A 57,671-nucleotide genomic window follows, 5' to 3' on the forward strand; every position below is an offset into this window, starting at 1 on the left:
TTACATTCCGAACCCGGAAGCTAAGCCTTTCAGCGCCGATGGTACTGCAGGGGGGACCCTGTGGGAGAGTAGGACACCGCCGAACAAATATTGAGAAAGCCCCCGCCCCCCGATTACTCGGGGGGCGGGGGCTTTTTGCGTTGCCCCCGTCCCGCCCTCATCCTTCGCGCGCTGCGCGGATCAGTTCGATGTCGAGCGACTCACGCCGGATGCGCTGGTCGAGGTAGAGCAGCGTCGTGCAGCCGGCCGTGATCGGCAGGGTGAGCGCGGTGCCGATCGTGCCGCCCACCGCCACGATGACGAGGTAGGACCAGCTGGACGTGGTCGAGGTGTCGAACAGTCCGCTGCTGCTGCCCCCGGCGACCGCGTCACCGACCAGCATGAAAGGAAGGCCGATCAGGGCTGTCGCGAGGGTGACCACGAGAAGGGCCAACAGCTGGACACCCAGGATCCGCCACCAGAAACCGCTCACCAGCTTCCAGGAACGCTTCATCGACGCGAGGACACCCTGCCCCTCGAGCATCAACGCAGGCGAGGTCAGGCTCAGTTGGATGAAGATCCACATCATCACGACCGCGCCGCCGATGCCGCCGAGCAGTGCCAGCGCCGAGCCGGCGTCCTTGGCCCCGACCAGGGCGATCAGTACGCCCGGCAGTGCCCCTACACCCACCACAACGCAGGTGATGAGCGGCAGCAGCACGGCGAGTCCCAGGAGTTGGGGCAGGCGCCCCCGGATGTCGCGGCGCAGCTCTGATGCACTGATCTGACGGCCCAGCACCGCACGGCTGACCACCGTGGCCATCAACGCCGTAGCGATGACGGACGCGAACATCGTGACCAGCAGGGTGAGTCCGGAAGCAGCCAGCGAACCGCCGAGGGCGTGGATGATGTCGCTCGCGCTGGCGTCCGGGTTGTTCTCCAGGTCGTTCAGGCTGCTGGTGTCCGAGAACCGGTGCTGGAGCAGCGCGCTCGCCGCCTCCACCACGGCGCCCACCACCACCGTGTAGCCGATGACCTTGCGCCAGTGCAGGCGCAGCGTGTCGATCGAGCCGCTGAGGATCTCTCCCGCGCCGAGCGGCCGCAGCGGTACGACTCCCGGCTTCGGGTCCGCCGCGCGCATGCCCCACCGCGGGTACTGAGCCTGCCAACCGGTGCCGGCACCTGCTGCCGGCCCTCCCTGAGCCCGGCCGCCGGCGGTTCCGCCCGCACTGGGGCCCCAACGGGGGCCGCCCTGGTGTGGCGGAGGCGGCTGCTTGCCGGGCGGCGGAGTCCAGCGGGCCCAGCCCTCCGTGGCCGGCGGCGGCTGGTGCTGCGCCCAGCCAGGCGGGCTCCCGGCAGTGGCGCGGTGCGCGTCGTCAGGCTTCGGCTGAGCCTGCGCAGGCTGGTCCTGGGCCGGCTCGTCCCGCGCGGAGGCGTTCTGCTCCGACCCGTCCTGCTCCGCAGCCGCCTGCGGCTGCACAGGCTGCTCCTGAACGGGCGAAGCCGCCGCAGGCCGCTCGAGCGCCGGCGTGGCGTCCACGGGTGCACTGGGCTCCGGGATGCGTGGAGCGGTGGCGGCGGGGGACGCAGCGGACGGGGTGGACGGATGTGGCGTCGTGGGGCTGTCGCCGTCGTCCGGCTCGGAGGAGTCGGAGGATCCGGGCGTCGAGCCCGGAGTGGTGGTCATGGAGGCTGCCCCTTCGTGTTGCTCGTTCTGCTCGGTGCCGTATGGGCGCCCATCGTGCCACGGCCTGCCGTCGAACCGGCCTGGCAGGGCAGACTGAGGGAATGGCTGATCACCTCGCACAGTCCGATGCACGGCCGGAGAACGGTGTCATTCCCGCGCTGCGATGGGAGGAGCCTCCAGAGGGCCCCGTCCTGGTCCTCCTCGACCAGACCAGGCTTCCGCACGAGGAGGCCGAGTTGGTGTGCACCGACGTCCAGGCGCTGGTGGCCGCGATACGGTCGCTGGCCGTCCGCGGCGCGCCACTGCTGGGCCTCGCCGGGGCGTACGGCGTGGCCCTGGCCGCGGCCCGCGGATACGACGTCGAGGAGGCGGCGGAGCTGCTGGCGCGTGCCAGGCCCACGGCGGTGAACCTGGAGTACGGCGTGCGCAGGGCCGCCGCGGCCTACCGGGAGGCCGGCGTCGAACAGGGCCCGGCGGCGGCGCTGGCGGAGGCCAGGGCGCTGCACGCGGAGGACGCGGTGGCCAGCACGTCGATGGCCGGCCACGGGGCGCGTCTGCTGGCGGAGCTGGTGCCGGGCGGCGGGTACCGCATCCTCACGCACTGCAACACGGGCGCGCTGGTGTCCGGTGGCGAGGGCACCGCGCTCGCGGTGGTGCTGGCCGTGCACCGCACCGGGGAGCTGCGCCGGCTGTGGGTGGACGAGACGCGTCCGCTGCTGCAGGGCGCCCGGCTGACGGCGTACGAGGCGGCGCGGGCGGAGATGCCGTACACGCTGCTGGCGGACAACGCCGCGGGGTCGCTGTTCGCCGCGGGCGAGGTGGACGCGGTGCTGGTCGGAGCCGACCGGATCGCCGCCGACGGCTCCACGGCGAACAAGGTGGGCAGCTATCCGCTGGCCGTCCTGGCCCGCCACCACGGGATCCCCTTCGTCGTGGTGGCGCCGGTGACGACCGTCGACCTGGCGACGCCCGACGGCGCGTCGATCGAGGTGGAGCAGCGGGCCGCCAGCGAGGTGACGGACCTGGCCCCCTCGCCGCTGGGGGCGCAAGCGTACAACCCCGCCTTCGACGTGACTCCACCGGACCTGATCACTGCGATCGTGACGGAGAACGGGGTGGTCTCCCCGGTCACGGCGGAGGCTCTCGCGGCCGTCTGCGGCGCCTGAATCGGCAGCAGAACCCCAGGTGAGGCCAGGTGTGGCAGGCTGTGGGCGAAGAAGTGGCCCGCGGTTTTCCACAGGTTCCGCAACAGGCGGTACGCAACTGGGGACAACCATGGACAATGGTCGCGTAGCGTGACCTCGATCACCAAAGGTCACCAGCATCGATATGCAAATGGGATGATGGCGCAGCCCAGAACGACAACCGCCCCTCCACCAGCGACGATGCGCCGGGGGAGGGGCGATTGACATCTACGGCTGACATCAGTCGGGCCGTTCGACCGCCTCTTGAAGCCGCTCTAGCCGGGCCGGCTGCCGCAGCAGAAGGTCCAGCCGACTCACCGCCTCGATCACGTCGGGGTCGAGCGCTTCGGCGTAGATGTCCATGGTCGTCGAGATCCGGCTGTGCCGCAGGATCGCCTTGACCACCCGCGGGTGGACCTTGAGGTGCACCAGCAGCGTCCCGCAGGACTTCCGCAGGCCCTTGGGGTTCATCTTGCCCAGGCCCGCCATCTCCCGGACGCGCTGCAACGACTGGTACAGGTTGTCCGGCTGCCACGGCTGGCCGGTCCGGGTGACGAAGACGTGGCCGGCCGGGTCGTCGTACCAGAGCCGACCGGAGGCCAGCGCCCGTTCCCGCAGCCAGGCGGTGCGCATCCGTTGCCACCGCAGCGGGGCGATGCACTGCGCCGGCAGCGGCAGCGGTGCCTTCGAGGTCTCCGTCTTGGGGTCCACGTCCACCGTTCCGGCGCCGGTCCGCTGCAACTGCTGTTCCACCCAGAGCGTGCGCAGGTCCAGATCGATGTTCTCCCAGCGCAGGCCGCAGACCTCCGCCCGGCGCAGCCCGAGGAGGCAGACCAGCAGGAGCGCCGGGTAGTACACGGTCCGCCGTCGCGCTTCGGCCAGGAACCGCAGGACTTCCACCGCGCTCCAGCTCTCGCCCCGATCCGTGGACGCCCGGACGTGCACGAGCTTGGCGACGTTCCGGGTCAGGCCGAAGTCCTCCTCCATCGCGGCCGTCAGCGACGCCGAGAGCACCCGGAGCGCCTGCCGGGCGGTCTTGCTGGACACGGCCCCGGCCAGCGTCGTCATCGCGGCCCGTAGTTCCTTGACGCCCAGCTTGAACATCACCTTGGAGCCGACGTACGGCCGCAGGTACAGGCGCGTGGTCTGTTCGTAGGTGCGGTAGCTGCCGGCCGACAGGTACGGGCGGACGATGGCCTCCAGCCAGTAGTCGAACCACTGGTTCAAGGTCATGTCCCGGGTCGGGGTGGGGATGCCCTGATTGCTCTTGTCGATCAACTCGCGCCGCTTGCGGTCGCATTCGTCGTAGTCGCGGCCGTAGGCGTACTTGCGCTTCGTGGTGCCGTCCGGCTGCGGCACGTACACGGCAGCCTGGTAACGGCCGTCTGAGCGCTTCGTGATGGTCCCGGCACCATTCGGGTTGCGCTTGCGCTTGCCAGGCATCAGACGCCGCCCTCAAGGCCCTTGATGAAGGCGCGCACCGCGGACGCCGGGACGCGGCGGGCACGACCGATGGTCACCGAGGAGAGCTGCCGGGTACGCAGCAGCTCGTACACCGTCGAGCGACCGAGCCTCAGCCGGGCCATCACGTCGGGCACGGTCAACAGTTCGTCAGTCATCGTGATCCCCCCAGTCGTCCAGTTCGGAGCGGGCTTGGCGTGCGGTTTCGCGTGCTTGGGTGATGTCGCGGTGGATCTGGGCGGCGAGCCAGGATTCGCCGGGGGTGTGGCCGTGGCCGGCGTAGGTCCAGTGCGCGACCACGAGGGTGGTGGCGTCCGGTTCGGTGTCGGGGTCAGGCAGTCCGAGGTCCCTGCGTTCCTGGTGGGCGCGGTAGTCGGCTCGGGCCTGCCGGAGCGCCCCGAGGGTGGTCGAGTACTGACGGGCTTTGGTGGAGAAGTGGCCGCGGAAGCCGAGCATGTGAGCCCAGTCGCGGAGCTTGCGGTCCGGGTAGAGCGGGTGCAGGTCGAGGCAGGCGGAGATGAGCCGGGCGGGATGCTCGGGCACATCGAGCAGGACCAGGGCCTCTTTGTTGCCGATGCGGCGGTCCACGGTGCCGGTGGTCTCTGCCGCCTTGGTGGCGTACTTGGCGACGTAGGAGGCGACGGCCTGTTCGGTCAGGTCCTCGCCGCCCCCGAAGGCGCCGATGGGCTGCACGTCGAGCTGTGTGCCCCACCGCAGGGTTCGGGCCGGCTCATCCCCAGCGGCCGGCACGGCCACAGACGCGCGGGCAGCAGCAGCGCGTAACGCATCTTCCAGCAGGCCGGCAGTCGCCCAGGCCGGCGGGGCCGTGTCGGGTCCTTCCGGGCCGTCGAAGCGGATCACGGCATGGAAGTGGATCGCGCCCCGCTTCTGGTACTCCGCGACCTTCCCGTAGGAGACCCGCAGGCACTCCCGCAGCGCTTGTTGGGTGATCCCGGCCCGGGCCGCCAGCTCCCGGCGCAGGTAGATGGTCACGTAGCGCCACAGGTCGGAGGCGTGGTTGTTCCACAGCACCGCGCCCGCGTAGTCGTACGAGTCGGGATCGAGCGGGGTGCCCAACTCCGGGGCGTCCTCACTGTGGGCGGTGCCGCAGCGGCAGCGCCCGCGAGTGGGGCGGTTGTGGACCGGGCCGAACGAGGGGGCGGTGAGGGTGGCGAACACCCGAGGGTGGTCGGTCACCGTGTCGGGGACGCCCTTGCCGCCGGTGAGGCCGGACAGGATGAGCTGGTAGGTGTCGCCGGCGTAGGTCCAGGCGCAGGCCGGGCAGCGGGAAGCGCGGCGGTTGCCGCAGGCGACGCGCAGCCGGCCACCGGGCTCACCGGTGGTGTCGTAGGAGTACAGGACTTGGCCGGTGGCCGGGTCGAGGGTGGTGGTGGAGCCGACGAGGTGGATGGGGTCGGAGCAACCGCCGGTTCGGCGTACTTGCTCGTTCCAGCGGTCGAAGCCGGGAAGCCCGGCCACCCGCAGGAAGTCCTGCCAGGTGGTCGGGTCCAGGCCCGCCGGGGGCGCGGCGGTGATTGTCATCAGCGGTGCCTGTCCTTGGCGTGGCTGGCCTTGTGGTCCTCGTACTGCTTGACCATGTCGGCGACCTGTCGGCGGCCGGTGGCCTCGCCGGTCTGTCCGCAGCGGCAGGCGTAGGAGCCGGTCGGGGTGGTGTCGGTCTGCGTGGACCAGCGGGCGCCGTCGTTGTGGGAGCGGTAGATCGGCGGGGCCGACACGTGCAGGCCCGGGTCATCGGGGGTGGGCTTCTTCACCGCGATCACCTCCCAGCGGTGGCGAGGGCGCGGCGGGTGCGGATGGTGCCGGTGCCGTGGCAGACGGGGCAGTCCACGGGGATCGTGGGCCGGGTGCCGTCCGAGCGGCGGTTGCCGGTGGCGATGTGGACGGTCGGGAAGCCGTCGCAGTGACCGCAGACGCGGGCCGGGGCATGGCTGTGCTGGGGCATCATGGTGAGTCCCTTTCGGGTCCGTTGGATCAGGAAGGTGGTCAGGCGCCCGGGGCGGACGAAACTTGGCGGTAGAGGCCGCCCCGGGGGCCGTTCAGCGGTGCTTGCGGTCGTCCTTGAGCATCGAGCGCAGGACCACGGCGACGACGGCCACGGCCATCGCGGTGACCGCGACCGCGAGGAGCATCGAGACCAGGACGACGCCGACGACCAGGACCACGGCGGTGCCGCCGACCACGAGGGTCGCGACGCTGCCGGGGGTGAGCTGGACGACCGGCCGGCCGGACTGCGGGGTCTGAACCGGGACCGGGGCGGTGGGCTGGGCCGGGACCAGGGGCGCGGCCGGCGTGGTCGGGGTCACCGTGGGGGTGTCGGTGGGCGGGTACTTAGGCGCGAACATGGCGTGTCCTCCTCAGCGGGTGGTGCAGGTGTGGGTGCGGGCGGCGAGTTCCGCCGCGGAGCGGGTGGCGTAGTCGTTGGACCAGCCGCAGCGCGGGGCGGTGCAGGCAGCGATGGTGGCCTTGCGGCCGTGGCGGTCACGGTGGTCGCCGACCTCGACGGGGCCGATCCGGGCGACGTTGGTGAAGCGCTCGAAGCGGGCCATGGCTCAGTGCTCCGGGCGGCGCACGAAGTCGTCGGCGTGCTCGTCGAGCCAGCGGCGGACCTCGGGACGCTCGTCGTCAGTCGCGGCGTGGATGGCGGCTTCGCCAGCGGCCAGGCCGTCAACGAGACGGTTGTTCCGGGTCAGTTCGGCCGCCTGTTCCAGCGCGGCACGGATGGAGCGACGCATAGCGGGTTCTCCTCTCGGGTCAGGTGAGTTGTGCAGTGATGGCGTCGGCCAGCGCGAGCGGGACGCCGAGGCGAGCGCGCAGCGTGGCCGTGTCGATCGGGGTGCCGGTCGCCGTGCGATGCGCGTCGGCGATCTTGCGTGCGTGTTCAACCAGCGCGGCAGGAACCGCGACGGGCGGAGCAGCAGGCGCGGGGAGTTCCGGGCGCGGCTCGGGAGCCGGTTCGGGGGCGCGTTCGAGGGTGACCGGCTCGGGCGTAGCCGGTTCGGCAGGCTCGGGGTCCGGTGCGGGTGCGGGGGTGGGTTCGGTGTGGGCCAACAACGTGCCGCCGAAGAACGCGAGCGCGGGCCAGCCGGCGACCAGGATCCGGAGCACGGCCGGGACGTGCCGCACGTCGAGTAGGCCGGCCGTGGCGATGTTCGCGCCCAGGGACGCGGCGAGCGCGATCACGAACCACACCCAGGCGGCCCGGGTCGAGCGTTCAGCGGTGCGCAGGGACCGGATGCGGTGCCAGGCGGCGACCAGGAGCAGGTCGACGGAGACGGGGTAGGCCCAGGCTTTCCAGCCGTGTTGGCCGGAGGCTTCGGCGATGTCGTGCAGGTGCGCGAAGGACAGCGAACCGGCGATCACGGCTTGGATCAGGATCGGATCCAGACGCAGGGTGCGGGCCATGGCGGTTGCCTCCTCTCGGGTGAAGCCCGGGGCCGGGCCGGCAGGTCAGGCCCCGGGGCGGGTTGGTCGTGGGTCAGGTGGTGCCATTGCCGAAGCAGCTCAGGCAGATGCCGTCTTGCTGGCCGACTTTGCGGTGCCGGCGGCCCACGCGGACGGCCACGGCGACCGTTCCGGAGCCCTTGCACACCGAGCACGGCGCCGGTTCGACCGGAGCGGCCGGCTTGGCGGGGCGGGCAGTGGTCTTGCGTGCGGCCATGACGGGCCTCCCTTCCGGGTTCGGGCATGGGGCGGGTAGGGACCTGGCGCGAAGTGGTCGCGCCGACCGGGGGGTGCGCTGTTCAGGCGGTGGCGGGTACCGGCTCGACAGCCTTCGGGGCGTCGCCGGGCAGCGGGGGAAGGACGGGCCGGAAGTCAGCCAGTGCCTCGATCTCCGGGGTCAGGTCCGCGTGCTTGTTGCAGGTAGCGACCGCATCCGGGAGCGTCGTGTGCGGGGTGCGGATCCGGGACCAGCCACCGGAGGTGTCCGCTGCAACAGCAGTGCCCGGCTGGTCGTAGGCGATGGACAACACAGCGCTCAGCGCATCCGGGGAGATGTCGCCGAAGGCCATCTTCGCGGAGGCTTCATCGTTGACACGGTGGCAGACCCGGCCGGAAAGCTGAGCCCGAAGCATGGTGGCGCCGTCGCCCAACTCCGAGCCGAACCGCTGGCCGCAGATCTCCAGGTAGATGCCGGCCGCACGGGCCAGTTGGGCCAGCCGGATCAGGGCGGTGATGATCCGCTCACGGCGCTTCTTCTCCGCCGACGTGGCCACCAGCAGCAACTCTGCGACCTCGTCCACGACGAGGATGATCGGGATCGGGCGGATCTTCTCGGGCAGGCCCCAGATGTCGGAGGTGATCTCCGCGTCGGGGGTGTCTGCGCTGATCCGCTGAGCGGTACGGATGAGCTGGAACCGGTCGATCATCTCCGACACGAGCGCTTCGAGCAGGTCAGCGGCCGTGTCGGGGTTGTCGGCCATCGCGGTGAACCGGCGTGCGAGCGGGGCGAGTTCGACGCCCTGTTTGCAGTCGATCCCGACCAGTGCGACCGGCTGAGCGGCCAACTCCTTGATCAAGCCCCGTTGGTAGACGGATTTCCCGGACTCGGTGGCGCCCAGGTTCAGGCAGTGAGGCACGGCGCGGAAGTCGCGGTAGTGGACGCTGCCGTCCTGCCGCACAGCCACCGGAACCTTCGTTGCCGACCGCTTGGCCCGGGCCGGCATGTGCACCCGGCGGAGCACGTCGTAGCCGGTCATCCGCAGTGCCAGGACCCCGGAGCGAACCTCCTTGACGGTCACCTGATTGACCCGCCAGGAGTGCCGCAGCCGGTCAGCGGCCGACATCACGTCGAACGCGTCCTGACCGGGCTGGAGACGGACCCTGGCCACCAGACCCGAACGCGTCGGGTAGAGCCGCAGGAGCTTCGGGGGTCGGTTCGCCGGCATCTCCCGCTTCATCATCTTCGCCACCGCGATGCGGGCGCGGGACGGGGGGACCGTCAGGCCGCACGCGTCCATGACGGAGGCGTAGGTCCAGCCGATCCGGATCCGGGCGGCCGGCCCTCCGATGATCAGCCAGTACAGATCCGGGCGGACCCGGCGCAGGATCAGCACCGCGGCGATCCCTGCGCCGGATAACACCAGAACGGTGATCCCCACGGCAGGTCAGCCCTTGCCGTTCGAGCTGGCGGCCGGCATGAGCGAGGTGACGGCCACGGCGCGGAAGCTGATCCCGTGCCGCTTCTGCCCGTTGAACTCGTTCTCCCAGTCCCGCGCCCGCAGGCCCGTCACGGACACCGGGGTCCCCGGGGTCAGCGTCGGGTCAATGCCGGTGTTCGGGATGGTCACCTGGTACAGGTCGCCCTGACCCTCATCCGAGATCAGCAGGCCCACCGTGTTCAGCGGGGCACCGGTCTCGCGGTCCACCGCGATCTCCCCGGTCTGCTTGTTGACGAGCTTCGGGACCGGAGGCGTCGCAACGAACACCATCGCGGTCGAAAGGTCAATCTTGAACGATGCCATGATGGCAACTCCCTTGTACGAGGGAGGGAGCGGTGGACTGCTTGGAGGTAGGGCGCCGCTCCCAACTGGCTTGAGCCACTTAGTGGCTTAAGCCAGTTGAACACATGCCTGACGCTGCGTCAAGACACTGGCTTGAGCCACCTGTATGCTGCTGGTCATGAGCCCGTCCGCCCCCAGTTCCCAGCAGCCGCCGAGCCGGCGTATCGCCGAAGAACTCCGCAAGCGCATCGAACGCGGAGAGTTGGCGGCCGGCGACAAGCTCCCATCTGAGCGGGCGCTAGCCGAGGAGTACGGTGCGGCGCGCAACACCGCCCGGGAGGCCGTACGCATCCTCGCCGAACAAGGGCTTGTGACGGCGAAGCACGGCAAGGGCGTGTTCGTGCGCCAGCCGCAGCGGCTGTTCCGGTTCGGCAGCGATCGGTACTCGATCAAGAACCGGGAGACGGGGCTCACGCCTTTCCGCCTTGAGGCGAAGCGCCAGGGGAAGACGGCCCGCATCGACGTCCTCAGCATCAAGCGCGAGGTACCGCCGGCCGACATCGCCGAGAGGCTGCAAGTCTCCGCGGACGACGCGAGCGTGGTCCACCGAGAGAACCACTACTTCGCCGACGATGAGCCCGTACAGATCGTCTCCACCTACATCCGCTGGGCGGAGGCACAGGGCACTCTCCTGATGCAGCCGAAGTCCGGGCCGAACGGCATCTACGGACGCCTCGAAGAACTCGGACATGTCATGACGCGCGTGCGCGACGAGATCAGCGCCCGCATGCCCACGCCAGACGAAGCGGCACTTCTCGACCTGCTTCCCGGCGTCCCGGTGCTCGAAGTGCTCCACACCAGCCTGGACCAGAACAACGAGCCGTTCGAAGTCACCCGCTACGTCCACCGCGCCGACCAAACCGGCCTGCTCTACGAACTCCCCGTCGAACAGCCGACTCCCCCGGAGGCCCAGTGACCAGCATCGCCATACGGCCGATCATGGACACCGACGTGCGCGGCGCAGCCGCAGCACTGATGAAGGTGCACAAGACGGACGGCTACCCGGTCGAAGGCGTCGAGGACCCGGAGGCATGGATCCGACCGCCAGCCGTTCTCAGCGCTTGGGTGGCCGAGGACGAGGGGAAGATCGTCGGCCATGTGGCGGTGATGCGTACGCAGGGGGAGGGGGCGGTCAGTCTGTGGCGGGACAAGAGCGGCGAGAGTGAGGGGCGAATCGGCGTTCTGGCCCGGCTCTTCGTCGTCCGTGAGGCCCGCAAGCACGCGGCCGGCGAACGACTGATGCGCGCGGCCATGGACTACGCCAAGCAGAACTCTCTACGGCTCGTTCTCGACGTGATGACGAAGGACACCGCCGCCATCCGCCTCTACGAACGTCTCGGCTGGCAGCACATCGGCGAGGTCTCGCACCATTTCGGGGCCGGCCAGCAGATCCCTGCGGCCTGCTACGTCTGGCCCACTGCCTAAGTTCGGCGGGAGTTGCCTGTCTCTACGGAGTCGCAGACCGCTAGCCTTGAACGCGTTCAACTTTCAGGCGCGTCCCCGGGAGTGGCAGATCATGAAGAAGCGCAAGCTGGCTGTCATCACGGCGACTTGGGCCGGGTTGGTGGTCCTGTACGGGGCGCCCTCGGCATTGCCGGAAAGCTGGCAGTACTGGGTCTACTCGCCCGCCAGCGCGCTCTTGTGGCTTGTGGCCATGGTGCTTGGACCTGGCGTGGCGTGCGCGATCATGCGCGCGTGGATCGAGCGAGGCAGCGAGCGCGGTTGAGCCCGAGAGCGGACCTGTTACAAGTTTCTCTACCTCATCAAGCTCCCCGCCCCTTGGGCGGGGAGAGGGGGAGAAGCGGGGAGGGGTCCCTCGTAGCTCGTGGGGGAGGGGTCGCGGGGCGTAGAGCCCCGGGCCTGACGGATCTGCATGGTGATCAACTACCGGCACCGAGCCGCCAGACATGATCAGCAGCCATACCCGAGAAGCGGAAGACACCAGCCCGCACAGACCCATCGAGCCAAACCCGATGTTGTGGCGGCTCGGGTTGATCGGCTGCTCTTACCCTCCGGGTATCCGGCTGGCCTGACAATCGGCTTTCAGCCGTCGCTACGGGAAACACCCCATCGGCCGCACCGCGGCCGCTCGGGGGCTCGGGGGCTCGCGCGCCGCTCCTGCCTCCGGCCCGCTCCGCGCGGCCCCCGGCCCCGCGCCAGGCATGCCACGGGGTTCCCCGCTAGACGCTTTGCCCGACCCTGCTCGCCGGACCGAGCAAAGGACTGCCGACGACCCCACCGCCAACACCAGGCCGCCCGGGACCAGGCAGCAGACGCCACCGCACCCAGGAGGCACCATCACCAGCCGACAGGCACGGGTCATCAACCAGCACCCGGGAACCACGGCGACGGGAGGGAGGGAGGAGAAGGTGAAGGAGAGGGGTGGGCACTGCTGCGGCATCGGTGGGCGGTTTACATGGCGGGAGCGCTGCCGTCTGCGACTGACGCTGGGCCACGTGATCAAGGCTGGCTGCGAAGGAGTGGTCTCGGGGGACCGCGACACCGGCGACCGAGCCGGCATCGTGGGCCGGTCGCCGTACCCCCGCCGTCACGGATGCGGGTGCGTGAGGCGATCCCCTACCCGGACTCGGCCGGCGGGGGCGCGCCTGCTGCCGCGATGGGGTCGGGTCCGGTGTGGTCACTCCGTGTCGGTACCTGTATCGCCGTGGTGACAGTGCGTGTCGAGAGCGGGGGTGGGCGGTGGAGGCGGTCGTTCAGGTGCCGCAAGGACGGAGTTCGCGCCATACTGGCCACATGATCTAGGGGGACGCGGCCCGACAGCGTGACATCCACGGGTGACATCAACGGCCCCGGATTCCGCTGGACAACCACGGACAACCGTGGACATTGGCCCTGGCCCGTGACCTCGATCACGCAAGGTCACGGAAACCGATATGCAAATGGGATGATGGTCGGTATGAAGGGACGTGTCCTGGTCGTCGATGACGACACCGCGCTGTCAGAGATGCTTGGCATCGTGCTGCGCGGAGAGGGTTTCGAGCCGTCGTTCTGCGCGGACGGTGACAAGGCGCTGGCCGCATTCAGGGAGAGCAAGCCGGATCTGGTGCTCCTGGACCTGATGCTGCCCGGGCGTGACGGCATCGACGTGTGCCGGCAGATCCGGGCGGAGTCCGGCGTGCCGATCGTGATGCTCACGGCGAAGAGCGACACGGTGGACGTGGTGGTCGGCCTGGAATCGGGTGCTGACGACTACGTGATCAAGCCGTTCAAGCCGAAGGAGCTCGTGGCGCGGGTGCGCGCCCGGTTGCGCAGGGCCGAGGAGCCCACGCCCGAGCAGCTGGCGATCGGTGATCTGGTCATCGACGTGGCCGGCCACTCGGTCAAGCGCGACGGCCAGCCGATCGCGCTGACACCGCTGGAGTTCGACCTGCTGGTGGCGCTCGCCCGCAAGCCGTGGCAGGTGTTCACGCGTGAGGTGCTCCTCGAGCAGGTCTGGGGCTACCGGCACGCCGCGGACACCCGTCTGGTGAACGTGCACGTGCAGCGGTTGCGCTCGAAGGTGGAGCAGGATCCTGAGCGTCCGGAGATCGTGGTGACGGTTCGAGGCGTCGGCTACAAGGCCGGACCCGGCTGAGATGTGCGCGTCGTACGAGCGTGAGCGTCTGGAGAGCCGGCTGGCCGATCCCATGCAGGGGCTGCTGCCGGTGATCCGCTCGTGCGTGCGCTGGGCACGGCGTCCGCTGCAGCCCGGAGTGCGGCTGTGGCGGCGGAACCTTCAGCTGCGCGTGGTCGCCTTCACGCTGCTGATGTCGGTGGGCGTGGTCCTGCTGCTCGGCTTCGTCGTGATCGGGCAGGTCAAGAACGGCTTGCTGGACGCGAAGGAGAAGGCCGCGGAGAACCAGGCGGTCAGCGGTTTCTCCATCGCGCAGAGCATGGCGGACAAGGGCAGCCAGTCCCGCGGCTCCTCCGGGTCCGGCGGCCCGCAGAGCTCCACGGACTCCGGCACCTGGCTGACCAACCTGGTCGCGCAGTTCTCCAGCGGCGGGAAGGGCGTGTACGGGATCGTCACGCTCTCCCCGGGCGCCGGCGACTCCCAGCTGCTCGGCGAGGGCAGCGTGTACGGGCGCGGGCCGCGCAGTTCCAGCGGCATCCTGCCCGAGCCGAGCATCCCGAAGTCGCTCAGCGACGCCGTGGAGACGCACACCGGTGCGCTCAAGCAGTACACGAAGGTCTACAGCGACGACGGCACCCCGCCGAAGCCGGCGCTGGCCATCGGCAAGCGCCTGACGGACATCAACGGCACGACGTACCAGCTGTACTACCTGTTCCCCTTCGACCAGGAGCAGAAGACGCTCGGCCTGGTCAAGGGCACGCTGGCGACCGCCGGGATCTTCGTGGTGGTGCTGCTCGGCGCGATCGCCTGGCTGGTCACGCGGCAGGTGGTCACGCCGGTCCGGATGGCCGCCGGTATCGCCGAGCGGCTGGCGGCGGGGCGGCTCCAGGAACGGATGCACGTCACCGGCGAGGACGACATCGCGCGGCTCGGCGAGTCCTTCAACAAGATGGCGCAGAACCTCCAGGTCAAGATCCAGCAGCTGGAGGACCTGTCGCGGATGCAGCGCCGCTTCGTGTCCGACGTCTCGCACGAGCTGCGGACGCCGCTGACCACGGTGCGGATGGCCGCGGACGTCATCCACGACGCCCGCGCCGACTTCGACCCGGTGACGGGCCGGTCCGCCGAGCTGCTGCAGAACCAGCTGGACCGGTTCGAGTCGCTGCTCTCGGACCTGCTGGAGATCAGCAGGTTCGACGCGGGGGCCGCAGAACTGGCGGCGGAGCCGATAGACCTGCGCGAGGTGGTCCGGCGCGTGGTGGACGGCGCGGAGCCGCTGTCGGAGCGCAAGGGAAGCCGTGTGGTCATCCGCGGTGACGCGCAGCCGGTGATAGCCGAGGCCGATCCGCGCCGTGTGGAGCGGGTGCTGCGCAACCTGGTGGTCAACGCGATCGAGCACGGCGAGGGCCGGGACGTCGTGGTCCGTCTGGCGACGGCCGACGGCGCGGTGGCGGTGGCCGTCCGCGACTACGGCGTCGGGCTCAAGCCCGGCGAGGCGACGCGGGTGTTCAACCGGTTCTGGCGCGCCGACCCGGCGCGGGCCCGTACGACCGGAGGCACCGGCCTGGGCCTGTCCATCGCGGTCGAGGACGCCCGGCTGCACGGCGGCTGGCTGCAGGCGTGGGGCGAGCCCGGCGGCGGCTCGCAGTTCCGGATGACGCTCCCGCGGACCGCGGGTGACAGCCTGCGCGGTTCGCCGATCGCGCTGGAGCCCGAGGACTCGCGGCGCAATCGGGGCCTGACCTCGTCCGGCCTGCCGGGCAGGGGCGGTGCGGCGTCGGCGTCCGTGCCGGTGCCGCGCAGCGGGGCCGCGGACGGCCCGCAGCACGGCACCATGGCCCGGGACGCCCTGGCCAACGGCACTCCGATGCCGGCGATACCGCCGATGCCGGCCGGCATGCCGAGGACGCCCGCGGCGGATCCGGCGGCGCTGCCGGGCAGCGGCGCCCGCGTGGTGGGACACAAGGGAGCGGCTCGGGAGGACGACGTCTGATGAGTGCGTTGGGGGGCCGCCGGCGGCTGCTTCAGGGCCTGCTGCCGCTGGGCGTGACCCTGCTGGTCGCGGGCTGCGCATCGATGCCCAGCAGTGGCGAGGTGCGCAAGGTCGGGGACGGCCAGCGGGCCGACGCGGACGCGCAGGTGCGGGTGTTCGGTATCCCGCCCCACCCGGGCGAGTCGCCGTCCCAGATCGTCAGTGGCTTCCTGGAGGCGACGACCAGCGGTGAGGCGAACTTCTCGACGGCGCAGAAGTACCTGACCAAGCACGCCCAGGCGGGCTGGAATCCGCTCGACGGGATCACCATCGTCTCCGGCCTGGCGCAGCCGGTGGAGACGGTCGGCACCAGCCACCGGGACGGGTTCTCCACGGTCACGGTCACCAGCACGAAGGTCGCGGCGGTGGACACCAAGCATGGCTACCAGCCGGTGCAGGAACCGCTCGACTCGGGCGGTTTCCAGCCCTCGTTCAGCCTGCGGCGCCAGGCCGGTACCGGTGAGTGGCGGATCGACGGGCTGCAGGACGGCCTGACGCTGTCGGAGTCGGACTTCCAGCGGATCTACCACTCGGTCAACATGTACTACTTCGCCAACCTCGGCCCGGACGGCCCCAGCGGCGGGGGCAGCGCGCAGACGCTCGTGGCCGACCCGGTCTACCTGCGCAACCAGACCGACTCGCTGGTGTCCACGGTGTCCGCGCTGCTCGACGGGCCCACCGACTGGCTGGCGCCGGTGGTGACCACCGCGGCTCCGGCCGGGGTGCGGCTGTACGGCAAGGGCCCGGACCAGGGTGTGTCGCTGGACGACTCGCAGCATCTGACCGTGCGCCTGGACCGCAAGGCGGACCAGCTCCGCGGGCAGCGCTGCGTGCAGATGGCCGCGCAGCTGTTCGCGACGGTCCAGGCGCAGGCTTCCGCGAAGCTGGCGTCGGCGGAGATCCAGCGTGCCGACGGATCGACGGCGTGCCTGCTGTCCAGCGCGCAGGCCGAGGCATACGGGGCGGAGAACCTGGTGGGGTCGACGACCCGCCAGTACTACATCAAGTCCGACAGCTCCCACCGCTTGATGGACCTGGCCGGCGACGCGACGGCTTCGACGCAGCTCACGGGAGTTCCGGTGTCGGGGCCGTTCGGCGCTGACAAGGCGGATCTCGGCTCGGTCGCCGTGCGGCGCGACGAGCAGGTGGCCGCGGGAGTGCGTACCAACGGCCGCCAGCTGGTGGTCGGTTCGCTGGTCGGCGGCACCGAGATGCCTGCGCCGGTGCTGACCAGCACCGCCACCGATCCCAAGAACGGCCTGAGTGCCCCGAGTTGGGACGGGCTGGGGGATCTGTGGGTGGCGGACCGCAGTGCGGTGCCGTCACGGATGGAAGTTCTGGTGGACGGCCATGGCCCCGCCGTGCCGGTGAGCATCCCGGAGCTGTCGGGGCGCGTGGAGTCGCTGAAGGTGGCCTCCGACGGGGTGCGGATCGCGCTGATCGTGAAGGACGGCGGCGCGATGCGCCTGCAGGTCGGCCGGATCCAGCGCGGAGGCACACACGACCACCCGACCTTCTCCGTGTCCGGGCTGCGCACGCTGCCCTCCCAGGAGGACGTGACGTCGGTGGCATGGGCCGGTGCCAGCCGCCTGGTGGTGCTCGCGAACCAGTCCGGGGTGCAGCAGATCCAGTACATGAGCACGGACGGCTCGGCGGGCGCGGCCCTCCAAGGGGTCAGCGAGGCCGCCTCGGTGGCCGCGTCCGAGGACCAGAGCCGGCCGCTGCTGGCCGCGTACAACGGCAGCGTCTACCTGCTGCCCACGGACACCAACTGGAAGCAGATCACGCCCAAGGGCGTCAGCCCCGTCTACCCGGGCTGACCTGAGGCCGGGCGCCTGAGCCCACCTGCCCGGCCGCCCTGGCGCGCGCCCGCCGGCGGGCCCGCGGCAGGTTGTCCACAGCCTCGAACGGGTGACTGGCGGGCCGCCTCCCGCAGCGCGCACAGTGGAGTCATGCGGGGCTGGTGGCAGGAGATCACCGGACTGGTCCTTCCGGTGGACTGCGCGGGCTGCGGGCGTCCGCGTACCGAGTTGTGCGAGCGGTGCCAGGGGCTGCTGGGCGGGGCGGCCTCGGCGCGGCGGGTACGCCCGGCACCGGAGCCGCACGGGCTGCCACCGGTGTGGGCCGCCGGCAGGTACGGCGACGAGGTGCGGGCGGTGGTCCTGGCGCACAAGGAGCGGGGTGCGCTGGGTCTGGTCGGGCCGCTGGGTGCGGCACTGGCCGGCGCGGTCCGGCGGATGGGCGCGGACGGGCCGCTGCTGCTGGTGCCGGTCCCTTCGGCGCGGCGTGCCGTGGCGCAGCGCGGCCACGACGCCACCGCCCGCATGGCCCGGGCCGCGGCCCGGGAGCTGCGACGGCAGGGTGTGCCCGCGCGGGCGGCGGGTGCGCTGCGGCTGCTACGGCCGGTGGCCGACCAGACGGCGCTGGGCGGGGCCGGACGCCTCGTGAACCTGTCCGGTGCGATGGCAGTGGCGGGCGGGTCCGGAAGGCTGCTCAGGGCGGCGCCTGTCGTCCTGGTGGACGATCTGATGACCACGGGATCGTCACTGACCGTGGCTGCTCGGGCCGTCTGTGCGGCGGGTGGGAGGGTGGCCGGGGCGGCCGTGGTCGCGGGACCGCGGGATCCGGAAGTCCACCCGGATGCCCGTCCCCGCAGGTGGAGGGCGCGGTAGTTCACCCGAATGGAGGTATGACGTCGTTGGGGATGCCGACATCCACACTCCGGGACTATGTTCGGGGAAGAGGGAAGCGGACACCTGGGGTGTTGATCTTCCCAGTGGGGCAGAAGGAGGTGAAAGCCGCAGCTTCGCGGCACCCGGAAGCCCTGGGGCGGTGAAGCGGCAGCTAACGCAGCGCCGGACGGGCCTCGCGCCCGGCTCGGCCTTCAGGAAAGGGATCGCCCCGGCCACTGGGGTGATCCGGGAACGGAGTTCTGCGTGGACATCGTCGTCAAGGGCCGCAAGACCGAGGTGCCCGAGAGGTTCCGGAAGCACGTGGCCGAGAAACTGGACAAGATCCAGAAGCTCGACGGCAAGGTGATCAGCCTCGACGTCGAGGTGTCCAAGGAGCTCAACCCCCGGCAGGCGGACCGTTGCGACCGGGTGGAGATCACGCTGAACACCCGCGGACCGGTGGTCCGTGCCGAAGCCGCGGCAGCCGACCCGTACGCCGCTCTGGACGTCGCGGTCACCAAGCTGGAAGCCAGGCTCCGCAAGGCCGCGAGCAAGCGGCACACCCGCCGTGGCACCGGCCGGATCCCGGCGTCCGACGTTGCGACGGCCGTGCCGGACGCCGCGCGCATGAACGGCGACGGGACGCTCGTCGCCGACCACGCCGAGGAAGGTGTGCCCACCACCAAGATCGGCTCGCTGGAGGTGCACGGCGAAGGCCCGCTGGTGGTGCGGGAGAAGACCCACGTCGCGGCGCCGATGGCGCTCGACCAGGCCCTGTATGAGATGGAACTGGTCGGGCACGACTTCTACCTGTTCGTCGACAGCGACACCAAGCAGCCGAGCGTGGTCTACCGCAGGCACGGCTACGACTACGGCGTCATCCATCTCAACGCAGACGAGACGGGAGTGCAGGAGCCGGCCGGCGCCGGCGGTGCGCTGCACCGCTGAACCAACCGGCAGGAGGAGGGCAGTTGGTGCCCCCGGGCGTGGTCCTGGGGGCACCACCGCGCGTGGACGTGAAATGCTGGGCCAGTGGTCAACTCTGGTCTGAGGGGGAGGATCTGATGCCGGACTTCGCATACGGGGGACCCGGCGAGCAGGGCCCGGTTCCGTACGGCGGACCCGCAGGACCGACCCCCGCCGAACCCATCAGGGTGCTCGTCGTGGACGACCACGCGCTGTTCCGGCGCGGCCTGGAGATCGTGCTCGCCCAGGAGGAGGACATCCAGGTCATCGGCGAGGCCGGGGACGGCGCGGAAGCCGTCGAGAAGGCCGCCGACCTGCTGCCGGACATCGTGCTGATGGACGTGCGGATGCCGCGGCGCGGCGGGATCGAGGCCTGCACCTCCATCAAGGAGGTCGCCCCCAGCGCCAAGATCATCATGCTCACGATAAGCGACGAGGAAGCCGACCTCTACGAGGCGATCAAGGCCGGGGCGACCGGCTACCTGCTCAAGGAGATCTCCACCGACGAGGTGGCCACCGCGATCCGCGCGGTGGCGGACGGCCAGTCGCAGATCAGCCCGTCGATGGCGTCGAAGCTGCTGACCGAGTTCAAGTCGATGATCCAGCGCACCGACGAGCGGCGGCTGCTGCCCGCGCCCAAGCTCACCGACCGGGAGCTGGAGGTGCTCAAGCTCGTCGCCACGGGCATGAACAACCGGGACATCGCGAAAGAGCTGTTCATCAGCGAGAACACGGTCAAGAACCACGTCCGCAACATCCTGGAGAAGCTGCAGCTGCACTCCAGGATGGAAGCGGTCGTCTACGCGATGCGCGAGAAGATCCTGGAGATCCGCTAGCGGCGGTCGTGGGTCCGGTTCACCGCGGCGACCAGCGGGTCGCGCAGCGTCTCCGGCAGTACCCGCTCGACCCTGGCCTCCACGCAGCCCACCCAGCCGGCCGCCTCGGCCAGGGCGTCGGCGGCGGGCTGCACCGCCTTCGGGCCGTCCAGCGACACCTGCCGGGCCACCAGCGTGCTGCCCTCGCGCGCGGGATCGACCCGGCCGACCAGCCGTCCGCCCGCCAGCAACGGCATCGCGAAGTAGCCGTGGATCCGCTTCTCCTTGGGGGTGTACGCCTCGAGCCGGTGGGTGAAGCCGAAGATCCGCTCGGTGCGCGGCCGGTCCCAGATCAGCGAGTCGAACGGGGACAGCAGCGTCGTGCGGTGCCGCCCGCGCGGCTCGCTCGCGAGCGCCGCCGGGTCCGCCCACGCCTGCTTGCCCCAGCCCTCGACCTCCACCGGCACCAGACCGGTGTCCTCTATCACCGCCATCACCTGCTCGCCCTTGAGCCGGTGGTAGTCCGCGAGGTCCGCGCGGGTGGCCACACCCATCGCGGCGCCGGCCTGCGCGACCAGCCGCCGCATGCACTCGCGGTCGTCGATGTCGTCGTGCAGCAGGTCGGCGGGCACGGCGCGCTCGGCCAGGTCGTAGACCCGCTTCCAGCCCCGCCGCTCGGTGCAGACCACCTCGCCCGTGTCGAGCAGCCACTCCACCGCGATCTTGGTCTCCGACCAGTCCCACCAGGGGCCGCCGTTCTTCGCCCCGCCCAGCTGGGTGGACGTCAGCGGGCCCTCCGCCTTGAGCTGGTCCAGCACCGCCGCGCAGGAGCGCTCGGCGTCGGCCAGCACGTGCCAGCGGTGGCCGCGCGCCCGCCGGGCCCGCCGCCGGAACGCGAAGTGCGGCCACTCCTCGATCGGCAGGATGCACGCGGCGTGCGACCAGTACTCGAAGGCGTGGTTGTCCGTCCAGTACGCGCGCTCCACGGCCTGCCGGCCGACCGCGCCGAGCCGTGCGTACGGGATCAGCTCGTGCGACCTGGCCAGCACCGAGATGGTGTCCAGCTGCACCGCGCCCATCGACCGCAGCACCCCGCGGGTCCCCGCTCTGCGGTCCGGAGCGCCGATGAAGCCCTGGGCCCGCAGGACGATCCTGCGGGCCTCGTCAGCGGACAGGGAGACCTGGGGAGGCTGCAGGAGCGTCATGCCGGCAAGGGTAGATCCGGCCACTGACAATGCCTCCGACCTGCGCGGACGGCCCATTGAAGGCCCCCTTGGAGCGTCGCGGGGCGCTGCTCGGGGCGGCCCGCCGGGACGGTCGGGCGGGACGGTCAGGCGGGGTGGGGCAGGTACGGCGTCACGGACGCGCGGTCCCAGTCCGAGGGCAGCAGGGAGCCGTACCAGGAGTCGCGCCGGGTCCCCTGCTGGACGATCTTGGACCGCATCGTCCCCTCCATCACGAACCCGATCTTCAGGGCCACCGCGCGGGACCCCTCGTTGCCGGCCTCCGCGTACCACTCGAGGCGCTCCACGCCGAGGGCGTCGAAGGCCCAGGCGCACACCGCGCGGGCCGCCTCCACGGTGTAGCCCCGGCCGCGCTGTTCCTTGGCGGTCCAGTAGCCCAGCTCCGCCTGGTGCGTGGGGGCGGCGAGCTGGCCCAGCCGGACCAGGCCCATGGACCCGACGAGCGCGCCGCCGTCGAGGGTGAAGACGCCGAAGTTGTAGAGGGAGTCGTCGCGCCAGCCGTCCGCGCAGATCTGCTCGACGAAGCCCACCGCGTGCTCGCGCGTGTACGGAGAGGGAACGGACGTCCAGCGCGGGATCTCCGGGTCCTGGCACGCGGCGAGGACGGCGTCGACGTCCCCGGACGCCAGCGGACGCAGCAGCAGACGGTCGGTGGTGAGGGTGATGGGCTCCATCGGCCGAGTATCGCGGAGCCCGGGGGCGGCCGGAAAACCGTTTTGCCGCCGCCGGGCCTCCCGGCCCGATGGTGTCCTCGCTTACGATGGCCGTTGCAGCGGGTTTCGACGTCAGGAACCCCGCTGTGCCCAGCGCGGGAGCCGCGCCAGGCCCGACCGGCAAGGAGCCAGCCTACGTGTCCGTCATCAGCAAGATCATGCGTGCAGGTGAAGGCAAGATCCTGCGCAAGCTGCACCGCATCGCGGACCAGGTCAATTCCATCGAAGAGGACTTCGTCAACCTCACCGATGCCGAGCTGAGGGCCCTCACCGACGAGTACAAGGAGCGGTACGCCGAGGGTGAGTCCCTCGACGACCTGCTCCCCGAGGCGTTCGCCACCGTCCGCGAGGCCGCCAAGCGGGTCCTGGGCCAGCGCCACTACGACGTGCAGCTCATGGGTGGTGCGGCACTGCACTTGGGCTACGTCGCGGAGATGCGCACCGGCGAGGGCAAGACCCTGGTCGGCACCCTGCCCGCGTACCTCAACGCGATCTCCGGCAAGGGCGTGCACCTGATCACCGTCAACGACTACCTCGCCGAGCGCGACTCGGAGTGGATGGGCCGGGTGCACCGCTTCCTCGGCCTGGAGGTCGGCTGCATCCTGGCGAACATGTCGCCCGCCGAGCGCCGCGAGCAGTACGGCTGCGACATCACCTACGGCACCAACAACGAGTTCGGCTTCGACTACCTCCGGGACAACATGGCCTGGTCGCAGGACGAACTGGTCCAGCGCGGCCACAACTTCGCGATCGTCGACGAGGTCGACTCGATCCTGGTCGACGAGGCCCGTACCCCGCTGATCATCTCCGGCCCGGCCGACCAGGCCACCAAGTGGTACAGCGACTTCGCCCGCCTGGTGAAGCGGCTGAACCGCGGCGAGGCCGGCGGCCTCGGCAAGGAGGAGACCGGCGACTACGACGTCGACGAGAAGAAGCGCACCGTCGCCATCCACGAGTCGGGCGTCACCAAGGTCGAGGACTGGCTGGGCATCGACAACCTCTACGAGTCGGTCAACACCCCGCTCGTCGGTTACCTCAACAACGCGATCAAGGCCAAGGAGCTCTACAAGAACGACAAGGACTACGTCGTCATGGACGGCGAGGTCATGATCGTCGACGAGCACACCGGCCGTATCCTCGCCGGCCGCCGCTACAACGAGGGCATGCACCAGGCGATCGAGGCGAAGGAAGGGGTGGACATCAAGGACGAGAACCAGACACTCGCCACGATCACCCTGCAGAACTTCTTCCGCCTGTACGACAAGCTCTGCGGCATGACCGGTACGGCCATGACCGAGGCCGCGGAGTTCCACCAGATCTACAAGCTGGGCGTCGTCCCGATCCCGACCAACCGCCCGATGGCCCGCCTCGACCGCGCCGACCTGATCTACCGCACGGAGGAGGCGAAGTTCGCCGCCGTCGTGGAGGACATCGTCGAGAAGCACGAGAAGGGCCAGCCGGTCCTGGTCGGCACCGTCTCCGTCGAGAAGTCCGAGTACCTGTCGGCGCAGCTGTCCAAGCGCGGCATCCCGCACGAGGTGCTCAACGCCAAGCAGCACGACCGTGAGGCCACGATCGTCGCGCAGGCGGGCCGCAAGGGCGCCGTCACCGTCGCCACCAACATGGCCGGCCGCGGTACCGACATCAAGCTCGGCGGCAACCCCGACGACCTGGCCGAGGCGGAGCTGCGGCAGCGCGGACTGGACCCGGTCGAGCACGTCGAGGAGTGGGCGTCCGCGCTGCCGGAGGCGCTGGAGCGCGCCGAGGCGGCCGTCAAGACGGAGTTCGAGGAGGTCAAGGACCTCGGCGGCCTCTACGTGCTGGGCACCGAGCGCCACGAGTCCCGCCGGATCGACAACCAGCTGCGCGGCCGCTCCGGCCGCCAGGGCGACCCGGGCGAGTCCCGCTTCTACCTGTCGCTGGGCGACGACCTGATGCGGCTGTTCAAGGCGCAGATGGTCGAGCGCGTGATGTCCATGGCCAACGTGCCGGACGACGTGCCGATCGAGAACAAGATGGTCACCCGCGCCATCGCCTCCGCCCAGTCGCAGGTCGAGCAGCAGAACTTCGAGATCCGCAAGAACGTCCTGAAGTACGACGAGGTGCTCAACCGGCAGCGCGAGGTCATCTACGGCGAGCGCCGCCGGGTGCTGGAGGGCGAGGACCTGCGCGAGCAGGTGCAGCACTTCATGGACGACACCATCGAGGCGTACATCGACGCCGAGACCGGCGAGGGCTTCGCCGAGGACTGGGACCTCGACCGGCTGTGGGGCGCCTTCCGGCAGCTCTACCCGATCACGGTGACCATCGACGAGCTCGAGGACGCCGCGGGCGACCGGGCCGGGATCACCGCCGAGTTCATCAGCGAGTCCATCAGGGACGACATCAACGACCAGTACGCGGCGCGGGAGAAGCAGCTCACCGAGGAGATCATGCGCGAGCTGGAGCGGCGCGTGGTGCTGTCGGTGCTGGACCGCAAGTGGCGCGAGCACCTCTACGAGATGGACTACCTCCAGGAGGGCATCGGGCTGCGCGCGATGGCGCAGCGCGACCCGCTGGTGGAGTATCAGCGCGAGGGCTTCGACATGTTCACGGCCATGATGGACGGCATCAAGGAAGAGTCCGTCGGCTACCTGTTCAACCTGGAGGTCCAGGTCGAGCAGCAGGTCGAGGAGGTTCCGGTGGCCGCCGGCAGCGACATCCAGGACGCCCCGCCGTCGCTGGTCAAGGAGCGCCCGGAGATCCACGCCAAGGGCCTGGACCAGCCGAAGCGGGTCGACCGCCTGCAGTTCTCCGCGCCGTCGGTCGACGGTGAAGGCGGCGTGGTCCAGGGCGAGTTCGCCGGTGACGAGGTCGACGCCGTCGAGGAGACCTCGGACGGGCTGACCCGCGCCGAGCGCCGCCGCGCCGCCAAGGGCGGGCGTCGCCGCAAGAAGTGACCGGGGCTGCTGCGGCAGCCGCCCTCCGCACACCGGCCCGGGGCCGGGCCGCCTGCCGGCCCGGCCCCGGGCCGTTCGCGCGGGGAATCCGGCGGTCCTCACCGCGCCGCCACCTCCGTGCAGCGCCAGCGGGCCCGCCCGTAACCGGGGCCCGACTCGGCGTCGCCGGGTTCCAGGCGGAAGGCCAGAGCCCGGAAGACGTCCCGGTCCAGGGCGACCACCGCGGTCACCTCGAGCGCCCCGCCGTCAGTCCGGAAGAACCGGCAGCGATACACGTACGGGGTAAGGCCGCGGACCTGGCGGCGCCAGTCGGCGCGCGCCGCGTGCAGCTCCCACAGGCGCTGGTACGCCTCGTCCCTGACCCGGCCCGCCAGCCAGGTCAGCGGCTGCCGGCCGGTCAGCACGTCCAGCAGGCGGCCGGCGAACCAGACGTGCGGCGGCAGCGGCCGCGGCGCGGGACGTGCGGCGGCCCCTGGGCGGGCGCCGGGGCGCCGGGTGTCCCGGCGTCCGGGCGGTGCGGTGCGGGTCGGCCTGCGGGCCGCGGGGCCCGGCGGCACCGGCCCTGGCGTGCGGCCCGGCACCGGGCGGGGCTGCGGGCGCGGCTGCGGTGATGTCGTGGTCTCGTGCACGGGTGACCCCCAAAGATCATTTCCGGTCTGCCAGGCCGGTTGTAGGGGGCCGGGGAGCCGCGGGCAAGGACCGGCGGCGCTGCGGCGGGACGCCGCGAGATTCACCTATCAGGCTGGTTGCGCACGTATGCTTCACGCCATGCGCGTGTACATCCCCACCACCCTCGCGGGGCTCGCAGAGGCCCACAAGGCAGGCCACATCGGGCCTGCGCCGCTGGACGCCTTCGCGGTCACGCCGGGGCTGCGCGAGTGGTACGTCTCGGACGACATAGAGGAACTGGAGTACGCGGCGTTGACGCGCGCCGCGCAGTTCTCGCTCCGGCTGCTGGCCGCCCATCCGGACGTCCCGCGGCGGCGCGTGGTGATCGCCGTCGACGTGGCCGACACGGCGGTCGCCCACGACCCGGACCGCGGGCTGGACCCGGGCGTGCTCGGCGAGGTCCGGCTGTCCGGCGAGGTCCGGCTGTCCGAGGCGGCGGCGGTGCACGTCGACGCCGACGACGCGGAGCGGGACGTGCGGGCCGCGGCGGACGCGGTGGGCGCGGCGGACACCGGTGACGACGACGCCCGGTTCACGGTCGACGGTGCCGAGGACCACGAACTCCTCTGGTACGCGACCCAGGAGATCCCGAACCTCATCGGCTGACCTGCGGCTTCAGCCGACCTGCGGCTCCCTCGCTGCCTGACCTGCGGTTTCCTCCACCGCCATGGGCCTTTCCGGCACGGGTCGGCGGAGTTGTCCACAGGCTGGGAACGGGCGGCCGGCGAGTCCGGGTACCTTTCGAGATGTGAACGCGCATCTGGTGTGGGACTGGAACGGCACCCTCTTCCACGACATCGACGCGGTGGTCGAGGCCACCAACGCCTCCTTCGGCGAGATCGGACTGCCGCCGATCACTCTTCAGCGGTACCGCGAGATGTACTGCGTTCCGGTACCCCGGTTCTACGAGCGGCTCATCGGGCGACTGCCCACGGACGACGAGTGGGCGGTCATGGACGCCTCCTTCCACCGGCACTACTGGGCGCTGGCCGAGTCGTGCGGTCTCGCCGAGGGCGCCGCGGACCTGCTGGCCGCGCGCAGCGCCGCCGGGTTCACGCAGTCGCTGTGCTCCCTGGCCCCGCACGACCGGCTGGTGCCGGTCGTCGCCTCGCACGGCATCAGCGGCCACTTCCGGCGGGTGGACGGCCGCACCGACTCCTCCACCGACGGGAAGGCCGTGCAGATGGCCCGCCATCTCGACGCCCTGGGCATCACCGACGCGCGCTCGGTGGTCGTCATAGGCGACGCCCTGGACGACGCGGTGGCGGCCGCGCACGTGGGTGCGCACGCCATCCTCTACACCGGCGGCTCGCACAGCAGGGCCGGACTGGAGACCGCGGGCGTCCCGGTGGTCGACTCCCTGGCCGAAGCCGTCGACCAGGCAGAACGTATAGCCGGCTGAGCCCGGGGCCGGGTTTCTGTCCATTCGGGCCAAAGCTGTGCGGTGCATTTGTACGAAGTCGGCGCATGACAGGCACCCGGGCCGGAGCGATAGCCTTGCTGGGTGATCACTGTTGATCCGTGCACCCGGGGCGAATGCGTGCCTAAGGGCACGACGAACCCCTTTTCCGGCATAGCGTCGTCCCGTAGCGGCAACCCCGCGTCACGGAACGTCGTGCCATCACCCGACGTCACGCAATGGCGCGCGACAGGAGTCAGAGGACATGCAGACCAAGCTGGACGAAGCCAAAGCCGAGCTGCTGGAGCGGGCAGCGCGGGTCGGTGAGAACAGCCCGGCGGGGGGACTTCCCGGCCAGGGCCTCGACGCAGAGGCGCTGACCGCGTTCCTCAAGTGTTACTACCTGCACAGCGCTCCCGAGGACCTGATCGACCGCGACCCGGTCGACGTCTTCGGAGCAGCCGTCTCCCACTACCGGCTCGCGGAGATGCGCCCCCAGGGCACCGCGAACGTCCGGGTGCACACGCCGTCGGTCGAGGAGAACGGGTGGCAGTCCAGCCACACCGTGGTGGAGGTCGTCACCGACGACATGCCCTTCCTCGTCGACTCGGTCACCAGCGCCCTCACCCAGGCGAACCGCGCCATCCACGTCGTCGTCCACCCCCAGTTCCAGGTGCGGCGCGACGTCACCGGCAAGCTGCTGGAGGTGCTCGGCTCCGCCGCCTGCAACCCCGAGGACGCGCCGCCGCCGCACGACCTCCTCGTCGAGTCCTGGATCCACGTCGAGATCGACCGCGAGACCGACCGCGACGACCTCAAGGAGATCACCGCGGAGCTGCGCCGCGTGCTGTCCGACGTGCGCGAGTCCGTCGAGGACTGGTCGAAGATGCGGCAGGCCGCGCTGTCCATCGCCGACGAACTGGCCGCCTCCCCGCCGGACCTGCCCGAGCAGGAGACGGGCGAGGCCTGGGAGTTGCTGCGCTGGCTGTCCGAGGACCACTTCACGTTCCTCGGCTACCGCGAGTACGAACTGGTCGCCGAGGAGGGCCCGGAGGGCGGGGAGGACGTGCTGGTCGCCGTCCCCGGCACGGGCCTGGGCATCCTGCGCTCCGACCCGGTGCACCCCGGCGCCGACAGCACCCACCCCGGGCACCCCAACTCGCCGTCGTTCAGCCGGCTGTCGCCCGACTCCCGGGCCAAGGCGCGCGAGCACCGGCTGCTGATCCTGACCAAGGCCAACAGCCGCTCCACCGTGCACCGGCCGTCCTACCTGGACTACGTCGGCGTCAAGAAGTTCGACGCCGAGGGCAACGTGATCGGCGAGCGCCGCTTCCTGGGCCTGTTCTCGTCGGTGGCCTACACCGAGTCGGTGCGCCGGGTCCCGGTGATCCGCCGCAAGGTCGAGGAGGTGCTGGACCGGGCAGGGTTCTCGCCGGACAGCCACGACGGCCGTGACCTGCTGCAGATCCTGGAAACCTACCCCCGCGACGAGCTGTTCCAGACACCGGTCGACCAGCTGCAGTCGATCGTCACCAGCGTGCTGTACCTGCAGGAGCGCCGGAAGCTGCGGCTGTACCTGCGGCAGGACGAGTACGGGCGCTACTTCTCCGCCCTGGTCTACCTGCCCCGCGACCGCTACACCACCGCGGTGCGGCTGCGGCTGACCAACATCCTCCAGGAGGAACTGGGCGGCCACAGCGCGGACTTCACCGCCTGGAACACCGAGTCGGTGCTGTCCCGGCTGCACTTCGTGATCCGCGTCGACCCCGGCACCCCGCTGCCGGTGATCACCGACGCCGACGTGGAGCGCATCGAGAACCGCCTGTCGGAGGCCACCCGGTCGTGGACCGACGGCTTCACCGAGGCGCTGACCGCCGAGTGCGGCGAGGAGCGCGCGGCCGAGCTGAGCCGCCGCTACGCGGAGGCGTTCCCCGACGGCTACCGCTCCGACTTCACCCCGCGCGCCGCCGTCGCCGACCTCCAGCACATCGAGAGCCTCGGTGCGGACGACTTCACGCTGAGCCTGTACGAGCCGGTCGGGGCCGCGCCCGAGGAGCGGCGCTTCAAGATCTACCGGACCGGCGCGCCCGTCTCGCTGTCCGCGGTGCTGCCGGTGCTGCAGCGGCTGGGCGTCGAGGTGGTCGACGAGCGGCCGTACGAGCTGCGCCGCACCGACAACAGCCGCGCCTGGGTGTACGACTTCGGCCTGCGCCTGGACCCGTCGCTCGGTGACCTCGGGGACGACGCCCGCGAGCGCTTCCAGGCCGCGTTCGCCGCCACCTGGACCGACCGCGCGGAGAACGACGGCTTCAACTCCCTGGTGCTGCGTGCCGGGCTGGACTGGCGGCAGGCGATGGTGCTGCGCGCCTACGCCAAGTACCTGCGCCAGGCCGGCTCGACCTTCAGCCAGGACTACATGGAGGACACCCTCCGCAACAACGTCCACACCACCCGGCTGCTGGTCAACCTCTTCCAGGCCCGGCTGTCGCCCGACCACCAGCGGGCCGGCAGCGAGCTGACCGACGGCATCCTGGAGGAGCTGGACGGCGCTCTGGACCAGGTCGCCAGCCTCGACGAGGACCGCATCCTGCGGTCGTTCCTCACCCTGATCAAGGCGACGCTGCGCACCAACTTCTTCCAGCGGGACGCCGAGGGCGGGTCGCACGCCTACCTGTCGATGAAGTTCGACCCGCAGGCCGTCCCCGACCTGCCGGCGCCCCGCCCGGCGTACGAGATCTGGGTGTACTCGCCGCGCGTCGAGGGCGTGCACCTGCGGTTCGGCAAGGTCGCGCGCGGCGGCCTGCGCTGGTCCGACCGCCGCGAGGACTTCCGCACCGAGGTGCTCGGCCTGGTCAAGGCGCAGATGGTGAAGAACACCGTCATCGTGCCGGTCGGCGCCAAGGGCGGCTTCGTCGGCAAGCGGCTGCCCGACCCCGCGGCCGACCGGGACGCGTGGATGGCCGAGGGCATCGCCTCGTACAAGACGTTCATCTCCGGTCTGCTGGACATCACCGACAACCTGGTGGGCGGCGAGGTCGTGCCGCCCAGGGACGTGGTCCGGCACGACGAGGACGACACCTACCTGGTGGTCGCCGCCGACAAGGGCACCGCGTCGTTCTCCGACATCGCCAACGAGGTCGCGGTCTCCTACGGGTTCTGGCTCGGGGACGCCTTCGCCTCCGGCGGCTCGGTCGGCTACGACCACAAGAAGATGGCCATCACCTCCTCCGGCGCGTGGGAGTCGGTCAAGCGGCACTTCCGCGAGATGGGCCACGACACGCAGGAAGAGGACTTCACGGTCGTCGGCATCGGCGACATGTCCGGTGACGTGTTCGGCAACGGCATGCTGCTGTCGGAGCACATCCGGCTGGTCGCCGCCTTCGACCACCGGCACATCTTCCTCGACCCGCAGCCCGACGCGGCCACCTCGTACGCCGAGCGCCGCCGGCTGTTCGAGCTGCCGCGCTCCTCGTGGGCGGACTACGACACGTCGGTGATCTCCTCGGGCGGCGGCGTCTTCCCGCGCTCGGCCAAGGCGATCCCGATCAACGCGCAGATCAGGGCGGCGCTCGGCATCGAGTCCAGGGCCCCCAAGCTGACGCCGGCCGAGCTGATGAAGGCGATCCTGCAGGCCCCGGTGGACCTGCTGTGGAACGGCGGCATCGGCACCTATGTGAAGGCGTCCACCGAGTCGCAGGCCGACGTCGGCGACAAGGCCAACGACGCGATCCGGATCGACGGTTCGCAGCTGCGGGTCAAGGTGGTCGGCGAGGGCGGCAACCTCGGCTTCACCCAGCTCGGGCGGATCGAGTTCGCCCGCTCCGGCGGCCCCGACGGCAGCGGCGGGCGGATCAACACCGACGCGATCGACAACAGCGCCGGCGTGGACGCCTCCGACCACGAGGTCAACATCAAGATCCTGCTCAACAGCGTCGTCGCCGACGGCGACATGACCGTCAAGCAGCGCAACTCGCTGCTGGCCGAGATGACCCACGAGGTCGGCGACCTGGTGCTGCGCAACAACTACGCGCAGAACGTGGCGCTGGCCAACAGCATGGCGCAGGCCAACAGCCTGCTCCACGCCCACCAGCGGTTCATCCGCCGGCTGGTGCGCGAGGGCAAGCTGGACCGGGGGCTGGAGTTCCTGCCCACCGACCGGCAGATCCGCGAGCGGGCCGCCGCGGGCCAGGGACTGACCCAGCCCGAGATGGCGGTGATCCTCGCCTACGCCAAGATCACGGTGGCCGCCGAGCTGATCGAGACGGATCTGCCCGACGACCCGTATCTGCGGTCGCTGCTGCACGCCTACTTCCCGGTGCCGCTGCGCGAGCGGTTCGCGGAGGCGATCGACACCCACGCGCTGCACCGCGAGATCGTCACCACCGTGCTGGTCAACGACACGGTCAACTCCGGCGGCACCACCTTCCTCCACCGCTTCAAGGAGGAGATCGGGGCGACCACCGAGGAGATCGTGCGGGCGCACACCGCGGCCCGCGTGATCTTCCACCTCGGGCCGATCTGGGACGAGGTCGAGTCGCTGGACAACGCGGTGGCCGCGGACGTGCAGACCCGGATCCGGCTGCATGCGCGGCGGCTGGTGGAGCGCGCCACCCGCTGGCTGCTCAACAACCGGCTGCAGCCGCTGCAGATCGCCGAGACGATCGACTTCTTCGCCGAGGGCGTGGCGACCGTCTGGGCGCAGCTGCCGAAGCTGCTGCAGGGCGCCGACCTGGAGTGGTACCAGTCGGTGCACGACGAGCTGACCGGCGCCGGGGTGCCGGAGGAGCTGGCCACGCAGGTCGCGGGCTTCTCGTCGGCGTTCCCGATCCTGGACATGGTCGACGTCGCCCACCGCACCGGGAACACCCCGCTGGAGGTGGCCGAGGTCTACTTCGACCTCGCCGACCGGCTGCAGATCACCCAGCTGCTGGACCGGATCATCCTGCTGCCCAGGGACGACCGCTGGCAGTCCATGGCGCGGGCGGCCATCCGCGAGGACCTGTTCGCCGCGCACGCCGCCCTCACCGCGGACGTGCTGAGCGCCGGGGAGGCAGGGGCCGCGCCCGAGCAGCGCTACCAGGCCTGGGAGGAGCGGAACGCCGGACTGGTCGGCCGGGCCCGCACGACCCTGGAGGAGATCCAGGGCGCGGAGGAGTTCGACCTGGCGAGCCTGTCGGTGGCGATGCGGACCTTCCGCACGCTGCTGCGCACGCACCGCTGATCCCCTCCGGCCGCGTCGGGCCGGGAGCAGGAGCAGAGCACGTCAGAAGGGGCGGGCCGCACACCACCAGGTGTGCGGCCCGCCCCTTGTCGCGGCATCGGGAGAGCGGGGGAGCGGGCGCCGGGTCGTCAGCCGGAGCCCGGGGACGCGCTCTGGGCGTCCGGCAGCCGCCACACGGTCAGCAGCGTGGTGTAGCTGGGCATCGGCGCGGTCATGCCGGTGTTGTCCGAGGGCGTCTCACCGGTGATCTGCATCATCGCCAGGTTGCCGTCGCCGGTGATCGTGCACAGCACCGAGCCCTTGGTGAAGTACTTGTCCTTGTCCAGGTCGGACTTGTAGATCTCGGTGGGCAGCGCGTCGGCGCCGACTCCGTTCCTGCAGTCCTCGAACGACGTGCCCGCCGACTTCCCGAAGGTGGTCAGGAAGCGCATCGACTCGCCCGCCCAGTCCTGGTACTCGATCTCGAAGCCGTCGGTGTCGCCGATCTGCCCGTTGGGGTCGGCGGTGGCGTGGTCGAGGTCGACATGCGTCCCGCTGTTGAACGACGGCGAGCGCAGGACGAACTTGCGGCTCTGGAACAGCAGGTGCGGGGTGCCGGCGTCGGTGGGTGCCGTGCTGGCCGACGGGTCGCCGGTCTGCTGGCCGTCGTCGGTGGTGGCCGGGGGCTGCGCCGCCGGGCTGGTGGTCTGCGGTGCGTTCGACGCCGTGCCCGTCCCGCCGGACGACCCCTTGGCGTCGTTACCGGAGTTCCCGGCGCCGCGGTGGGCGAAGGCGTAGGTCAGCGTCACGGCCAGGACCAGGGCGATCACCATGCCGCCGATGGCCAGCACCTTGCGGACCGGGCCGCTGGGCCCCGCGGCGGCCCGGTCCGCCGCGTCCGACCGGTCCAGCGGCGGCATCGGCCCCTGGTGACCCGTCATCGCGCCCGGAGGGTAGGGCTGGAAGGAACCCGGCCCGTACGGTGACGGCGCCGGCTGCGGCATCGAAGCGCCGCCCATGGCCGCCGTGCCCGGTGCCATGCCGGACGGGCCGCCCACCATGCCGGTCGCGCCCGGCACCATGCCCGTCGCGGGGCCCGCCGCTCCGCCCGGTATCCCACCCGGGGCCGGGCCTGGGACCGCGCCGGGCGCTCCGCCCGGGGCCGAACCGTGGACCGCGCCCGGGGCGCCGCCCGCCATCCCGGCCGACGGCGGCTGCACGGGCGGCGCCGGAGGGACGACCGGCGGTGCAAGCGGCGCGGCGACCGGAGCCGCGACCGGTGGTGCGTCGGGCACCGTCGGCCGGGACCCCTGGGCCCCGTCCGCACTCGCACCCGCACCCGCACCCGAACCCGCCGCGCCCTCCGGCGCGGGAGGATGCGCCGCGGCCTCCTCCCGCTCGCCGATCTCCGCCGCGACCGCCTCCGGCAGCCAGCCCGCGAAGTCCCGCAGCGGACGCCCCGCGGCCTGCTCGCACAGCTCGGCGAGTTCGGCGGGGGAGGGCCGGTCGTCCGGCTCCGGGGCCAGGCACCGCTCCAGCAGCGGGCGCAGCAGGTCCGGGTAGCCGGACAGGTCCGGCGGCCGCATCGCGGAGTTCGCGATCTTCGTGGCGAGGGTGATCGCGCCCGCGGCCCCGTACGGGTGGCGGCCCGTCGCGGCGACGGCGGCGATCAGGCCGAGCGAGAAGAGGTCGGTGGCGGGGGTGAGGTCGAGTCCGTTGGCGTGCTCGGGCGACATGAACTGCGGGGTGCCGATGAGGCCGCCGCTGCGGGTGAGCTGCGTGGAGTCCGCGGCCCGCGCGATGCCGAAGTCGATGACCCACGGGCCGTTGGCGGCCAGCAGGATGTTGCTGGGCTTCAGGTCGCGGTGGATGACGCCGGCCGCGTGCACCGCGCGCAGCGCCTCCGCCGTGCAGCCCACCAGTTGCAGCACCGCGGGCAGCGGCAGGGCGCCGTGCCGGGACAGCGCCTCGTCCAGGGGCAGTCCGGGCACGTAGCTGGTGGCGAGCCACGGCTGGTCGCCGGTGGTGTCGTGGTCGACGACCGGCACCACGTGGAAGCCCTGCACGCGCCGCGCCGCCTGCACCTCCTGCTGGAACCGCCGCCGGAACTCCTCGTCCCGCGCGTACTCCCGCCGGATCACCTTCAGTGCGACGGGCTGGCCGCCGCGGGTGTGGGAGAGGTAGACGGTCCCCATGCCGCCCTCGCCGATCCGCGCGAGGAGCCGGTACCCGGCCTGGTCGCGCGGGTCGTGGGAACCCAGCGGCTGGAGCGGACTGGCGTCATCGTGGCTGGCGATCTCGGCACCCCCCGGTAGGCGAACGAGGCACGATCGTATCCGTGCACCGCCCGCTCCCCGGCCCGCGGTCCCCAAGTCGTCGCCCGATCACAGGAGTTCTGTGACGAGCCCGTCGCTTTGCCGCACCGGAGCGGCGCCGGGCGGGCTCCCGAGGCGCGTCGCTCGCCCTCATCCGCGTGCCGCGAACCAGGTTCCCACCGCGTGCCGTTCACCTCGATCGGCGCGCCCGGGCAGGGGCCCTCACCCGGCGTGCAGGTGCACCAGTGTCTCCCCGGTGGCGGTGTTCCGCGCCGCCACCGCGCCCTGGTACGGCACGTGTTCGCCCCGGCCGAGCAGCAGCCACCCCACCTCGTAGCGGCGGACCACAGCCCGGCGCGCGGCGGCCGAGGTACTGGGGTCGAAGTACGAACTCACCGCGACCGAGCGGCGGTTGCGGTCGGCTACGGTGGTCGACGGGTCGGGCCAGGCGGGCCAGACGGTGTACAGCCCGAACGCGGGCAGGATGTGCGAGGACTGGTACCCGTCGGTGAGCACCACGGCCCCTGCCGGGACGCGGTCGGCGACCCACCGATAGTCGTTCCAGGGTGCCGGCCGGGTGAGCGCGGGCAGCACGCCGCGCGGCAGCACCGAGCCGGCCTGCGTGGTGAACGCCACGCACAGCGCCCCGACGGCCAGCGGCGCCAGCAGCGCGCGCAGCCGGGTCCACGGCGGGATCTCGGCCAGCTCCACGGCCAGCGCGAACTGCAGAGGCACCAGCAGCAGTCCGAACACCCGCCCGTAGGTGTAGTGCCCGCTGATCCACCCGTAGCCGGCGATCGCGCAGTCCGCGCAGAACATCAGCACCAGCGGGTCGCGCCAGCGCCGCCGCGCCCGCCAGGCGAGCGCGGGCAGCCCGGCGAGCGCCAGGCCGTACCAGGGCAGCAACTGCTCGTAGAGTCTGCGGTGGACGGCGTCCACGGTGGTGTCGCCGGCGAGCGAGAAGACGTCGAAGTACGGCCAGGCGGCGGCCACCCCGAGCGCGACGGCCAGGGTGACCGCCCAGGTGGCGGCCGTGCGCCGGGTCCAGATCCGCTGCCGACCCACGACCGTGGCCGCCACGCCGGTCGCCGCCGCGAGCGCGGTGATCGGGTGGATGAGCAGCAGCGTCCCGCCGAGCGCGCCGAGCCCGGCGTGCGCCCACCAACTGCCGCCGCGCCGCACCACCCGGTCCGTCCACGCCCACAGCAGGAACGTCAGCCCGACCGCGAACGTGCTGGGGTACGGCGCCACTTGGGACAGCGAGGACAGCCCGCAGAAGCCGCTCCAGAACGACGGCTGCCAGCCCCACAGCAGGGTGAACGCCGCGAGCGCGTACACCGGCGCGAGCGGGCGCCTGCTGAGCGTGCGGGCGTAGATCCCGACGCCGGCCACCAGTACGGCCAGGTTCAGCAGCCCGCTCCAGCGCAGCGCCTCCCAGGCCGCGGCGCCGGTCGCCCGGGCGGCGAAGCCCAGGGCCACCAGGTAGGGGGAGAAGTAGGGGCTGCCGTGGCCCGGTTCCTTGATCACCGGGTTCGCCGGGTGGCGCCAGTTCTTGCTGATCCGCTCGACGGCCGCCGCGTTCTGCCCGAAGTCGCCGCCGATCGGCGTGTGGAACACCACGATCGCCAGCACCAGCCAGAACAGCGCGCCGTACACCAGGTACGGTGCGTTGCGCCGCAGCGCCGCGGTGACCTGCAGCCGCCCCGTGGCGAGGGGCCGCGGGCCGAGCGCCCCGGGGGTGGCGCCGGCCGTGCCCGGCGTTCTCGGCGTGCGCGCCGTTCTGGCCGTTCTCGCCGTCAGCCGCGGCACAGCACACGCTCCGCCTGGACCGGGTCGGCGGGGAAGCGGAAGCCGGTGCGGGACCAGGAGCCCCTCAGGTTCTCCCAGAACCGCTCCGGGGTCATCGGCGCCCGCACCGAGCGCTGCAGTTCGGCGAGCCGGCCGCAGCTCAGCGCGTGCCGGGCCGCGGCGACGCGTGCGGGGTCCAGTCCCTGCGGCAGCGGCGTGCCGGGATCGGTGTAGTCGGCGACGATCCAGGCCGGGTCGAGCGGCTTCTCGTGACCGGACCGGCCGGCGGTGCTGCCGGGCGGCCGCGCCTGGTGGGCGGCGAGCGGGTAGGCCAGGCCGAGCGGGTCGACGGCGGTGGCGTCGAGCGGGGTGACGATGCCGTTGTAGCCGAGGAGTCCGTAGCTGCCGGCGAGCCGGGTGCGGAAGCGGGCGGCCAGCGGGAGCGACACGAACCGGCCGCCGTCGGCCGGGGTCTGGAGCAGCAGCACCGGCTTCCCAGCGTTCTCGGCGGCGAGTTCGGCGGGCAGCAGCGGGGTGACCCGGCGGGCGTGGGACATCTCGGTGACCGGGTGCGGGCCGGCGGACGCGGTGTACGCGGCCTGCTCGTCGATGATCGGATAGGGGCTGCCGCTCGACGCCGGCGGCCGCCACAGCAGGGCGCACAGCACCGCCCAGATCGCCACGACCGCGGTGGCGGCACCGGTGAGGCGGCCCAGCGGCGCCGCGCACAGCGGCAGCATGAGGAGCAGCAGGCCCGGCAGCAGCATCCGGCCGTGCATGGAGTCGCCGCCGACCCGGCACACGTACAGGCAGGACAGCAGCCCGGCGACGGGCGGGGCGAGCAGTTCGGGGCGCAGCATCCGGCGCGGGGCCTGCACGGCGACGACGGCCAGCACGGCGAGCGGCATCCACAGGCGGTACGGGTCGGCGAAGTCGGTGACGTACGCCAGGCCGCGGCCCCACAGCGCGCCGGCCGCCTCGTTAGTGACGGCGGGCAGCGGGACCAGCACCCCGTAGTAGCCGGCCCGGAAGACCTCGTAGGCGGCGGGCAGCGCCGCCGCGGCCAGCAGCAGACCCGCGGCGCGCAGCGGGCGCGGGCGCAGCACGGCGAGCAGCGCGGCCAGGAACACCACGGTGACCAGGCCGAGTTCGGGCCGGACCAGCGGGCCGAGCCCGATGACGACCGCCGCGGCGTATCCGCGGGGGCGGCCGGCCCCGGCGGCCGCGGCGGTGCGGGCGCCGCGCACCAGGCGCGGGGTCGTGCCGCGCCCGGTGGCCCGGACGCCCGCCGGGGCGCGGCGCGTCGGCCCGAAGCCGGTCAGGCTGTCCGGCGGCCCGCCGCGTCCCGGTTCACCGCGCACCGCGCCGCCGCTCCCCGACGTCACGAGGACCGGTGCGCCGAAGGACGGATAGGTGAAGGCCGGATCACCGAACGGCGGTTCGGCGGCGGCCGGATCACCGAACGGCGGTTCGGCGGCGGCCGGGGCGGCGAACGGCGGGGCGGTGGAGGCCGGATCACCGAACGGCGGGGCGAAGGAGGCACGGGCTCCGAACGGTGGTCCGGTGGAGGCCGGATCACCGAACGGCGGTTCGGTGGCGGCAGGGGCACCGAACGGCGGGGCGGCGAAGGCCGGGGTGGCGGCCGGCGCCGCGTCCGTGCCGGTCGCCGTGGTCCCCGGACCGCGTGAGACGACCAGGTACCACCAGGCCAGCGCGATCCAGCCGGTCGCCAGGCCGTTCTCCAGGCCCGAGGAGGCGTAGTCCCAGTCGGCCTTGATGGCCAGCAGCACCAGCATGCCCACCGGGAGCAGCGGCGCCGCGGTCAGCGGGCGCATCGCCTTGCGGGCGGCGGCGACGGCGAGCGCGTAGCCGACGCCGGTGAACAGCACGCCCAGCGTGGCCGCGACGACCGAGGGCTCCTTGCCGGAGACGAAGGAGCAGGCGGCGAGCAGCCACTGCCAGAGGGCGCCGGTGGACGCCTCGGCGCGCTCCCCGGAGTTGAACACCGGGCCGTTCCCGGCGAGGATCTCGCGGACGGTGCGGCCGTAGACCATGCCGTCGTCGCCGACCCAGCGCTGCCGCCAGCCGAGTACCGTCACGATCAGCGCGGGCACACCCACGATCAGGGCCTCGCGCAGCCGGCCGCGGAGCAGCAGCGCGCTGCCGGCCCGGCTGGGGAGCCAGGGTTGCCGCGCCTCCGTGGCCAGATCGTGCGATGTCATGACAACTCCTGATTCCCGCAGCTTCGGAATCAGCGTGCCAAAGGCTCATCTGGTCATCGGGCCGCCACGCGGACGGCGGTGCGGGGGTAGGCCACCTGGCAGACGGCCCGGCACCCCGGCGCCCGTGCGGCCGTCGGCCCGGCCACCCGCGCGGGCCGCGCTCCGTCCGGCGCAAGGTCCCCCCCGCGCAAGGCCAGGCGTAGGGCCCCCGCAACGTCCGCCGGCCCCCCGGCCCCCGTACTCGCCGCCGCGTCCGCGGGGCAGCAGAAAGCGGGGGCGCCGCGCTGCCTCGGCACCCCCGCCGTCCTGGTCGGGCGGCGTGTGCCGCCCCCGCTCGCCCCGGGCTACTTGACGGCGCCCGCCATCACCCCGGACACGAACTGCCGCTGGAAGGCGAAGAACACCGCCAGCGGGATCACCATCGACACGAACGCGCCGGGCGCGAGGATGTCGATGTTGTTGCCGAACTGCCGGACCTGCTGCTGCAGGGCCACGGTGATCGGCTGCGAGTCGCTGTTGGTGAAGATCAGCGCCACCAGCATGTCGTTCCAGACCCACAGGAACTGGAAGATGCCCAGCGAGGCGATCGCCGGTCCGCCCAGCGGCATCACCACCCGCACGAACAGCCGCAGCTCGCCCGCGCCGTCCAGGCGGGCCGCCTCCAGCAGCTCGCGCGGGATCTCCGCGAAGAAGTTCCGCAGCAGGAAGATCGCGAAGGGCAGCCCGAACGCGGTGTGGAAGAGGACCACGCCCGTGATGTCGCCGAAGATGCCCAGGTCGCCGAAGAGCTTGGCGACCGGCACCAGCGCCACCTGCACCGGCACCACCAGCAGCGCCACCACGCCCATGAACCACCAGTCCCGGCCGGGGAAGTCCATCCAGGCGAACGCGTAGCCGCCCAGGGACCCGATCACCACGACCAGCAGCGTGGCCGGGACGGTGATCAGCACGGTGTTCCACAGCGAGTCGGTGATCGCGCTGTTGCTCAGCAGCGTGTGGTAGTTGGTGAAGGTCAGCTGCGACGGCGAGGTGAACACCTTCCACCAGCCGCTCGCCGTGATGTCGGTCGGCGAGCGCAGGCTGGACAGCAGCAGCCCGACCGTCGGCAGCAGCCAGAACAGCGCCACCACCAGCAGGAAGATCCGCAGCACGCCACCCGTGGTGCTTGCCGCCAGCCGGCTCGCCAGCCCCGGGCGTCCCCGCCCCTCACCGACCTTCTCGGCGGCCCTGCCGGGGGCGGTGACCGCACCGCCCGTTGTCGCGTCCGCGCTCATCGCCGTCCCTCCCTGCGCAGCCGGCGGATGTTGACGATCATGACCGGCAGCACCAGCAGGAGCAGGATCACGCCGATCGCGCTGCCGACGCCCTGGTTGTTGCCGCCGCCGAACGACGACAGGTACAGCTGCAGCGCCAGCACGTTGGCGTTCTCCTGGGTCTGGCCGGGCGCGATGATGTACACGAGGTCGAAGATCTTCAGCACGTTGATCATCAACGTGACCATGACGACGACCAGCACCGGCGCCAGCAGCGGGACGGTGATGCGGCGGAACACGTGCCACTCGTTGGCGCCGTCCACCCGTGCCTGCTCCAGCAGCTCCCGCGGGACGCCGGCCAGGCCGGCCGCGATGAGCACCATCGCGAAGCCCGCCCACATCCAGATGTAGCTGGCGATGATCGACGGGGTCACCAGATTCGGGCCGAGCCAGTTGATGCCGTTGTACTTCTCGGCGAAGTTGGACGCGGGCAGCCGTAGTTGGGCGCCCGCGGCGGAGGCCGGCAGCCGGTAGGTGCCGTCCTTGCCGGACTTGGCGGACGCCACCACCTTCCCGTCCTTGACCGCCTGCACCTTCACCCCGGACAGCGCCTTCTCGCCGGGGTCGATGACCCCGGGCTTACCGGTGCCGCCAGGCCGGAAGTCCAGCCAGACGGTGCCGGTCACCGCGTCCGGGCTGGTCGCCGCCGGCTTGGCCTGCTGGGCGCCGGCGGGCACCTTGTTCTGCGGGATGCCCACCAGCGGCAGGTCGTCCGGAGTGCCCACGCTCGCCGTCGACTTCGACGTGTACGAGCCGCCGGCGGTCGGCGCCAGATCGCTGTTGGGCCGTGGCCGGGCGCCCGGATACGCCGCGTTGCTGGTGAACGTGTCGTGCACGGCGACCACCACCGCGTTCGCCACCCCGCGCGACGGGTCCTGGTCGTACACCAGGCGGAAGATGATGCCGGCGGCCAGCATGGAGATCGCCATCGGCATGAAGACGATCAGCTTGAACGCCGTTCCCCAGCGCACCCGTTCGGTGAGCACGGCGAACACCAGGCCCAGCGCGGTCGCCACGGTCGGCGCGACCACCACCCAGATCGCGTTGTTGCGGACCGCGGTGAGGATGCCGTGGTCGGTGAAGACGGTGCCGAAGTTCTTCAGGCCGACGAAGCCGCTGCCGTCGGCGTCGTAGAGGCTGCGGTGGACGGTGAAGACGATCGGATAGACCACCAGCGCGCCCAGCAGGACCAGCGCGGGCAGCAGGAACAGCGCGGCCACCCACGGCGGCGTGCCCATGATGCTGCGGCGGGGGCCGGCGCCGGGTCCCTTGGCGGGACCCGGCGTGACCGGGGCGGCGGCCGCGCCGCCGCCCCCCGCCCCCGGAAGGGAGGCGTCAGCCATGCTCAGCTCCCGTACGCCTTGGCCGCGTCGGCCTCGAGCTTGGCCTGGGCGCCGGCGACGTCCGACGGCTTGGCGAGGAAGTCCTGGAGGTCCTTCCACTCGCCCTGGCCCTTGGTGCCGCCGAAGGCCGCCGGGGCCTGGTCCGACATGTCGAACCGGAAGTCGTCGCCGGAGGAGATCAGCGCCTTGGCGATGTTCCGCTGCACGTCGTCCGGGTACGCGGAGAAGTCCAGCGACTTGTTCGGCGAGAGGTAACCGCCGCCCGACGCCCAGATCTTGGCCGCGTCCGTGGAGCCGATGAAGGTCAGCAGCGCCTGCGCGCCGGGGGAGTCCTTCATGGCGACCGCCACGTCACCACCGCTGACCACCGGCGGCTTGCCGGTGCCCACCGCGGGGAACGGGAACACCTTCGCGTCGGTGCCCACCTTCGCCTTGGTGTTGCCCGAGATGAACGCGGAGACGAAGTCGCCCTCGTAGACCATCGCGGCCGGCGTGCTGCCGGTGAACACCTGGGTGACCGACTTCGGGAAGTCGGCGGCCAGCGCGCCGCGCGTCCCGCCCGCGATCAGGTCCTTGTTGCCGAGCAGCTGCCCCAGCGTGGTCAGCGCCGTCTTCACCGACGGGTCCGTCCACTTGATGGTGTGCGCGGCGAGCTTGTCGTACATGTCAGGACCGGCCTGGGACAGGTAGATGTTCTCGAACCAGTCCGTCAGGGTCCAGCCGTCCGCGCCGCCGATGGATACCGGCGGGGTGCCCGACTCGAAGACGGTCTCCGCGGTCTTCAGGAAGTCGGCCCACGTCTTGGGCTCGGTGGCGCCCGCGTTGGCGAACGCCTTGGCGTTGTACCAGATCAGCGACTTGTTGGAGACCTTGGCGTAAATGCCGTACTGCTTGCCCTTCCAAGCGCCGAGCTTCTGCCACCCGGGCGAGAAGTTCTGGGTCAGCTGCGCCTGGGCGGCCGAACCCAGCGGCTTGACCCAGCCCTTGTCGGCGAACTGGTGCAGCACGCCGTTCTGGGCGAGGAACGCCACGTCCGGCGGGGCGCCGCCCTCGATCTTGGTGCCGAGGAAGGTCGACTGGCTGTCGCCGGTCGGCACGTAGGAGGTCTTGGCGCCGGTGCGCTTGTCGAACTCCTTGAGGACCCGCATGAAGTTGGCCTGCTCCGGGCCGGTCCACACGGCGGCCACCTCAAGCTTCTGGCCATGCAGATCGGGCAGTTGGAGCGAGGAACCGCTGCCGCTGGCGGAGGACGACGGCGAACTGGAGCTGTTCCCGTCCTTCTTGCTGCCGTCACTGCTGCTGCACGCGGCGGCAGTCAGCGCGAGGGCGGACGCCGCGACCGCGGCGAGCGCTATGCGCGTAGTGCGGCGCACGGAGTGGTGCGCCGTCTTCGTCTCAAAGCTGCTGTCCTTGCGCGTGGTTAACGAAAGCATTTAGCCATCTCCTCAGTCCCGTGGCGTATGTCCTACGCCCCGGCGAACGGCGCTCGCAAGGGCGCGCACAGCTGCGTGACAGCGATCGTGACCATGCCGTGATCTTGGCGCAAAACCCGTTTTTTCAGGGAAGTTGTGAATCCGGAACGGGGGCGTGCGCGGGCGGACGCGGGCACGGGGGAGCCGGCTGGAACCGGCCGTCCGCGGGCGCCCGCGCTGGGCTGCGGCGTTGCGGGACGGCCGCCCGCACTGGGAAGCACCCGAGCCGGGGCGGCCCGCGCGCGCCGGCCGCGGCCGCGGGCGGCGGTGCCGCGTCGGGGGTCCGGGGCGCCGCGTTGTTGCCGAGTCGATTGCCGATCTGCCGGTTGCCGCCGCAGCCCGCAGCCCGCAGGAGGCGGTGCGTCGGGGCGTGACTCTTGCGCCGGGCCGGGCCGCACCCCGGCGTCCACCGGCAGACACGCCCTAGCGGCGGGCCTCTTCCTGGGGGGACTCGGCGGCCCGCTGCAAGGCGCTGGCCAGCAGGGCCAGATCGGTGGGGCCGTTGCCCAGCTCCCGTACCTGGCGGCGGGCCGGCGGGTCGCCCATCCGCTCCCACTCCAGCGGTACGACGGTCGGCCGCAGCGTCGCGGTCCGCGGGATGCGGGCGCTGACCCGCGCGCCCTGGAAGAGCGTCACCGCGCCCCCGGGGCGCCGCAGGTAACCGCGTCCGGGCAGCGCGTCGTCCAGGCCCGCCGGGTCCTCGACCGTCACCAGCAGCGCCGCCGACTCCGGGTCCGGCATCCGCAACGCGATCCGCAGCCGGGCCCGTTCGTCCGCGTCCGTGTCCGCGGTGCGCTCCGGGCGCCCGGTCGACGCCACCAGGTGGACGCCGAGCCGCTCTCCGTCCCGGGCCACGGCCTCCAGGGCCCGCACGACGCTGCCCGCGGCAGGGCGGCCGGGACTGCCCAGGCCGGGCGCCACGAGTTCGTCGAAGTCGTCGACCAGCACGACCAGGCGCGGCAGCGCGGGCGCCTTTGTCCCGTCCGGGAGTCCTGCCGCGCCCGAACCCGCGGCGGACGCCCGGCCGTCGGCGCCAGCGGAGCCCGAACCGCCGGGCGGGCCACCGGCGTCCGCGGAAGCGGCGGCCCCCGGCACCTGCCGGCGCGCCTGGGACGGCACGGTCGCCGCCACCACCCGGTCGGCGTGCCAGGCCGCGAACTCCTGCCCGCCCAGCACCTCCGCGCGCCGCTTCAGCTCCGCGGTCAGGCCCTGCGCGAACTCCCGCATCCGCAGCGGGTCGGACGCCACCAGGTGCGACGAGACATGCGGCAGGTCGGCGCACGAGGCCAGGCCCTCGCCGCGCTCGCCGCCCGCCCCGTCCACCAGCACCAGCGCTAGCCGCTCCGGGCGCTCGCCCGCGGCCAGCGCCGCGGCCGTCGACCGCAGCAGCTCCGTCTTGCCCGCGCCGGGCGCCCCGCCGACCATCGCGTGCGGCCCCTCGGCGACCAGGTCGACCGCGACCCGCCCGCCGGTGCCCGTGCCGAGCACGAGGCGCGCCGTGGCCGCCGAGGTCCCGGCCTCCGCCCAGCGGGCCCCGATCTTCGCCGGTGTCGCCAGCGCCAGGTCCAGTTCGTCGAGCAGCCGGACCGTCTGCGGCAGGGTGTGGCGGGACGCCGGCGCGTCGGCGTCCGCCTCCCGCAGGGGCGCCAGCGCCCGCGCGAAGTGCTCCGCCCAGTCCGCGGACACCGCGTCCAGCACGACCTCGTCCGGCAGCCGGCCGTCGTCGCCGGGCAGCGGCTGACCGGCCCGCTCGATGTGCAGGGTCGTGGCCACGTCCCCGGACAGCCGGGCCACCACGCCGTTCCCGATCGCCGGCTGCTCGTCCGCCTCGGCCAGGCACAGCACGTGCACGCCCGCCGAAGGGCCGGCGACCGCGAGGCGCGCGAGCGCGTCCCGCAGCGTCGCGGAGCCCGGGTCGCCGTCGACCACCAGCAGCGTGAACGGCCCCTCGTACGCGGCCGCCGCGGCGGCCGCCGCCTCCTGCGGTGCCACCGCCCAGGCCGCCCCGAGCGGCCCGGCCTCCAGCCTGCGCACCAGCTCCGACGTGCGGGCCTGCGCCTGCTCGCGGTCGAAGGCGAGCAGCAGCCGGCAGTCCTGGCCGTGGCCGGGGCGCAGGTGCGGCAGCCAGTTGAGCCATGACCACTCCTCGGCGCGCTGGTCGGCGCCGCGGGTGCGGTCCGCGCTCAGCAGCACGACCTCCAGGGCCGCGGGGGCGTGCAGCGCGCACAGCTGGGCGAGCACCGCACGGGCGAGGCCGGACAGCCGCGGCCGCGGGCCGGACAGGGTCAGCGCCGCCGTGTCGGGGGCACGCAGGTCCACGGTGAAGGGCACCGACGGCAGCCGCCGGGTGCCGTCCTCCGACGGCAGGTCGGCGGTCCCGAGGCGGACCGTCAGCGCGTCCGGATGGCCTGGGCCGCGTTCCCACAGGCGGCGGCCGGGCCCGAGCGCGGTCAGCAGGATCGTGGCCGGGTCGGGCCAGCGCTCGCGCAGCGCCTCCGCCTCGCCGGTGTCCTCGGTCTCGGCCGCGCCGCGGACCGGGGTCAGCCGCCGCCGCGCCCAGGCGCTTATCGCGCCCACCGCGCCGCCGCGGGCCCGTCCCGCGTCCACGGCGCGGGCGCCGCGGGAGCGCTCGCCGGTGGCGCGGCGCCCGCTGCCCTCCGCCCCGGGTACGTCGGCCTGACCGGAGTGCGGCGAGGCCTCCGGGTCCAGGGCCTGCGCCCACTCCGCGTGGCCCACGTGCGTCACGGTCTCGCCGTGCGGCTGGCCGGCCGGGGTCTGGCGGGGCAGCGGCGGGTGGGAGGGCGAGCCGTCGCCGGCTTCCGGCGCCTGGCGGGGGGCGGGCAGCCCGGCGACCCCGCCGGTGGCAGCGCTCCCAGTGGTCCCGCCGGCCCGCTCGCCGGGCGTGTGGCCGTACGTCCCGGCCCGCGGGCCGCGCTGCCCGGGCACGGCCCCGGCCCCTTCGTCGGGGCGCGCCGCCGGCATCGGTGGCAGGCCCGCACCGGCCGCGCCCTGCGCGGGGGCGGCGACGCCGCCGGCCGGATGGACCTGCCCGTACAGGCCGTAGCTCGTCACGTCGTGCGGCGTGTCGTCCGGGACACCGGCGCGGCCCGCCCGGTCCTTGCGGCCGGCCGCCGGGCCCGCGTCGCCCGTACGGGCCGCGGCCTCCGCGCGGGCGGACGACGACCAGGGCAGCGAGACGCGCAGGTGGCCGTCGGCGTCCGGCTCGGAGGCGAGGACGGGCGCGGCGGCGGAGCGGGCCGGGTCGAGGCGGAGCGTGGACTCGCCGATCTGCAGCAGCGCGCCCGGCGGGAACGGCTGGGGCCGCTCGCCGAGCGGGCGGCCGGCCAGCGTGGTGCCGTTGGTCGAGCCGAGGTCGGCGACGGTGATCTGCCCGTCCTCGCCGACCGCCAGCTCGCAGTGCAGCCGGGAGACGTCCGGGTCGTCGAGCGGGACGTCCGCGTCCGCGGAGCGCCCGACCCGGGCCTGGCCGCCCTGGAGCAGGTGCACGCCGCCCGCGTCGGGCCCGCCCACCACGTGCAGCCGGGCGAGTTCGGCCGGCGGGCTGCCGTACTGCCCGAACCTGCCGTACTGGCCGTGGTCGCCCTGCTGCTCGGCGGGGGCGTGCAGGGACAGCAGCGCGCCGTCCACCAGCGGGGGCGCGCCCAGGACCGCGGTGGGGGCGAGCCGCTGGGTGCCCGCGTACAGCGCCACCGAGGTGCTCGCGGACCGCCCGCCCTGCTGCGCGGAGCCGGCCGCCGAGGCCAGCGCGCCCGCGACGGTGCCCAGCGTGGTGCCCTCGGGCGCCGTGATCAGCACGTCGCACCTGCCAGGGGAGAGCCTTGTCCGGCCGCTGCGCGGCCCGAGGACGGTCAGCCGGATCTGCATCTCTCCCGCGGTCCCTTCTCCCCGGGCCCGGGCAGGCGTCCGGGGGTCCCTCCCCGGCCGCGCGCGGGCGCGTCGCACAAGTGTTCACCCTTACACGCACAACTCAAGCACGGGCAACGGGCTCTGGTACCCCGTCCGGCCGTACGGATGCATCCTCCCACCCGCGACCGCGAGCATGCGGCCGGTCCCGGCTCGGGTGATCTTGGCTTACGCTTTCCTGACGGATCGGGTCGTTTGCGCCCGGTTCCGTGCATAATGCGACCGCGGAGGGGTCTGTCCGCGGCGGAACCCGGTCGTCCCGCGCCCGCCGGACGAACGGAACCGGCCGACTGCCGGTGCGGTCCGGGGGCAGGCGTCACCCCTACGGGGGCGGGCGGCCCCGGCGGCCTTCCGGGTCCGTCGGAGTGACGTACGGGCAACCATCCGGTTCCGGCCGGCGTCCTACCTGGGAATCGGGCGGCCGGATCTCCGGCGGCACTACGCTTGGCCGGAATCGAGCGAGCATCGGTCGTGGCCGGGACCGGCCCACGGAATTCGGGCAGACACGATCACACAAGGTCAGGCGAGTCAGGCAAGGGAGCACACGACGTGCGGCCGGTAGGCAGCAAGTACCTCCTGGAGGAGCCGCTGGGACGCGGCGCCACGGGCACCGTATGGCGCGGCCAGGTGCGGGAGGAACTCGAGGGAGGCGGCAGCGCCGTCGCCGTCAAGGTGCTCAAGGAAGAGCTGGCGAGCGACCCCGACGTCGTGATGCGGTTCCTGCGCGAGCGCTCGGTGCTGCTGCGGCTGCGCCACCCGCACATCGTCCGGGTCCGCGACCTGGTGGTCGAGGGCGACCTGCTCGCCCTGGTGATGGACCTCATCGACGGCCCCGACCTGCACCGCTACCTGCGTGAGAACGGCCCCTTCACGCCGGTCGCCGCCTCGCTGCTCACTGCCGCGGTCGCCGACGCGCTCGCCGCCAGCCACGCCGACGGCGTGGTGCACCGCGACCTGAAGCCGGCGAACGTGCTGCTCGCCACGGTCACGGGCGAGGACGGCACCGAGAGCATGCACCCGATGCTCACCGACTTCGGCATCGCGCGGCTCGCCGACTCCCCGGGCGTCACCCGCACCCACGAGTTCGTCGGCACCCCGGCCTATGTGGCGCCGGAGTCCGCGCAGGGGCGCCCGCAGACCTCCGCGGTCGACATCTACGGCGCCGGCGTCCTGCTCTACGAGCTGGTCACCGGTCGCGCGCCGTTCCGCGGCGACAGCGCCATCGAGGTGCTGCACGCCCACCTGAACCAGCAGCCGGAACGCCCCGGCAACGTCCCCGAGCCGCTGTGGACGGTCATCGAGCGGTGCCTGCGCAAGGAGCCGGCTCAGCGGCCCAGCGCGGAGAACCTGGCGCGGGGCCTGCGGGCCGTCGCGGCCGGGGTCGGTGTGCACGCGACGCCCGCGCAGGCGGAGGCGGCGCTCGGCGTCGCCGCGCTGCTGGGGCCCGACGCGGATCCGACGCCCGTGCCGGGCACGAACCCGGGCGGCTCCGACGCGGACCCCACGCAGGTGCTGCCGTCCGGCAGCGGGCCCTCGTACGACCCGAACGCCGTCACCAGCATGCTGCCGTCGGAGCGGACGCGGATCCTGCCGTCGTCCCAGCAGCAGCCCCCGCAGGCCCGGCCCGCCGCGCAGGCGCCCCAGCCCGCACCCCAGGCCCAGGGTCCGCACCCCTGGGAGTCGCAGCTGAGCGCGGCGCGGCACCGCAACGAGCAGACCGAGGTCCAGTACCTCGCCCCTGAGGAGGACCCGCTGCGGCGCAGGCCGCGGCGGCAGCCGGGCCCGGCGCAGCCGCCGCAGCAGCAGCAGTACCCGCAGGGGTACGGCTATCCGCAACAGCAGCAGTACGCGCCGCAGCGCCAGCCCCAGCGGTACGAGCGCCCGCCGGCCCCCACGCCGCCCGCCCCCGCACCGTCGCGGCGCGAGCCGCGGCGCAGCGCCAACCCGGTCAAGATTCCCGGGCTCGGGTGCCTCAAGGGCTGCCTGACGGTGGTCCTGGTGCTCATCGTGGTGTTCGTCGTGGTCTGGTACACCACGCCGCTGCCCGAGTGGGTCAACAGCACGCGCAACCTCTGGGACGCCACGTCCAGTTGGGCTCAGTCCGTCTGGGACAAGGTGTCCGCGATCACCGGAGACTCCGGCGGCGGCAAGGGCTGATCCCTCACTCTGCGGTGCGCTTTGCCCCCCAACGTGCTGCCTCCACCACCCCCATGAGCCGCGTCCACCACGCGGTGTGGGGCAATCCCCATGGCTCCGCCCCGGCTTGGGTTCACCTTGTGGTGTGGGGCACCCTTCGTGCCTGCGGCCCTGTCGTGGTTCACCTTGTGGTGTGGGGTCACCATCCCTGGCGGGGCACCGCCTGCCCCGCGAGGGGGCGTCGGACGGCGAGTCACCGTCGGGGCCGAGCCGGGCAGCCGGGCGCGCCCGTGAGAGTGGGGGCAGGGGCCTGGCGGCCCCTGATGAGGGGTCAGGGTGGGGATTTGTCGACTTCCGGAGGGTGATTTCTCCGGCAGAACCCGCCCTCAGGGGGCACCGGTCCCCCGAACGCCCCCTGTTCCGCGTAGCTTTGTCGCCAACGCGACGGACTTCGGAGGAGTCGGAGCAAGCCTTGGCGAGGAAGATCGGCAGCCGGTACACCGCGCACCAGGTGCTCGGGCGGGGATCCGCGGGCACCGTGTGGCTCGGCGACGGCCCGGAAGGCCCGGTCGCCATCAAGCTGCTGCGCGAGGACCTCGCCTCCGACCAGGACCTCGTCGGCCGCTTCGTCCAGGAGCGCACCGCCCTCCTCTCGCTGGACCACCCGCACATCGTCGGGATCCGCGACCTCGTCGTCGACGGCACCGACCTCGCCCTCGTCATGGACCTGGTGCGCGGCACCGACCTGCGGTCCCGGCTGGAGCGCGACCAGCGCCTGTCCCCGGAGGCGGCCGTCGCGATCGCCGCCGACGTGGCCGACGGCCTGGCCGCCGCGCACGCCGCGGGCGTCGTCCACCGCGACGTCAAGCCGGAGAACGTGCTGCTGGACTCGGCCGCCGTCCCCGGCCCGGGCGGCGCCCCGCCCGCCCTCCTCACCGACTTCGGCATCGCCCGCCTCGTCGACTCACCGCGCCGCACGCGTGCCACCCGCATCATCGGCACACCGGACTACCTGGCGCCCGAGATCATCGAGGGCCTGCCGCCGCGCGCGTCCGTCGACATCTACGCGCTGGCCACCGTGCTGTACGAACTCCTCGCCGGATTCACGCCGTTCGGCGGCGGCCACCCGGGCGCGGTGCTGCGCCGGCACGTCACCGAGACCGTGCAGCCGCTGCAGCAACTGCCCCACGAGCTGTGGCAGGTGCTCGCCCAGTGCCTGTCCAAGGCGCCCGCCTCACGCCTCACCGCCCGTGAACTCGGTCTGCGGCTGCGTGAGTTGCTGCCGGACCTGGCGGGTGTGCCCGCACTGGACGTGGCCCCGCCGGGAGTCGACGGGAACGCCGCGGAACAGCCGTACGGCGACAGTGAAGACGACGGCCCGTCACCGGCTCCCACGTTCCCCGCGGACTCCGCGGCCGCGGACCCGGACGCGGCGCAGGACCGTCCGCGCGGCGCCGTCCCGCTGGTGCGCGGCTCCGCCCCGGACTCCAGCCGGGACACCCACACCAGCATCAAGCTGCCGACCGCCGAGGAACTGGCCGGCTACGTGCCGCGCTCCGGCAAGGGCACCGGCCGCACCCGGGCGTCCGCGCCGGGCCGGCCGGCGAGCCCCCGGCACCGCTCGGTGTCGGACGCGGTCAGGCACCGCCGCATCACCTTCGCCGCGGCGGCCGCCGCGGCCCTGGCCGTCGCCGGGATCGGCGGCTGGGGCATCGCCTCGGCCGGGTCGAACGGCAAGTCCGGCTCCGGCACCTCCCGCGACGACCACTCCCCGTCGGTCTCGCCGACCACCGGCGCCCCGAAGCAGTCCGCCAGGACCGCGCAGGGCACCCCGAACGCGCCGACCGCCGGCGCCGACGCCCCGCAGGGCAGGACCGGCGCGCCGGTCGCCCTCCCGCGCTGGTCCGCGCCGCGCGCCGTCCCGGCCGCCGGGGTCCGCCTCACCGGCGGGCCGCGCGCGCTGGCCGTGAACGGCGAAACGTACGTCTTCGCACGCGGCGCCGACAAGAACATCTGGTACGTCGTCCACAACAGGTCCGGTTACGGAGAGTGGCACAAGCTCACCGGGATCAACGTCGCCGACGACCCCGCCGTGGTCTCGGCCAGGCCCGGCCGGATCGACCTGTTCGCGCTGGGCACGGACGGCCTGCTGTACCGCCGCACCTGCGCCGACGGGGTCTGGAACGGCTGGTCGCAGGTGGACGAGCGGACCCGGTTCGACGCGGCGCCGGCCGCCGCGTCGTCCTCGCCCGGCCGGATCGACCTGGTGGGCCGGGTCGGCGGCGACCTGGTCACCGCCTCGCTCGTGGGCTCCCGCTGGAACGCCTGGGCGCTGGTCCCGACCGCCGGCCGCATCACGTCCGCTCCGGCGCTGGTCTCCCGGGCCCCGGGCACCCTGGACGCCTTCGTTGTCCGCAAGGCCGACGGCGCGGTTCTGCGGCTGCCGTTCTCCGGCGGCGCCTGGCGGCCGTCCGGTCCGCTCGACGGGCTCGACGCGTCCGCCTCCGGGGCCGGGACCGCCGGCGCGCACCGCCCGGAGGCCGTGTCCGCGGGGGACCGCCTCTACGTACTGGCCGGCGGGATGCAGTGCACCCCGCCCGGACCCGCCGCGGCCCTGCCGGACGGGCTGTCCGGGGCGCTCGGGGCCGTCGAGGACGGCCGCACCCTGGACGTGTTCGCCGTCACCTCCGACGGCAGGCTCACCGCGGCCACGGCGGCCGTCCCCGCGTAGGCGCCGCGGAGGCGCCGGTCGGGCTCGGCGACCACTCAAGCCGCCCGCCGCACGTCCAGTGGGGCGGGGGAGCGGCCCGGGGCCCGTGGGAAGGGGCGGCCCGGGGCGTGCCGGGCCCGCTGCCTGCGGGCCTGTGGACAGCGGGCATGGTCGCCCCGACCAGCCGGTAGGCTGGACGCGTGGCGATCGTCGATGTATCCGAAGAGCTGAAGTCCCTGTCCTCGACCATGGGGTCGATCGAGGCCGTTCTCGACCTCGACCGGATGAGGGGCGACATTGCCGCGCTTGAGGAGCAGGCCGCGGCCCCGTCCCTGTGGGACGACCCGGAGAACGCGCAGAAGATCACCAGCCGCCTCTCCCACCTCCAGGCCGAGCTGCGCAAGGTCGAGGCGCTCCGAAGCCGGATCGACGACCTCTCCGTCCTCTTCGAGCTCGCCGAGGCCGAGGACGACGCGGACACCCGCGCCGAGGCCGAGACCGAGCTGGAGTCCGTCCGCAAGGCGCTGGACGAGATGGAGGTCCGCACGCTGCTGTCCGGCGAGTACGACTCCCGCGAGGCGCTGGTCAACATCCGCGCCGAGGCCGGCGGCGTCGACGCGGCGGACTTCGCCGAGCAGCTCCAGCGGATGTACCTGCGGTGGGCCGAGCGCCACGGCTACTCCACCGAGGTCTACGAGACCTCGTACGCGGAGGAGGCCGGCATCAAGTCGACCACCTTCGTGGTGAAGGCGCCGTACGCCTACGGCACCCTGTCGGTGGAGCAGGGCACGCACCGCCTCGTGCGGATCAGCCCGTTCGACAACCAGGGCCGCCGCCAGACGTCCTTCGCGGGCGTCGAGGTGCTGCCAGTCGTGGAGCAGTCCGACCACGTCGAGATCGACGAGTCCGAGCTGCGCGTCGACGTCTATCGGGCGTCCGGCCCCGGCGGCCAGGGCGTCAACACCACCGACTCCGCGGTCCGCATCACCCACATCCCCACCGGCATCGTGGTCTCCTGCCAGAACGAGCGCTCGCAGATCCAGAACAAGGCCAGCGCGATGAACGTCCTTCAGGCCAAGCTGCTGGAGCGGCGCCGCCAGGAGGAGCAGGCGCTGATGGACTCGCTCGGCAAGAGCGACGGCGGCAACTCCTGGGGCAACCAGATGCGGTCGTACGTCCTGCACCCGTACCAGATGGTGAAGGACCTGCGGACCGAGCACGAGGTCGGCAACCCCCAGTCCGTGCTCGACGGCGACATCGACGGCTTCATCGAGGCGGGCATCCGCTGGCGCAAGTCCCGTGAAAAAGCGGACGCTTAAGCGCTTTCGCGGTGGACTTGTCACAGTGCTGTGCAGAAGTGCCCGGCAAAAGCGGGCAGTTGGCGCACGGTTCGCTTAACGGGCTTGACGCCCTCTGGTGATGCCACGAGTGTGGTGCGAGGCATGCGCATGACTGAGGCGTCAGCGTACGGGGGCTAGCGCATCCGGTCCCTCCAGTGACACCGCACACCTCCATGCCTGCGCAGCGCCCCAAGCAGACATCAACTGGGGGTACTTGACAACATGAGCAGGGCCAAAGCCAGCACCCGGCTGCGCGTGACGCGTATCGCCGCGGCTGCGGTGATAGCGACAGGCGCGACCCTGACGGCCATGGGCGTCGCCCAGGCCGCAACGGACAACAGCACCACCCCGTCCTCCAACGGCGGTCTCGGTGTCCACATCAAGATCGGCCTCGGCGGGGGCGACGACCAGGGCAGCATCAGCGGCGTGACCGCCGGTGACACCCAGGGCACGTCGACCGGTACGTCCACGGGCACCTCGACGGGCACGTCCACGGGCACCTCGACGGGTACCTCCACGGGTACGTCCACCGGGACCTCGACGGGCACCTCCACGGGTACCTCGACGGGTACGTCCACCGGCACCTCCACGGGTACGTCCACCGGCACGTCGACCGGTACGTCCACGGGCACCTCGACGGGCACGTCCACGGGTACGTCCACCGGCACCTCGACGGGCACGTCGACCGGTACGTCCACGGGCACCTCGACGGGTACGTCCACGGGTACGTCGACCGGGACCTCGACGGGCACGTCGACCGGTACGTCCACCGGGACCTCGACGGGTACGTCCACGGGTACGTCGACCGGTACGTCCACGGGCACCTCGACGGGGACGTCCACGGGTACGTCCACCGGTACGACCAAGGGCACCACGAGCGGGACCTCGACGGGGTCGACGGGCAGCACGACGTCCGGCAACACCTCGTCGGGCAACACGTCCGGTAACACGACGTCCGGCACCTCGGGCAGCGCGACCGGCGGCAACAACAACACCTGCACCCTGACCGGGGACAGTGTCGACTGCGGGAACAAGCCCGGCACCGACAACACGCAGCAGGTGCCGCAGGGGGCGACCACGAACCAGCTCGCCGAGACCGGTTCGAACGGCACCACCTTCATGATCGTCGGGGCGGCCACCCTGATCGCGGGCGGCATCGGCTTCCGCCTCACCCCGCGTCTGGCCGGCGCCCGCCGCAACACCCCCGCTGCCTGACCGCAACCCGGGGAGCACGCGCAGCACAAGAAAACAGGGAAGGGCCCGGAACCGAGGTTCCGGGCCCTTACCTGTTCTGTCAGAAGCGCACCGTGAAGCAGCTGTCACACAGAGGCGAAGCTGTCACCGTAAAGATGGAGAGGCCACTCAGGCCGTCGCGTGCTCGACGACGAGCGCGACGGTGAGGAGAGCGATCAGGAGGGCGATCAGGGCCGCGGGGGATATGGAGGACCAGGGGTTCTCCTGCTGCATCCGCGCGCGGTTGGCCCGGCACACCGGGCAGCGGCCCTCACTCACCGGGCCGGCGCAGTTCGCACACACCAGTCGGTCGCACGTCATGCGATCTCCTCCTCCGTCCGGTGAACGCCCCCGGTGGACGAATCGTTCCCGAGGGGCTGTGCTCGCACTCCCCCGTGGAGCCCCCGCGTGCGTCGCACCCGCGGACCCCGCACTTCCACTGTGCCAGGTTCTGGGGAATGCTGCCCCCCGCACCCGCAAGGACAGGGCCCGGATCCGGAATGACGGGTCCGGATCACGGGGCGCCCGGGACCAATGACGGGCTTGTCCGACTATGCCCTGTGGGCAAGGCCACCAACCCTCCACGGCGACTGCGCACCGCCCGCACCTTCGCGTAGTGTCGCCCCCATCCCCTGTCCGCTCACCCCGCAAACCCCTGGTGCGAACGTGATCCGATTCGACAGCGTCACCAAGACCTACCCCAAGCAGAATCGTCCTGCACTCCGGGACGTCTCGCTGGAGATCGAGAAAGGGGAATTCGTCTTCCTGGTGGGTTCGTCAGGCTCGGGCAAGTCGACGTTCCTGCGGCTGATCCTCCGCGAGGAGCGCACCGACACCGGCATGGTCCACGTGCTCGGCAAGGACCTCGCCCGCCTGTCCAACTGGAAGGTCCCGCACATGCGGCGCCAGCTCGGCACCGTCTTCCAGGACTTCCGCCTGCTCCCCAACAAGACCGTCGCGGAGAACGTCGCGTTCGCCCTCGAGGTGATCGGCAAGCCGCGCGGCACCATCCGCAAGACCGTGCCCGAGGTTCTGGACCTGGTCGGCCTGGCCGGCAAGGAGGACCGCATGCCGGGCGAGCTGTCCGGTGGTGAGCAGCAGCGCGTCGCGATCGCGCGGGCCTTCGTCAACCGGCCCATGCTGCTGATCGCCGACGAGCCCACCGGAAACCTCGACCCGCAGACGTCGGTCGGCATCATGCGCCTGCTCGACCGGATCAACAGGACCGGCACCACCGTGGTGATGGCCACCCACGACCAGAACATCGTCGACCAGATGCGCAAGCGCGTCATCGAGCTGGAGAAGGGGCGGCTGGTTCGCGACCAGTCGCGCGGTGTCTACGGCTACCAGCACTGAGCAGCCCGTAGCACTCCCGCCCCCGAAAGGAACCTCACTTCATGCGCGCCCAGTTCGTCCTGTCCGAGATCGGTGTCGGTCTCCGCCGCAACCTCACGATGACCTTCGCCGTCGTCATCTCGGTCGCCCTCTCCCTCGCCCTGGCCGGTGGCGCCCTGCTCGCCAACAAGCAGGTCGACTCGATGAAGGGCTACTGGTACGACAAGGTCCAGGTCACCATCTACATGTGCAACAAGGGCGACGCCTCGTCGACGCCCAACTGCGCACGGGGTGCGGTCACCGACGACCAGAAGGCCGAGATCCTCAAGACGCTCAAGGCGCAGCCGATCGTCGAGAAGGTCTACTACGAGTCGGCGGAGCAGGCGTACAAGCACTACCAGGAGCAGTTCAAGCGCTCCCCGCTGGCCAGTTCGGTCACCCCGGACCAGATGCAGGAGAACTACCGGGTCAAGCTCAAGGACCCGACGAAGTTCGCCATCATCGCCAGCCTGTTCAACGGGCACCCAGGTGTGCAGTCCGTGTCGGACCAGCGCGAGGTGCTCAAGAACCTGTTCGACCTCCTCAACGGCATGACACGCGTCGCCTACGTGGTGCTGGCGTTCATGCTCACCGTCGCCATGCTGCTGATCGTCAACACCGTGCGCGTCTCGGCGTTCAGCCGGCGCCGCGAGACCGGCATCATGCGGCTGGTCGGCGCGTCCAGCTTCTACATCCAGATGCCGTTCATCATGGAGGCCGCGTTCGCCGGCCTGGTGGGCGCCGGCCTCGCCTGCGGCATGCTGCTCGGCGGCCGCTACTTCATGGTCGACAATGGCCTGAAGCTGCAGGACAAGATCCCGCTGGTGTCCTTCCTCGGCTGGGACTCGGTGGTCGGCGTGCTGCCGCTGGTGCTGCTGATCGGCGTCGTGATGCCGGCCCTGGCCGCGTTCATCGCCCTGCGGCGCTACCTGAAGGTCTGACGCGGCGCTCACTTCCCACGTCGTCAACGTGCCGGGGTCCGCCGGATATTGCCGGACCCCGGCACGTCGGCGTCTCCGGCCGCCCGGGAGACCCCGGACGGCCCGTACACCCCCGACCCCCTTGATCCGCCCGCGCGTTGATACGTCTGTGACGCCCGGTACGGTTGCGGAAGGTGGGCATGCGCCCTCACGGCAACTTTCCGTACCGCGCCCGTTTCTCGCCTAGACTTCCGGCCATGTCCGGCCCGTCGTTGTTCGGGACGCCCCGCCGTCTGCGCCGCGGGGCCACCCTGACGTTGGTGTTCGGCACCATGCTCGCGACCGGCGCGGCGGCCGGCAGCATGGCCCAGCCCGTACAGCGCCGCCCGGCCGCCCGGATCGAGGCCGCCACCGTCGCCGACGCGAACGGCTCCCGCGCCGCCGGCACGTCCGCCGTGCGCTCTGGAACCGGCGCGGCGGGAGGCACCACCGACGGCGACACCAGCGGCGCCGGCGGGCCCGGCACCCTCGACACCGGCCGCATCGCCGAGGAGATCCAGAACGGCACGATGGGCGCCGCGACCGTCGAGAAGCTGGTCAGTCGCAGCGGCGACCGCTGGTCGTCGTTCTACACCGCGCAGGAGTACGCCGGTCTCCAGGAGGCGCTCGACGGCCGCTACGTCGGCGTGGGCCTGTGGGTGCGCCGGATCGACGACGGGCGGATCGAGGTCGCCCGGGTCCAGGACGACAGCCCCGCCGAGGGTGCCGGGATCGAGGTCGGCGACGTCCTCACCGCCATCGGCGGCACGCGCACCACCGGTCTCGCCGTCACCGAGGTCGTCGCGGACCTGCGCGGCGACAACGTCCCCGGCACCCCCGTCACGCTCGGTGTGCAGCGCGGCACGCGCAGCTGGACGGTTGCGGTGCACCGCGCGACCCTCGCCACCGAGGCCGTCACCGTGACCCGGTCCGCGGACGGCCCGACCGTCGTCGCGATCGACGCGTTCAGCCGCGGTGTCGGCGCCCAGGTCCGCCGGGCGGTGCGGGACGCCCCGCACGGCGTGCTGCTCGACCTGCGCGGCAACTCCGGCGGGCTGGTCACCGAGGCCGTCGCGGTCGCCTCCGCCTTCCTGGACGGCGGGCTGGTCGCCACCTACGACGTGCACGGCAGCCAGCGGTCGCTGTACGCGGCGACCGGCGGCGACACCCGCGTGCCGCTGGTGGTGCTGGTGGACGGCGGCACGATGAGCGCCGCGGAAATGCTGGCCGGCGCCCTCCAGGACCGGGGCCGCGCGGTGGTCATCGGCACCCGCACCTTCGGCAAGGGCTCGGTGCAGATGCCCAGCACCCTGCCGGACGGTTCGGTCGCCGAGCTGACCGTCGGCCACTACGACCTGCCCGACGGCCGCAGCGTCGACGGCCAGGGCATCACCCCCGACGTGCAGGTGCCCGACGGCCAGGACGCGGTCGCCGACAGCCGCGAGGTATTCACTGGCCTCGGTGCCCTCTCTTAGTGGGAGAATGG

44 protein-coding genes, 1 rRNA gene and 1 pseudogene are annotated in these 57,671 nt (G+C 72.2%); 22 read left to right on the top strand and 24 right to left on the bottom strand.

Features of this window, described 5'->3' with window-relative positions; all coding sequences use genetic code 11:
* Nucleotides 1-85: ribosomal RNA gene (rrf, locus tag ACH4TG_RS21810) — 5S ribosomal RNA — on the top strand; the annotation flags it as partial.
* A 72-nt stretch (nt 86-157) separates the two neighbouring features.
* Here rrf and ACH4TG_RS21815 read toward each other — a convergent pair.
* On the bottom strand, nt 158-1,120 hold the full coding sequence (locus ACH4TG_RS21815; RefSeq protein WP_398244069.1) for a glycerophosphoryl diester phosphodiesterase membrane domain-containing protein: 963 nt from the start codon (nt 1,118-1,120) through the stop codon (nt 158-160).
* 647 nt (nt 1,121-1,767) lie between these two features.
* Between ACH4TG_RS21815 and mtnA the strand changes: the two genes are divergently transcribed.
* The gene (gene mtnA, locus ACH4TG_RS21820; RefSeq protein ID WP_398244070.1) at nt 1,768-2,832 is read left to right on the top strand and encodes an S-methyl-5-thioribose-1-phosphate isomerase; all 1,065 of its coding nucleotides are present in this window, start codon (nt 1,768-1,770) and stop codon (nt 2,830-2,832) included.
* Between the two features lie 258 nt (nt 2,833-3,090).
* Here mtnA and ACH4TG_RS21825 read toward each other — a convergent pair whose 3' ends face one another.
* The 12 genes from ACH4TG_RS21825 to ACH4TG_RS21880 all read right to left on the bottom strand — a co-directional run bounded on the left by ACH4TG_RS21825 (nt 3,091) and on the right by ACH4TG_RS21880 (nt 9,794).
* Entirely contained in the window at nt 3,091-4,215 is a 1,125-nt protein-coding gene (locus tag ACH4TG_RS21825; RefSeq protein ID WP_398244071.1) for a tyrosine-type recombinase/integrase, read from the bottom strand.
* A 77-nt stretch (nt 4,216-4,292) separates the two neighbouring features.
* Nucleotides 4,293-4,469, bottom strand: a complete 177-nt coding sequence (locus ACH4TG_RS21830) for a helix-turn-helix domain-containing protein (protein WP_398244072.1) — start codon at nt 4,467-4,469, stop codon at nt 4,293-4,295.
* Nucleotides 4,462-5,853, bottom strand: a complete 1,392-nt coding sequence (repSA, locus tag ACH4TG_RS21835; RefSeq protein WP_398244073.1) for a replication initiator protein RepSA — start codon at nt 5,851-5,853, stop codon at nt 4,462-4,464. Before repSA ends, ACH4TG_RS21830 begins: the two co-directional genes overlap by 8 nt.
* Complete coding sequence (locus ACH4TG_RS21840; RefSeq protein ID WP_398244074.1) at nt 5,853-6,083, bottom strand: hypothetical protein; 231 nt, start codon at nt 6,081-6,083, stop codon at nt 5,853-5,855. The genes repSA and ACH4TG_RS21840 overlap by 1 nt, the downstream gene beginning before the upstream one ends.
* Before the next feature lie 5 nt (nt 6,084-6,088).
* Nucleotides 6,089-6,277 (bottom strand): hypothetical protein, encoded by a 189-nt coding sequence (locus ACH4TG_RS21845; protein ID WP_398244075.1) that lies wholly within the window; start codon nt 6,275-6,277, stop codon nt 6,089-6,091.
* A 91-nt stretch (nt 6,278-6,368) separates the two neighbouring features.
* Nucleotides 6,369-6,674, bottom strand: a complete 306-nt coding sequence (locus tag ACH4TG_RS21850; protein ID WP_398244076.1) for a SpdD protein — start codon at nt 6,672-6,674, stop codon at nt 6,369-6,371.
* 12 nt (nt 6,675-6,686) lie between these two features.
* Nucleotides 6,687-6,878 (bottom strand): mobile element transfer protein, encoded by a 192-nt coding sequence (locus tag ACH4TG_RS21855; RefSeq protein ID WP_398244077.1) that lies wholly within the window; start codon nt 6,876-6,878, stop codon nt 6,687-6,689.
* Between the two features lie 3 nt (nt 6,879-6,881).
* Nucleotides 6,882-7,064 carry a hypothetical protein gene (locus ACH4TG_RS21860; protein ID WP_398244078.1) on the bottom strand — a complete coding sequence of 61 codons (183 nt, stop codon included), beginning with the start codon at nt 7,062-7,064 and terminating at the stop codon, nt 6,882-6,884.
* A 19-nt stretch (nt 7,065-7,083) separates the two neighbouring features.
* Entirely contained in the window at nt 7,084-7,734 is a 651-nt protein-coding gene (locus ACH4TG_RS21865; protein ID WP_398244079.1) for a DUF2637 domain-containing protein, read from the bottom strand.
* A gap of 73 nt (nt 7,735-7,807) precedes the next feature.
* Complete coding sequence (locus ACH4TG_RS21870) at nt 7,808-7,990, bottom strand: hypothetical protein (protein ID WP_398244080.1); 183 nt, start codon at nt 7,988-7,990, stop codon at nt 7,808-7,810.
* A gap of 82 nt (nt 7,991-8,072) precedes the next feature.
* Nucleotides 8,073-9,425 carry an FtsK/SpoIIIE domain-containing protein gene (locus tag ACH4TG_RS21875; RefSeq protein WP_398244326.1) on the bottom strand — a complete coding sequence of 451 codons (1,353 nt, stop codon included), beginning with the start codon at nt 9,423-9,425 and terminating at the stop codon, nt 8,073-8,075.
* Between the two features lie 12 nt (nt 9,426-9,437).
* Nucleotides 9,438-9,794 (bottom strand): hypothetical protein, encoded by a 357-nt coding sequence (locus ACH4TG_RS21880; protein WP_398244081.1) that lies wholly within the window; start codon nt 9,792-9,794, stop codon nt 9,438-9,440.
* Nucleotides 9,795-9,951: 157 nt separating this feature from the next.
* Here ACH4TG_RS21880 and ACH4TG_RS21885 point away from each other — a divergent pair, with 157 nt between their 5' ends.
* From ACH4TG_RS21885 to ACH4TG_RS21925, 9 genes are all read left to right on the top strand, one after another.
* Complete coding sequence (locus tag ACH4TG_RS21885; RefSeq protein WP_398244082.1) at nt 9,952-10,749, top strand: GntR family transcriptional regulator; 798 nt, start codon at nt 9,952-9,954, stop codon at nt 10,747-10,749.
* A complete protein-coding gene (locus tag ACH4TG_RS21890) occupies nt 10,746-11,258 on the top strand; it encodes a GNAT family N-acetyltransferase (protein ID WP_398244083.1) in 513 nt (170 codons plus the stop codon). Before ACH4TG_RS21885 ends, ACH4TG_RS21890 begins: the two co-directional genes overlap by 4 nt.
* Before the next feature lie 91 nt (nt 11,259-11,349).
* Nucleotides 11,350-11,559: a hypothetical protein gene (locus tag ACH4TG_RS21895; RefSeq protein ID WP_398244084.1), complete on the top strand. Its 210-nt coding sequence runs from the start codon at nt 11,350-11,352 to the stop codon at nt 11,557-11,559.
* Nucleotides 11,560-12,738: 1,179 nt separating this feature from the next.
* Nucleotides 12,739-13,428 (top strand): MtrAB system response regulator MtrA, encoded by a 690-nt coding sequence (mtrA, locus tag ACH4TG_RS21900; protein WP_188283097.1) that lies wholly within the window; start codon nt 12,739-12,741, stop codon nt 13,426-13,428.
* Between the two features lie 52 nt (nt 13,429-13,480).
* Nucleotides 13,481-15,400: an MtrAB system histidine kinase MtrB gene (gene mtrB, locus ACH4TG_RS21905; RefSeq protein WP_398244327.1), complete on the top strand. Its 1,920-nt coding sequence runs from the start codon at nt 13,481-13,483 to the stop codon at nt 15,398-15,400.
* Nucleotides 15,400-17,259, top strand: coding sequence for an LpqB family beta-propeller domain-containing protein (locus ACH4TG_RS21910; protein ID WP_398244086.1), 1,860 nt, complete (start codon nt 15,400-15,402; stop codon nt 17,257-17,259). The genes mtrB and ACH4TG_RS21910 overlap by 1 nt, the downstream gene beginning before the upstream one ends.
* A gap of 132 nt (nt 17,260-17,391) precedes the next feature.
* Nucleotides 17,392-18,111, top strand: a complete 720-nt coding sequence (locus ACH4TG_RS21915) for a ComF family protein (RefSeq protein ID WP_398244087.1) — start codon at nt 17,392-17,394, stop codon at nt 18,109-18,111.
* A 264-nt stretch (nt 18,112-18,375) separates the two neighbouring features.
* Nucleotides 18,376-19,059 (top strand): ribosome hibernation-promoting factor, HPF/YfiA family, encoded by a 684-nt coding sequence (gene hpf / locus ACH4TG_RS21920; RefSeq protein WP_398244088.1) that lies wholly within the window; start codon nt 18,376-18,378, stop codon nt 19,057-19,059.
* A gap of 116 nt (nt 19,060-19,175) precedes the next feature.
* Nucleotides 19,176-19,913 carry a response regulator gene (locus tag ACH4TG_RS21925; protein ID WP_398244089.1) on the top strand — a complete coding sequence of 246 codons (738 nt, stop codon included), beginning with the start codon at nt 19,176-19,178 and terminating at the stop codon, nt 19,911-19,913.
* Here the strand turns inward: ACH4TG_RS21925 and ACH4TG_RS21930 are convergent.
* Nucleotides 19,910-21,097, bottom strand: coding sequence for a winged helix-turn-helix domain-containing protein (locus ACH4TG_RS21930; protein WP_398244090.1), 1,188 nt, complete (start codon nt 21,095-21,097; stop codon nt 19,910-19,912). The genes ACH4TG_RS21925 and ACH4TG_RS21930 overlap by 4 nt on opposite strands.
* A 125-nt stretch (nt 21,098-21,222) precedes the next feature.
* Nucleotides 21,223-21,810: a GNAT family N-acetyltransferase gene (locus ACH4TG_RS21935; RefSeq protein ID WP_398244091.1), complete on the bottom strand. Its 588-nt coding sequence runs from the start codon at nt 21,808-21,810 to the stop codon at nt 21,223-21,225.
* A gap of 176 nt (nt 21,811-21,986) precedes the next feature.
* Between ACH4TG_RS21935 and secA the strand changes: the two genes are divergently transcribed.
* Nucleotides 21,987-24,788: a preprotein translocase subunit SecA gene (gene secA / locus ACH4TG_RS21940; RefSeq protein WP_398244092.1), complete on the top strand. Its 2,802-nt coding sequence runs from the start codon at nt 21,987-21,989 to the stop codon at nt 24,786-24,788.
* A 98-nt stretch (nt 24,789-24,886) separates the two neighbouring features.
* Here the strand turns inward: secA and ACH4TG_RS21945 are convergent, their stop codons facing one another.
* Nucleotides 24,887-25,417 (bottom strand): Rv3235 family protein, encoded by a 531-nt coding sequence (locus tag ACH4TG_RS21945; protein ID WP_398244093.1) that lies wholly within the window; start codon nt 25,415-25,417, stop codon nt 24,887-24,889.
* A gap of 139 nt (nt 25,418-25,556) precedes the next feature.
* Between ACH4TG_RS21945 and ACH4TG_RS21950 the strand changes: the two genes are divergently transcribed.
* The 3 genes from ACH4TG_RS21950 (at nt 25,557) to ACH4TG_RS21960 (ending at nt 32,077) form a co-directional block, all read left to right on the top strand.
* A complete protein-coding gene (locus tag ACH4TG_RS21950; protein ID WP_398244094.1) occupies nt 25,557-26,063 on the top strand; it encodes a DUF6912 family protein in 507 nt (168 codons plus the stop codon).
* 142 nt (nt 26,064-26,205) lie between these two features.
* Nucleotides 26,206-26,859 (top strand): HAD family hydrolase, encoded by a 654-nt coding sequence (locus ACH4TG_RS21955; RefSeq protein WP_398244095.1) that lies wholly within the window; start codon nt 26,206-26,208, stop codon nt 26,857-26,859.
* A 262-nt stretch (nt 26,860-27,121) separates the two neighbouring features.
* Entirely contained in the window at nt 27,122-32,077 is a 4,956-nt protein-coding gene (locus ACH4TG_RS21960) for an NAD-glutamate dehydrogenase (RefSeq protein WP_398244096.1), read from the top strand.
* Between the two features lie 128 nt (nt 32,078-32,205).
* Here the strand turns inward: ACH4TG_RS21960 and ACH4TG_RS21965 are convergent, their stop codons facing one another.
* The 7 genes from ACH4TG_RS21965 to ACH4TG_RS21995 form a co-directional block, all read right to left on the bottom strand.
* Nucleotides 32,206-34,353, bottom strand: a complete 2,148-nt coding sequence (locus ACH4TG_RS21965) for a serine/threonine-protein kinase (protein ID WP_398244328.1) — start codon at nt 34,351-34,353, stop codon at nt 32,206-32,208.
* A gap of 240 nt (nt 34,354-34,593) precedes the next feature.
* Nucleotides 34,594-36,180, bottom strand: coding sequence for a hypothetical protein (locus tag ACH4TG_RS21970; RefSeq protein ID WP_398244097.1), 1,587 nt, complete (start codon nt 36,178-36,180; stop codon nt 34,594-34,596).
* Nucleotides 36,168-38,381 (bottom strand): hypothetical protein, encoded by a 2,214-nt coding sequence (locus ACH4TG_RS21975; RefSeq protein ID WP_398244098.1) that lies wholly within the window; start codon nt 38,379-38,381, stop codon nt 36,168-36,170. The genes ACH4TG_RS21970 and ACH4TG_RS21975 overlap by 13 nt, the downstream gene beginning before the upstream one ends.
* Nucleotides 38,382-38,725: 344 nt before the next feature.
* Entirely contained in the window at nt 38,726-39,655 is a 930-nt protein-coding gene (locus tag ACH4TG_RS21980; protein ID WP_398244099.1) for a carbohydrate ABC transporter permease, read from the bottom strand.
* The gene (locus ACH4TG_RS21985; RefSeq protein ID WP_398244100.1) at nt 39,652-41,037 is read right to left on the bottom strand and encodes a carbohydrate ABC transporter permease; all 1,386 of its coding nucleotides are present in this window, start codon (nt 41,035-41,037) and stop codon (nt 39,652-39,654) included. Before ACH4TG_RS21985 ends, ACH4TG_RS21980 begins: the two co-directional genes overlap by 4 nt.
* Before the next feature lie 2 nt (nt 41,038-41,039).
* Nucleotides 41,040-42,470 (bottom strand): ABC transporter substrate-binding protein, encoded by a 1,431-nt coding sequence (locus ACH4TG_RS21990; RefSeq protein WP_398244101.1) that lies wholly within the window; start codon nt 42,468-42,470, stop codon nt 41,040-41,042.
* Nucleotides 42,471-42,932: 462 nt separating this feature from the next.
* Nucleotides 42,933-46,394 (bottom strand): FtsK/SpoIIIE domain-containing protein, encoded by a 3,462-nt coding sequence (locus tag ACH4TG_RS21995; RefSeq protein WP_398244102.1) that lies wholly within the window; start codon nt 46,392-46,394, stop codon nt 42,933-42,935.
* A 588-nt stretch (nt 46,395-46,982) separates the two neighbouring features.
* Between ACH4TG_RS21995 and ACH4TG_RS22000 the strand changes: the two genes are divergently transcribed.
* From ACH4TG_RS22000 to ACH4TG_RS22015, 4 genes and pseudogenes are all read left to right on the top strand, one after another.
* Entirely contained in the window at nt 46,983-48,590 is a 1,608-nt protein-coding gene (locus ACH4TG_RS22000) for a serine/threonine-protein kinase (protein WP_398244103.1), read from the top strand.
* Nucleotides 48,591-49,041: 451 nt separating this feature from the next.
* A pseudogene (locus ACH4TG_RS22005) lies at nt 49,042-50,277 on the top strand (serine/threonine-protein kinase); the annotation flags it as partial.
* A 1,202-nt stretch (nt 50,278-51,479) separates the two neighbouring features.
* Nucleotides 51,480-52,598, top strand: a complete 1,119-nt coding sequence (prfB, locus tag ACH4TG_RS22010; RefSeq protein ID WP_398244104.1) for a peptide chain release factor 2 — start codon at nt 51,480-51,482, stop codon at nt 52,596-52,598.
* Between the two features lie 243 nt (nt 52,599-52,841).
* A complete protein-coding gene (locus ACH4TG_RS22015; protein ID WP_398244105.1) occupies nt 52,842-53,834 on the top strand; it encodes a hypothetical protein in 993 nt (330 codons plus the stop codon).
* A 147-nt stretch (nt 53,835-53,981) separates the two neighbouring features.
* Here ACH4TG_RS22015 and ACH4TG_RS22020 read toward each other — a convergent pair whose 3' ends face one another.
* Nucleotides 53,982-54,173, bottom strand: coding sequence for a hypothetical protein (locus ACH4TG_RS22020; RefSeq protein ID WP_398244106.1), 192 nt, complete (start codon nt 54,171-54,173; stop codon nt 53,982-53,984).
* A 345-nt stretch (nt 54,174-54,518) separates the two neighbouring features.
* Between ACH4TG_RS22020 and ftsE the strand changes: the two genes are divergently transcribed.
* The 3 genes from ftsE to ACH4TG_RS22035 all read left to right on the top strand — a co-directional run bounded on the left by ftsE (nt 54,519) and on the right by ACH4TG_RS22035 (nt 57,660).
* Entirely contained in the window at nt 54,519-55,208 is a 690-nt protein-coding gene (ftsE, locus tag ACH4TG_RS22025; protein WP_069466313.1) for a cell division ATP-binding protein FtsE, read from the top strand.
* Nucleotides 55,209-55,249: 41 nt separating this feature from the next.
* Nucleotides 55,250-56,167 carry a permease-like cell division protein FtsX gene (gene ftsX, locus ACH4TG_RS22030; RefSeq protein WP_398244107.1) on the top strand — a complete coding sequence of 306 codons (918 nt, stop codon included), beginning with the start codon at nt 55,250-55,252 and terminating at the stop codon, nt 56,165-56,167.
* Nucleotides 56,168-56,403: 236 nt separating this feature from the next.
* The gene (locus ACH4TG_RS22035; RefSeq protein WP_398244108.1) at nt 56,404-57,660 is read left to right on the top strand and encodes a S41 family peptidase; all 1,257 of its coding nucleotides are present in this window, start codon (nt 56,404-56,406) and stop codon (nt 57,658-57,660) included.
* Nucleotides 57,661-57,671: the final 11 nt, after the last annotated feature.

The organism is Streptomyces sp. NPDC020917 (assembly GCF_044333795.1).
GTDB lineage: Bacteria > Actinomycetota > Actinomycetes > Streptomycetales > Streptomycetaceae > Actinacidiphila.

Coding starts and splice junctions, on each gene's coding strand:
- ACH4TG_RS21815 (WP_398244069.1), bottom strand. CDS start 1,120: ATGCGCGCGGCGGACCCGAAGCCGGGAGTCGTACCGCTGCGGCCGCTC.
- mtnA (WP_398244070.1), top strand. CDS start 1,768: ATGGCTGATCACCTCGCACAGTCCGATGCACGGCCGGAGAACGGTGTC.
- ACH4TG_RS21830 (WP_398244072.1), bottom strand. CDS start 4,469: ATGACTGACGAACTGTTGACCGTGCCCGACGTGATGGCCCGGCTGAGG.
- repSA (WP_398244073.1), bottom strand. CDS start 5,853: ATGACAATCACCGCCGCGCCCCCGGCGGGCCTGGACCCGACCACCTGG.
- ACH4TG_RS21845 (WP_398244075.1), bottom strand. CDS start 6,277: ATGATGCCCCAGCACAGCCATGCCCCGGCCCGCGTCTGCGGTCACTGC.
- ACH4TG_RS21850 (WP_398244076.1), bottom strand. CDS start 6,674: ATGTTCGCGCCTAAGTACCCGCCCACCGACACCCCCACGGTGACCCCG.
- ACH4TG_RS21855 (WP_398244077.1), bottom strand. CDS start 6,878: ATGGCCCGCTTCGAGCGCTTCACCAACGTCGCCCGGATCGGCCCCGTC.
- ACH4TG_RS21860 (WP_398244078.1), bottom strand. CDS start 7,064: ATGCGTCGCTCCATCCGTGCCGCGCTGGAACAGGCGGCCGAACTGACC.
- ACH4TG_RS21865 (WP_398244079.1), bottom strand. CDS start 7,734: ATGGCCCGCACCCTGCGTCTGGATCCGATCCTGATCCAAGCCGTGATC.
- ACH4TG_RS21870 (WP_398244080.1), bottom strand. CDS start 7,990: ATGGCCGCACGCAAGACCACTGCCCGCCCCGCCAAGCCGGCCGCTCCG.
- ACH4TG_RS21880 (WP_398244081.1), bottom strand. CDS start 9,794: ATGGCATCGTTCAAGATTGACCTTTCGACCGCGATGGTGTTCGTTGCG.
- ACH4TG_RS21885 (WP_398244082.1), top strand. CDS start 9,952: ATGAGCCCGTCCGCCCCCAGTTCCCAGCAGCCGCCGAGCCGGCGTATC.
- ACH4TG_RS21895 (WP_398244084.1), top strand. CDS start 11,350: ATGAAGAAGCGCAAGCTGGCTGTCATCACGGCGACTTGGGCCGGGTTG.
- mtrA (WP_188283097.1), top strand. CDS start 12,739: ATGATGGTCGGTATGAAGGGACGTGTCCTGGTCGTCGATGACGACACC.
- mtrB (WP_398244327.1), top strand. CDS start 13,481: ATGCAGGGGCTGCTGCCGGTGATCCGCTCGTGCGTGCGCTGGGCACGG.
- ACH4TG_RS21910 (WP_398244086.1), top strand. CDS start 15,400: ATGAGTGCGTTGGGGGGCCGCCGGCGGCTGCTTCAGGGCCTGCTGCCG.
- ACH4TG_RS21915 (WP_398244087.1), top strand. CDS start 17,392: ATGCGGGGCTGGTGGCAGGAGATCACCGGACTGGTCCTTCCGGTGGAC.
- ACH4TG_RS21925 (WP_398244089.1), top strand. CDS start 19,176: ATGCCGGACTTCGCATACGGGGGACCCGGCGAGCAGGGCCCGGTTCCG.
- ACH4TG_RS21930 (WP_398244090.1), bottom strand. CDS start 21,097: ATGACGCTCCTGCAGCCTCCCCAGGTCTCCCTGTCCGCTGACGAGGCC.
- ACH4TG_RS21935 (WP_398244091.1), bottom strand. CDS start 21,810: ATGGAGCCCATCACCCTCACCACCGACCGTCTGCTGCTGCGTCCGCTG.
- ACH4TG_RS21950 (WP_398244094.1), top strand. CDS start 25,557: ATGCGCGTGTACATCCCCACCACCCTCGCGGGGCTCGCAGAGGCCCAC.
- ACH4TG_RS21960 (WP_398244096.1), top strand. CDS start 27,122: ATGCAGACCAAGCTGGACGAAGCCAAAGCCGAGCTGCTGGAGCGGGCA.
- ACH4TG_RS21975 (WP_398244098.1), bottom strand. CDS start 38,381: ATGACATCGCACGATCTGGCCACGGAGGCGCGGCAACCCTGGCTCCCC.
- ACH4TG_RS21980 (WP_398244099.1), bottom strand. CDS start 39,655: ATGAGCGCGGACGCGACAACGGGCGGTGCGGTCACCGCCCCCGGCAGG.
- ACH4TG_RS21985 (WP_398244100.1), bottom strand. CDS start 41,037: ATGGCTGACGCCTCCCTTCCGGGGGCGGGGGGCGGCGGCGCGGCCGCC.
- ACH4TG_RS21990 (WP_398244101.1), bottom strand. CDS start 42,470: ATGCTTTCGTTAACCACGCGCAAGGACAGCAGCTTTGAGACGAAGACG.
- ACH4TG_RS21995 (WP_398244102.1), bottom strand. CDS start 46,394: ATGCAGATCCGGCTGACCGTCCTCGGGCCGCGCAGCGGCCGGACAAGG.
- ACH4TG_RS22015 (WP_398244105.1), top strand. CDS start 52,842: ATGAGCAGGGCCAAAGCCAGCACCCGGCTGCGCGTGACGCGTATCGCC.
- ACH4TG_RS22020 (WP_398244106.1), bottom strand. CDS start 54,173: ATGACGTGCGACCGACTGGTGTGTGCGAACTGCGCCGGCCCGGTGAGT.
- ftsX (WP_398244107.1), top strand. CDS start 55,250: ATGCGCGCCCAGTTCGTCCTGTCCGAGATCGGTGTCGGTCTCCGCCGC.
- ACH4TG_RS22035 (WP_398244108.1), top strand. CDS start 56,404: ATGTCCGGCCCGTCGTTGTTCGGGACGCCCCGCCGTCTGCGCCGCGGG.